The sequence below is a fragment of the Sphingomonas natans genome, assembly GCF_030546695.1.
In the GTDB taxonomy this organism is placed as follows: domain Bacteria; phylum Pseudomonadota; class Alphaproteobacteria; order Sphingomonadales; family Sphingomonadaceae; genus Sphingomonas_I; species Sphingomonas_I natans.
This window is the reverse complement of the sequence record NZ_JAUOTP010000005.1, coordinates 287600-345270: the sequence shown is the minus strand read 5'-3', so window position 1 is coordinate 345270 and position 57671 is coordinate 287600. Positions and strand designations below refer to the sequence as shown.

Sequence of the window (57671 nt, the reverse complement as noted above, 5' to 3'; positions counted from 1 at the left end):
AAGGGCGAAAGCTTCGGGACCCGGCTCGGCTTTCGGCTCCCCGAAGGGCGCGACGCCTTTGCGTATTATTTTGATAATGCCGTCGACCTCGACGGACCAGAGCTGGAAGCGCTCGCCGCACTCAGCAGCCGAACCGGCGCCACTTTGGTGGTTGGCGTGATCGAACGGGCGGGATCATCGCTCTTCTGTACGGCGGTCTTCATCGAGCCTGAGGGCGGGGTGGTGGCCAAGCATCGCAAGTTGATGCCAACCGGAACCGAGCGGCTCATCTGGTCCCAGGGCGACGGATCCACCATGCCGGTCGTGCAGAGCGCCGCTGGCAAGCTGGGAACTGCGATCTGCTGGGAAAATCATATGCCGCTGTTCCGGACCGCCATGTACGCCAAGGGCGTCGAGATCTGGTGCGCGCCGACGGTCGACGAGCGCGACATATGGCGCAGCTCGATGCGCCATATCGCGCATGAAGGCCGCTGTTTCGTCATCAGCTGCTGCCAGGTCCAACCGTCGCCCGCCGAACTTGGCCGGGATGTAGAGCATTGGGACGCGGGCCGGCCGCTGATCGGCGGGGGCAGCATGATCGTCGGACCGCTGGGCGACGTGCTCGCAGGTCCGCTGGAACGCGAAACCGGGCTGCTGGCGGCGGAAATCGATACCGAGGATCTCATTCGTGCGCGCTACGACCTCGACGTCACGGGACACTATTCGCGGCCCGATATCTTCAGCCTGCAGATCGATGAGCGATCGCGAAACGGCACCACGTTCATCAACGAATAGCTCGACGCCGGGACTAAAGATCGTTCACGAAAGGGCTATTAATCGGCGCTTCCATTGGACTGGAGCCTGCGCTGCTATGTAAATCGCGACCTTAGATGCGCGACTTCCCCCGCATGCGTTGAGGTTGTGGCCGACTGACTGTGCCCGCACAACAGCCACCCGCGAGCTGACATGAATGACCCAAAGGCGGACATTCAGACCCGCCACCGCGCTCCCCGAAACCGGACGTTGGTTCAGGTGCTCCTCTTTGTCTTGAACTGGGCCGATTGCCGACTGGCAGGTTTTCAGCGACGACTGAAGAAAGCTGCCTTTCAGCGTACGACGGTGTCTATGAAGACCCGTTGGGACGCACTCACTCGACGAACATCCTCCGAAAGCAGGCTGTCATATATTGTACCGCGCCACTCGCCAGATGCCTTCCTAAACCTTAGAATCTCGCGGTGAACGAAAATGAAGAAGATCAGATAGATTTTGAAGCATTATTGAGGGCAATGGCGCCGCCGACGACGCCTGCCGACGCGCTCGCGCTCGACGACGCATTGGAGAATTCCCTCGCCGGCTTCGATCAGCTCCAACTCGTTATCGCCATCGCCGGGCTTCAGACCGATCCGGCGTTCCAGGCCAATGCGATCCGCTTCGAATGGCTGACCCGTCTCGCGCTCGCCTGCTGTCGCGGCACCCGTCGTCCAAGCCTTGCTGACCTGAACCGCCTGCTGAACGCTGGGCTCGCCGCTTCCCGAATTCCGCTGCTCGAGGATCCAATCGAGGACGTCCTGGTTGAACCGGTCTGTACCCAGCGGGGCGCATTCCTGATCTTCACCGGCGCCTGGGAGAAGGCCGGCTTTTGCACCGAGACGGTGCTGGGCGCCTTCTCGATGCTGCCGGAAGGCGAACCAAGGGGACAGGCGCTCAATCATGCCTACGCCCTGCTCGCGCTGTCCGACGCGCTGGTCCGGCGTGCCGGCCTCCCACGCTTCACGATAGGCGGCGGCACGCCAAAAGGCCGGGTCAAGGCGCCCGACCGAGAGTCCCTCGAAGCACTGTCTCGGCGCGTGGTGTTCACCTGGCACGACCTCGCCGATCTCGGGATCGACGCCGGGCTGCTCACGCCGTTCGTGCTCGACCCGGCCAACTGGTCCGGTCTTCGCGAACAGGAGCCGGGAGCATCGATGCTCGAATTCCGGCCGCTGCTGCTTGTCGAGGAAGGCGTGGTCGTGGCGGCGCCGGGCAATCTATCGACCGCGGTCCGCGCCCTGTTAATCGACACCGCGATCACCGGCGGTATGAACAAGCGGCTGCGCGTGAACCTGCTCGCCGCGCAGTCCACGCTCGTCGGCCAAGGCGGGCTGGTCCGGGGAGAGGGACCGGTGCAACCGCTGGCAAACGGCTTCGCACGCGAGAGCATCTCGGAATTGTCGCTCGGCCGCTACGTCCATGCGCTCTTCGTGATCGAGGATTTCGGGGCATTCCCCAAGGACGCCTTCACCTTCGCAACCGACGTCGACCCCGCCTTCGGCACGGCAATCGCCGATGCGATCGTGGCGGCGCACCATCACGCCGTGTCCCAGCCCGGTTTCCGGCAGGGCGTGACCTTCCTCTTCCTTGCAGGATGGGGTTCGGGATTGAACCTAGAGCTCGATCTACCCGCCTTGCCCGGCTGGCAGGTCATTGCGCTCTCGCCACACGACGGCCTGCTGCTCGGTGCCTGCGACGATGCGACCGCCAAGGACCTAGCTTGGATGGACCTGCAATTTCACGTCGTCCGGGGAATGGGCTTCGAATTTGCGGCCGATAACGGCTTCCTCAACCGCTTCCAGCTCTGGCGAAACACCGACCACGCTTTCATCCCGGTCGAGGAAATCGAAGCCAGGCCGCCGATCCGGGTTTCCTACGATAGCAATCTGATGCTGCAGGCGCGCCGCGAGGCCTATCTCGCCTGGGACCGGCGCTCGCTGCTCCGGCCGGGCGGCGTCCACGCCACTGTGATGCGGATGAGCCCGCGCACTTTGTTTGAGGAACGCCAGCCCATCTACGCCTCCTATACGGCGGTGCAGCTTGGCCGGATTGCCTCGGCGGTCGTCATCGACGACTGGTATCCGGTCTGGTTCGAGCTGGAACAGGATCCCGACGACGCCCGGCACGGCGACGCCTTCGAGACGTTCAAGGCAATGCTCGAATGGGCGGGGCGCGTGCTGCCGGCGGCATTGATGTCGCGCATAGCGCCGGATACACAACCAATCGCGATCGGCCTAATCGTGCAGTGGCCCGCTGAAGGCAATGCCGTGCGAAGCCCGCTCGCGGACGATGTGATAGCCGCCTCCGTGCGCGTCACCTGGGACGACAGCAAGGGAAGAGCGCGGATCACGCTTGGACCCCATTGGCAAATCGGGCTGCAGCGCCCCGATAACTATGCTGAGGCCGCGCTGGCGGCTGCGGTCCTCGACGTGGTCCGCGCGCATGCCGGCGTGCCGGGCTCCAGCGACGGGATCGTCGAGGTCCGTGGGATCCTTGGAAGCAATGACGCCCGCTGGCGTCATGCCATAACCGTCAACCGGGTCATCGAAGCGCTGAAGGCCTATGGCCTGGTGCAGCAATTCGAGCCGATCCCCGAGTCGGTTTCGGCGCTGGTGCGGACCGGAATCGGCTGGGCGACCCGCGAGCGCGATGAGGGGCCGGTCATTTCCGGCAAGGCGGCATGCCGCGCCTTTCTCGACGAACAGGCCGGGCTGCTGCTTGCGTCGCTGCGTGCGGGTGTTCGCCGTTTCCGCCGGGAGACGCTGGTCACAGCGGCGCTCGGCGCTGTGCAGGCTGCCCAGGCCGACGAACGCCATTGGGGTATGTCCGCGCGGGCGCTCCGCGCCATCCACGGCGATGGCAGCGATCGCCGAGTGAGTTTCGAGCGGCACGCTGGGCTCAACGTCGCCCTTCGCGCATCGACGATCGTCGCCGAGCTCGCCCAGGCCGAATGCCCCGCGCTGAAAGGGCTCGCCGTCGGCACGATGGACCTTTCGGAACTCCAGGCGCACGCATTGCTCTATTTCGAGACTATCGACATGATCCCCGCGATCGAGGCTGGACGGCTCGAACCGGTGCTGCGGATCAGCCCGACCGGCATCATCATGCGCGATCACGGTTTCGAGGAAAATACGATCCGCCGCACCGTTCGGGTCGTCCATGAAGCGCAGCGCGACCGGGCCGATCGTGACTATGGCCGGCGCATGGTTAATGGCGACGTCGACGAGGCCGCCCCTCCTTCGGCCGGTACCGATCCCGCACTCCAGGCAGCGGTGCTGGCCGAATATGGCGTGCCGCTGGACGGTTTCGTTGGCCTGGCGCAGACGTGCTGTGACCTGGCGGTGGAGCGCGGCTCCGGCATAGTGACCCTACCCCGCTCCGAACTGGCGGGACAGCTCGCCATCGCGACCGGCCAGGCGCCGGAGACGATCGCGCAACTGCTCGATCGCCTCATCCTGCCGCACCGGAACAGCTGGGACGATGTGCCATCCGGCGCAACTGCGCGCGACTTCGACCTGGGCAAGCTCGACCGCCGCTTCTCGCCGATCGGGCGTCCCTTGCTCGCGCTCGACGCCGAACCCGATCCCTTGCTGACGGTGGCGCCGGGCTTGGTCGAGCGTTGCATCCTCCACAATCTCCAAGGCGCCATCACCGGCATTCTGCAGGGCGATTTCTGGACCTCGTCGAGAATGCGCAGCTATGTCGGCGAACGCGGCCGGATCGAGGGCAACGAATTCAACGATACCGTCGCTGAACGGCTCCGCGGGCTTGGCCTGACAGCCTATGCCGCAGCCAAGCCCGCTTGGTGCTTCAATCACAAGAATACGCCCGATGTCGCCGAGCTTGGAGATTTCGACGTGCTGGCGCTCTCGCCAGATGGCAGCCGCGCCTGGATCGTCGAGGCAAAGGACCTGAAGCTGTGCCGCACCATCGGCGAGACCGCGCGCCGGCTGACCGACTATGAAGGCCGCATGGTCGCAGGCAAGCCAGATAAGATGCTGCGCCACCTACGACGGGTCGCCTATGCCCGTGCCCATGCCGCAGATCTCGCGCGGCGCCTCAAGCTCACCCAAACGCCAGTTGTCGCCGGCCTGCTCGTCGTGAACGCGCCGCAACCGATGGAGGCGATGCGGACTGACGACAACGAGGATGCGCGCGTTGTTATGCTGTCTGATTTGGACCAAGTTACTTGGTTCTAGCGGTGCTGGGCTAAAGCCGCCGCCTGCGGCATCGATCGATACCCCTGACTGTCGTTCGCGACCGCAGTGGGGTGGGACGGCCCGCTCCTACCGTCCAATTACCCAACCCCCAATTGATATAGGGGAAGAGAAGGCGCTTGTGTGTGAGCTGCCTACAGCCATTAACGGGCAAAGCGGAGCGCCGGCATCAATATACCTCACGACTGCGCTTCGCGTCCAGTTCCTTCCCGAGATCGAATTTGTCACCCCAAGCGGTAAACCAGCGATCGTTAGCGGCCTGAACGGATGCCAGAGCCGACGCATCCAGCTTGAAAATGTCGCCGATGGCATCCTTGGTGGGGGCGCTGATGTAGGGGCAGACGACGAGATCGAGGAGCATGATCAGCGTCTCGGCGTCATTCGGGCAATGGGCCTTCATGTATTCGAGCTTCGCGATGATATGCGACTTCAGGAAAGCCTTCAGCTTCGTATACCTGACTTTGTCCTTTATGTAGGACAGCAGAACCGTGACGGAGAAATGGTTCATGAAGCCGGTCGGGCGAATATAGTTGCCCGTGCCCTCTTCCTCCTCGATCAGGAAGTGCCGGAGCAAGACGGAGACCGGCAGCCAGTATTCCCGACCAATCTCCGAGAGCGAAATCAGCAGATAGAGACTCTCGACCTCGCGATGCGCGCTCATCGTGTTCTTTTCGAGCTGCTGTATCACGTTGTCGTGGACGTACTTAAACAGCAAGTGCTTCTGCTCGTGGGGCAGTCCCTGCGCGTGCAGGAAATCCACGGACGTCGCGACCATCCGGCAAAGCCGGATGGTGTGATTGACCTTCGGGCTGGCCGAATAGGCGAAAAAGGCAAATTCCATGACCGCCAGCAGGGCATTGGACAGCCGCTTGCGGTCGCGGTCTGTCTTGTCGCTCGCGACATACGCCTTGAAGAGCTTCTCGATCTTGTTCTCGATGATGGCAAAGGTGTAATTTAGGAGGTCGCCATATGTGACGCCTGCCTCCTTGATCGCAGCCTTATACCGGATGATCAGGCGATTCGCGTTGATCGCGCATACCAGCTTCTGCTTGGGCAGCTTGGTGGAATCGGCCAGCGGCTCCTCCTCGCAAACCGGATCGATCTCGGCATTCAGAAGTGCCGAAATGCGCTCCTTGGCGATCGTGATCTCGGTGATGATCGGCTTCTGGTAGTGCTTGATCTTGGCCGTGTTGATGCTGAGCTTCTTGCCTTTGAGAATCTCCTGGAGCGTCTCGAAAATCTTATGCTGGGTCGACTCCTCGTTGTAGAAAACGAAGAAGTCATCGACGTACCTGAAAATCTCGTAGTCGACCTTGTGGGTCAGCTTGGGACCTTCGGCCAACTGCTTGATCAGCTCGGCATCAACCGACTGCAGAATGATCTCGGCGAAAATCCGCGAAAACTCAGGGCCGATGACAATGCCGTTGGTCTCTTTGTGATTCAGGTTCTGCATGAGGGCGTCAAAGCGTCCACCGAACGTGGCCTTCGACTCATCAAGGCTGAACTTGGTCTGATCCTTACCAAGCACGGCCCAGGGTAGTGAGTGGGTGTAGATGCTGTCGAAGCACTTGCTGACATCGATCTGCACCATCGCATCGTACTTTTTTTCACTGCGATGATATTTGTAGGATTCGAAGAAGCGATGGATGTTTCTGTATTTCCGGTACACGAAATAAGAGCCGAGCTGCTCGTACTCTCGATCTTCCTCCTCCAGTCCGGCCACGGAATCCAACCGCTCTTCATGGAGCTTGTCCTTGAAGTAGGCATAGCGCGACACCGACACCGGGCGGCGGATCGAAAATTCGCTGACCGACGTGTGATAGATGATCAGCGCGCTGTGCGTGGCATAGAAGCTCGCCACCTCGACCTGATTGCGCGGATGGACGACGCTCAAGGTGCGGCCGTCCAGATTGTGCGCGACACGGAAATTGAACGGGATGGTCGCCATCTGGCATTCTTTGAGAGCCACCGACCGGCGGGTTTTCTGCTTGCCCCATTCGATCACGACCACAGTCGCGATCACGGCTGCGGGGTCAATTCCGAATAAGAGCCGCATCGTCCGGTCGAGCGCGTCCGTTTCGCATATCCAGCGTAACTGCCTCTTTTCGATCTCGACGCTGTTGTCCCGTAGGAAACGATAGAAGCCCCGGTTCGAAAATGTAGGCGGCACCTCAAACGGCAGCATGTCCGTCAGGACAGACCGCTGTTTCCTGTGGGTGAGCGAGACGCGCCGCTTAGCCATGTTTCCAGGCCCTCACGATCATCTGCAACTCTCGCGTACTGAAATTATGATACCGGCGCTGCTCGAAGCCCGTGGTAAATTTGAGCTTCTTCAACTGCTTTTGCAGGCTAGTCCGCTTCAGCTTCGTGATGCGGGTTTTGAGCCTTTTGTCGAGGATTGCGAGGCTCGACAGATCCGTCGCGATCGAGTTGTTGAAGTATATGCCGGTCGCCGCCCGCGACTTGCTGTTAGAAAGCCGGGTGTTGCCGGTCAGGAATTTGATGCGACCGACGAGCTTGCGGAAAGCGCCCTTCGGATTGACCGGTTTCTCACGCCAGTATTCCGTGAAAGCGGCATTCATCCGCGCGCGGTATTTTACTACCTTCGCCGCGCTCGGGCTGATTTCGAAGGCTCCCGGCTTCAGGTGAAAGCGATAGCCGAGATACTCGAACTTCTTCGGCGCGCTGTCGGCCAGTGCGAATTCGTGAGTTTTGTCAGGGTTATGATTGAGCGCATTTTCGCCGAAAATCGCGATGATCAAATCCTTGAACGATCCAAGGTTCTTGCCAGCGGGCGGGCGCGCAAACACGGCGACAATGTCATCGACGAACCGGCAATAAAGAACCAGGCCTGGGATCGCCCTGATCGCCTTATCGACCGGGCGCAAATACAGTTCGGCCAGATAGGCGCTGATCCCGACACCGCGCGGGATGCCAGTCGCGGCGCCGGATATCGTGCCATAGGAGTCTAGCACCTGCTTGATGTACTTTTTCGAGGCCGGACTAAGAAGCTGGTCGCGGTCCAGCTTCTCGACCAGCCGCTTGCGGTCGATGCTCTCGTAAAATGACTGGATATCGGTGCGAACCAACTCGAATGGAAAACTGCTGCCGAGCATATCGCGAAGCTGGCACACGAGGTCGTGCCGATTTGCCTGTTTGACCCCGTATATGCGGTGGATGTTCCGCTGAAGCTGCTTGATGACAAAGAAGGTTTCCGGCTCTGCGTCGATGCAGAACACAGGCTTGCCCTTTGGCCCGGTCTTCTGTGACAGCGCGATCTTGAAGCTCGGCTTGAGAACCTTCTGGCTGATTTCATCCATCAGGTCATCGACAGCCGCCGACTTTTCAGCTTTCAGGGCGGCGAGTTCGGATTTCAACGTCGCCAGCGTCGCCGCGAAAAGGTCGGCGGTCATCGTTGCTTCGAGTCCGCGATGATCTCGAATGCCCTGCACCTTGTCGCGAACAGCGAGGGTGAGCGGTTCGAGCGTCGGAAAATAACGGCTCGCCAAGTCGAGCCCTTTGCGGTTCTCGGTGTCGTAGATGCGGCGGAAATTCTCCGCAGTGAACATTTGATCGAGCATTACTGGCTAGTCATCCCGTCTCTATCGCCCGTTGTCATCCACGATAATGCTCAAGGCGATTCTAATCGCACTTCGAGGCGTCCTGAATTGCCCTAAGTGATATCCCGGCATCAGATGCGCCGCGATCCAGGCTTCGCTTTGACGTAACCGAACCGCCGATTCGGTCCGGGCCTGCGCATGGCGCGGTCAAGCGCTCGCTGCTCGCGCCTAGCGATGCGTCGCGCAACCTCATGCCAAGCATTGGCGGTGTCGTTTCGTAGCCTGATCATTGCAAGGCCCAGCGCGATGTTGTCGACATCCCACGGTTCGGCACGCAGCAGGCCAGTGACCTGAACGATAGCCTGTGCTGTATCGGAGCCGGGTTCCTCGAATCCGGCGGCGAAGGCGCCGGGGATGTGCGTTGTCGGATCCCAACGATGCACCGGCTGCTCAAGTGCCCCCGAGCTCGCATGCGTATCGAACGAAGCAAGCCGGTAGCGTAGTTTTAGCGCCAGACTGCCCGCCGCTTCCTGCAAATCATGGAATTTAGGTTCTTTCGGGATGCCCAGCTGGCCACTCGCCCAGCCGTACATGTTGTTGAATGACTTGCCGTGCTTCTTGATCGCCGCGCCATAAGCCTTCTCGATCCCCGCCGACTGGCGCTGCGACGCCCCAGGTTCGCCAGATATCGCGGCGGCGCGGCGATGATCGTCGAGCGCGCGTTTACGTTCCACCGCCTCATGATCGAAATAGCGCTCCGTCAAGGCGTCGCCGCCTTCGGCAATCAGTGTCGCCGTGACCGCCACTTCATGGAGTGTTCGCCATCGCGCTTGCGCGCCCTCTGCAAAGCCGTTCTCGAGCAGGAGGATGATCTCCTTGGCGATACGGCAGGCGCGAATGTGCAGCCGTGCCAGCGCTTCGGCGCGAAGTTGGCCCTGTCCCGATTTGCCGGATAGATGGGCGATGTTGAACGTGTCGCCTTCTTGCTCGCAGAGAGCGACCAACATGCGCAGTCGATCAAGCGGTTCGCTCCAGTCAGCCGCGATCTTGGCGCGTGTCGCGGCTCCATCATCGCTTGGGGCGAGACCTTTCCATTGCTCGACGAAGCCATCGGCGAGCTTGCCCGCCATATCTTCGGTCATCGTCCTGATGAAATCGGGCAGCCCTTCGGCGAACAATTCGGCGGCACGCGTAACGCGCTTAATATCCTCGTCGTTGATGACGATATCTAACTGCTGGTCGCACGCGAACTCGATGTGATCGCCGGCCCCATCTATGATCGCGGCGGCTATGCGTTTAGCGAGAGCGGGGTCGTCCGCACCGGCAGCTTTTAGTTTGTCCGCGATGATCTTCTCGATCCCCAAGCGCGGGATATCTGCGATCGTCTTATCGACAGCATCCTGTAGCACGCCCATGTCGGCTTACTCGCCGGCGGCTGCGATGGTGAGGTCGAGCCGCGCGATGCGCGTGCGCAGCGACTGGACCCAGGTTTGCTGAGCAGTCGTAAGGTTGCGATATGCCCGCTGCACGTCCTTGACCTTGGACGCTGCATCGATCTTGGCTTGGGCACATTCAGCAAGCACCTTCGCCCAATCCTCGTCGGACACGTCGCGATCTTCGTCGTGCTGATCGTTATGATCGGCCCAGTGCGCGGTGCCGAGCGTCGTCACTAGCGCGTCGAGAGCGATCTTTAGAGCATGCTTCTTACCCTCGATGTCTGCGTGCTCGGTCCCCATCAGAACGACGAGGTACCAGTCGAGCAGATGGTTGAATTCGGATTCGAGATAGAAGGCCGCCTCAGCGTCGATCGCCGTGTCTTCGCCAATCGGATCGCTGGTCGCCTCGTTTGCGCGACGCAAAGGGTCAGCAATGGCGTCATCGACGCGCTTATATCGTCGCAAAGCGGCTCGAAGGAGGTTCGCCAGCGTCTCACGGTGTGAAATCCGCGTCTGGAGATTGCTGTCACGCAGTTGCCGCCAGACGGGCACCGCTGCAGCGACCGCTACACCGATCGCGATCAGCCCGGTAATCAGTGTCTGGAATTCGTAGAGCACGCACCACAAGCCCCAAAAGAAGCAACCGGACGGCTGGGCACAATAGGTATTCATCATCGCGAGCAAATGATAACCGAGACGCCGTTCGCCCGCAGCCTATATCGTAATCAGGCATGAACGATTGTCCGCTTTCAGGATCGAAGGCGAGAAAGTCGAACGGCTCGAATGGGGCGCGTAGCTGCCGTCCTGATCCAGGTTAACGAGCGTCCGCTTACCTCCTTTCGGGACCCAAAAGCGGCCGGACCGCTTACCATCATCTTGCCATAGGGCGACGGAAGGGGCGCTACCGCTTTGACGGCGATGCCGCGTCAACCAGTTCGTCGAGCTTGGCCCGATCGGTCTCGGAATAGTCCTTCTTCGGCTTACGCATGGCCTTGTCCACGCTCGTTCCCTTGTCCCCATTCACGTTCGGCTTGCCAGCCGGCTCCAACGAACCTTCCCGACCGAATAGGGTATAACCGGCCCGATCAGGCTGGGCGGCAATGAAGGCGTACCGAGCGATCACGGCCAGCAACGCAATCACGATCAGCCAAAGCATCCAGACGAAGATGCCGGCTGGTTCCCCACGGCTGCCGCGTGATGGCCGTTTCGTTGTCGCCTTCGCCACCGCTTCGTCTCCGCCGCCCAGCCCAACCGCTGGGGTAAACCACCGCCTCAACACGATGGCGGGAAGCTCGTCCAGAGGCTCGAGACGAGCTCGCCTACGACCCTCTTTTCGCGGGACCGTGGCGTCGGCGCGCATTCCAAAAGCGGCCGGGCGGCTCTCCACCAAAATCAGGCGTGAGCGCGCTTACGGATACCGTTAGATTTTGTGCGCCTAGCGCGCGATATCGTTCCCAATTTGAAAAGAAGCTTGGCAACCCGCTTGAGCAGGATCGTCGCGAAGGTTAATCTTTAAGCGCTTCGAGATGGTCTGGCCGGGTCTCATCCGGAGCTTCGGACCAGTGCGCATAAGCGTCCGTCTCGATCCTCAGTTGCACGATCGGCTTCATAAGCGTGCCGCCGCGGCACAGGTGCCTTTTTCGGCCTTCATTCGCTCCGTCCTGGAACAGGCCGCGGATCCGAACGGCCGTTACATATATTCGTCCCAAGACGAGATCCTCGCGACAACGATACAGATCCTGTCGATCTTGGCGACGTCCGTGGGAGACCGCGCACCCGATACGCTGAAGCGGGGCATGGCTGAAGCCAGAGCCTTGCTTCGCGACCGAGGTCTGCTCGACCCGGACCTGCCGAGATGAGCATATTTCGCAACGACACGCTCGGCTCGTGGACGCGCGGCGGGCAGGCGATCGTGCACAATGTCCGGATGACCACGCAGGTGTTTTTCCAGACGGTGATCGCGGGGATCGCTCTCTGGGTGATCGGAACCATTTGGTGGGCGCTCGAGCACACCAGCGCCTACCAGCATTATGTCCTGACCAAGCTACTCGAGGCCAGTTTCAAGGCAGAGGCTGCACCGGGCACCAATGACCCCATCCTGTTCAAAACCCCGGCCGGCCGCCCATACTGGACATCGGCCGATTGGCTGCTGGAAGGGGCGCTGGCGAAACGGACGCTCCATGCCGCAGAGCTCGCCTTGATCCATGGTGCGCTCGTCGCCGGCCTGTTCGCACTGTTCGCGCTGGGTTGTGCCTGGCTGACCTTCACGCGGACGGGCAGGGGGCTTGGCTCGAATGAGTATCTTCGCGGCGCCAGATTTGGGACGGTGCGGCAAGTCCGCCGGATACTTCAAAGGCAGCGGAGAGGAAGCTTCGCGATCGGCGGCGTCTTCGTGCCCTCCGCCTTCGAACCGGAGCATATCCTGCTTTGTGGCGCCCCAGGCACGGGCAAGACCAACCTCATCGTCAAGATGCTCGACGGCATCAGGCGGGAGGGGCGGCGAGCCATTATCTACGACACGGCCGGCACATTCGTGGAGAAATTCTACCGGCCCGACCGCGACATCATTCTCAACCCGCTCGACAGAAGAACAAGCCATTGGTCGCCATGGGGCGATGTGCCGCGCGACTATCATTATGATCAGATCGCGGAGTCGACGATCCCCGACAAGGCCGGCGATCCTTTCTGGGCGAAAGCGGCGCGCGGGACGCTGGTGGCGGTGCTGCGCAAGCTCGCCCGCGAAAAGGAAATGCTCGTCTCGATCCTGCTCGACCGCCTGCTTCGCTCGAAGCTGAAGGATCTGGCCGCATTCGCCGCCGGCACGGACGCGGCCGCGTTCATCAGCACCGAGGGTGAGAGAACCTCTGCCGGCATTCAGGCCGAACTCGCCTCGGTCATGCGATCCTTCTCCTATCTCGACGACACGCGCAAAGGGCTGTCGATCCGGGAATGGGTCGAGAATGAGAAAGGCGACGGCTGGCTCTTCATCACCGTCAAGGCCGATCAGCTGCCGTCGCTCCGACCCCTGATCACAGTCTGGCTCGATATCGCGATCTCCGCGATCATGAGCCTTGCGCCTGATCGTGACCGCCGCCTTTATTGTGTTATCGACGAATTGCCGACGCTTCAGAAGCTGCCGTCTCTGTCGGATTTCCTGGCCCGCGCACGCAAATATGGCGGATGCGGCATCCTCGGCTTCCAATCCTATCCCCAACTGGAAGCTACCTATGGCATCCAGGATGCCGCGGCGATCACCGGCTATTGCTCAACCTGGGTGGCGCTGCGCGCCAATGACACGCCGACCGCCAAGCACGTCTCCGAGAATCTCGGGCAGGTCGAGCAGGTCGAGGCCAATGAAGGCATGTCCTATGGCGTCAATGATATGCGCGATGGGGTGAACCTGTCGCGCATGCAGGTTACGCGCCCGTTGGTCATGCACACCGAGGTGACCAATCTTCCCAATCTCTCCGGTTTTCTGCGGTTCGGGCGAAACCTGCCGGTCGTGCGGTTCGCCGACACGTTCAATTCGGTCGCGAGCATTGCCGACGGCTTTATCGAGCGAGAGACGCCGCCATTGCGCGATACGGATGGAAAAGCCCTGATCGAGACGATCCATGCGGCGCCACGGCCCTCACAAAGACGTGCAAGGCCGAGGTCCGTTCAAGACGTCGAAGCAAGGTCGCTCGCTGTTCGGGATCAGGAGCTGCCTTTCCAATCCGCCGAGCACGAACAGCGGGGACCACGCGCGCGGGCGTCAGGTCCGGCAGCGCAGATGCTGGCGCCGGCGCGGGGTAAGGTCCGGATCGAACTTGCGATCTACGACCGTGAGGACGGGCCGGCGCATCAGGCGCAGCCGGCATGATCCATCCGCGTCGCCTAAAAGGCAGCTCCGCGAACATTGCCCGCTATTATACGGTTGGCGATTATTATTCGAAGGGTGGTTTGGAACCGTCGGAGTGGGGCGGACGGATCGCCGCGGAGCTCGGCCTCGAAGGACCGGTCGATCCGCAGACGTTCCGGGACCTGCTTGCCGGCCGCGTCAACGATCAGCAGCTCGGGCGGCATCGCGCCGATGGCGAGATCCAGCATCATCCCGGCTGGGACTTTGCGGTCAATGCGCCCAAATCCGTGTCGATAATGGCGTTGGTCATGGAAGACGAGCGGATCAGCGCGGCCCACGAGGCCGCCGTCGGCTCGGCGCTTGGCTATCTGGAGGAGCATGCCACGTTGCGCCGGCGCGAAGACGGCGGGGTCGTGCATCAGACGACGGCTCGCCTGCTGTTCGCGCGGTTTACGGAGCATGCCAGCCGCGAGCTGGATCCCCATCTTCATACCCACGTCGTCGTGATGAATATGACCAATGCGCGCGACGGCGATCCGATGGCCAGCCTGGAAACGCGGGCGATGTTTGCCGAGCAGATGGTTGCCGGTCAGGTCTACCGTAATGCCCTTGCCCACGATCTGAGGCGCCTTGGCTATGAGATCGAGTCCGATCCGCGCAGCGGTCTGTTCGAAATCAAAGGCGTTCCGCAAGCCCTCATCACCGAACTGTCTCAGCGCGCCGAGCAGATCGACGCCCACGCCCGCGAGCACGGGCTCACGGGCCAAGCGGCACGTCGCCAGTCCTTTTACGAGACTCGTCGCGGCAAGGAAAAGGCCGGGCTCGATGCCCTCCACGCGGTTTGGACCGCCCGTTCCGCCCCGCACCGCGACGCTCTCTACGACACGCTTTCGTCCGCAAAGGCGAGGGAAGATCGGTCTATTGCCGTCGAGGCGATGGCGGCACGCCGCGCGACCTTGTTCGGCATTCGCCAGGCGGAGACGCGAGAGGCCGTCAATAATCTCGGGCGAATGGTTCGGCTCGGGCTCGCTTCGCATGTGGGCGAGGTGCGCCTCGATGACCTCAGGCCCCTGCTTGCCGAGCACGAAGTACGGGCGAAGCTTCTCGCGACCCGCGAGCCGACGGGTGACCATATCCTGACCCGGGGCCGTACGACGCGCGCGACGGCGCGCGTTGAGCTGGCGCTGTCCCAACATCTTGCGCTGGCACTCGACGATGCCCGCCCCATCGCGAGCGCCGAACGCCTCCTCCGCGTCTTCGAGCACTTTGGTCTGACCCCGCAGCAGGAACAGGCTTTGACCCAAATCGCGATGTCGCGTGACCGTGTCAGCGGGATCCATGGCGTCGCGGGCGCCGGCAAGTCGACCCTCGCCCGAGCGCTGAAGCAGGCGGCGGAGCCAGGCACGGTGGTGACGGCGCTCGCGCCGACGTCGTCGGCCGCCGCGAACCTCGGACAGACGGCTGACATCGACTTTCGCACAGTGGCCAGTCTGATCGCCGGTGGGGGTAGGGGGCTAGGCTCCTCGGACGTGCTGGTTCTCGATGAAGCCGGTCAGCTTGGAAATCGGCAGGCGCTGCGCGTCCTTGAGATCAGCCGGCAGACGGGCGCACGTCTGATTTTGCTCGGCGACAATAAGCAGACGGGCGCGATCGAACAGGGCAAGGCGTTCTGGTTGATGCAGAGGCTCGGCCTGCCCACCGCGGAACTCACGGAGTCGCTGCGGCAGCAGACGCGCTCGATGAAAGCGGCGGTGACGCAGGCGCGCCTCGGCAATTATGCCGCATCGCTTGAATACCTCGACAAGGTCACCAGCGGCGACGAAGCAGCCGTGCTGGCGAAAGGCCTTGTCTCGGAGTGGACGCGGCTGAAGCCCGAGAGCCGTCTAGGCACGAATATCCTGGTGCTGGATAATGCCACCCGCCTTATCGTCAACGCGCAGATCAGGGAGACGCTCAAGCGCGAAGGCGTCATCGCCGCCGAGGATACGCGCCTTCAGGTGCTGACGCCTGCCGGCCTGTCCGATCAGGAAAAGCACAATGCCCGCTTCTATTCCGGCGGACAGGTCGTGACCTTCACGCAGCACAATGCCGGGCTTGGGCTTGCGCGCGGCGCGGAATATCGGGTGCTGGGGCTTGGGCGAGGCGCGAACGGGCGGCAAATCGTCCGGTTGCTCGACGAGAATGGCCGGATCATCCGGTGGGATCCCCGGCTCGGGCAGGCCCGACACGTCAATGTGTTCAACACGGAGGAGCGGGATCTTTCGCAAGGCGATCGCATCCAGTGGCGCCTGGCAACGCACGATCTCGATCTGAAGAACGCCGAGCGCGGTACAGTCCTTGCGGTCGAAGGAGCGCGGGTCACGATCAAATGGGATCGCGGCGAGCATATCCAGTCCATCGATCTCGAAGCGCACAAGACCTGGGACCATGGCTATGCGGAGACCGTCTATTCGGCTCAGTCGAAGACCTATGCGCGCGCTTACGTTCTCGCGCCGGTCAATGCAGGGCTCGTCAACGCCCAGAATTATTACACCGCCATCACCCGCGCACGGTTCGGCGTGAAGCTTTGGACCGAGGATCCGCACAGGCTGATCGACAAGCTCATTCGCTTCAGTGGCGAGAAGACGTCCTCGCTTGAGGCGCTCGGTCGCCTCGACCGCGACCGGGCCAGTCGATTTGGGTTGCGCCATGCGGAGGCGTTGGACCGGCTGCGCCAGGAGCAGGTCCGCGCGCGCGTCGAGCATCGAGACGTGCAGCTTGAGCGGCGTTTGGATCAAAAGGGTGTTCGGCGTGATCTGCCGACAAGAATTGCCACCGGCGCCCGGTCGATCGCGGAGATGCTCGACGATCTGCTCGTCCGCATTTTGCACCCGTCATCGCTTGAGCGCCCTGTCGTTGAGCCGCCGCCGGCAAAGGACTTCACAAGTACCGGCCGCGATGCGGCTCATGGACAACGCGACCGCTGATATGGGGGCAGTCGCGACGTCTCTGGCCGCGATCGCGGCGGGTGCGGCAATCAGCGCAGCCGCGCCGGCCGGAAGCCGCTCGATCGGAAGCAGCGAGACAGATCTCACTCGCTGCATTTCGATCGCGTCGGGCGGCCGAACCTGGCTCGAACGAACGCTATGGGGTCTGCGCGACCAGGAGGGGGGACGGATTGGAGCTGAAATCGCGAATGCCGACGGATCTCACGACCTTGGGCCCCTGCAGATTAACAGTTGGTGGATCCCCAAGCTGGCGGCGGTTACTCGCACGCCGCCCCAACATGTACGCTGGTGGCTCATCCACGACCCGTGTTTCAACGTGAATTCCGCGCGGTGGATTTTTCTAGGCGGCCTGGCGGTGACGCATGATTACTGGAAGGCGATCGGCGCCTATCACAGCCCGCTTGAGCGCAGACAGCAACGCTATACCGCGTCCGTGGCCTCCAAGCTCAGCCGTCGCTTTGGCCGCAATATTTTTGCCGTTCGGTCAAGGCGAGTGACACCTGCAGCCGCCAGCAGGGAGGAGTCTGCCAGGCGCCCCTCGGCGTACTTTCCCGCCAAGGGGGCCCTGGAAATCTTCTAATCTCGTCGAGATCCCTTGGTGCGTCCCCGTGCAGCCCGTCAGCGAAGCGGTGGGATAAAGCGATCGGCGTTTTCCCTTTCATTTCTCAGCCTAACGTCTCTGCTTCCGAACCGCGCGTAGAGCGTCGGCAGCACGAATAGCGTCAGCAAAGTCGCCGAGATCAGCCCGCCGATTACCACTGTCGCGAGCGGCTTCTGCACCTCGGCACCCGCGCCCTGGCCAAGCGCCATTGGCACGAAGCCGAAGCTGGCGACCAATGCGGTCATCGTGACCGGTCTAAGCCGGACCAGCGCTCCGGCGCGCACCGCTTCCGATCGCTCCATACCGCGATCGAGTAGATCGTGGATGGACGACACCATCACCAGCCCGTTCAGCACCGCCACACCCGAGAGCGCGATGAAGCCCACCGCTGCCGACACCGAGAACGGCATGCTGCGTAGCCAAAGGGCGAGCACGCCGCCGACCAATGCCAATGGCACGCCCGTGAAGACGATCAGCGCATCGCGGATCGAGGCCAAAGCGCCATAGAGCAGGAGCATGATCACGGCGAAGCAGACGGGCACGACGATCGCGAGCCGTTGGCGCGCGGTCGCAAGGTTCTCGAACTGGCCGCCCCATTGCAGGTAGGTTCCGGGGGACAGCTCCACCTGTGCGTCGATGGCGGCTTGAGCGTCGGCGACCACGCCCGCTACGTCACGCCCGCGCACGTTTGCCTGTACGACGACACGCCGCTTGCCGTTCTCGCGACTAATCTGGTTCGGCCCGTCACCGATCGCGATATCGGTGACGCTTGCCAGCGGCACGAACGATCCGCTCGCGGTGGGCACCGGTAGCTGACCAAGCCTCCGCATGTCGGAACGGGACGACTGGTCGAGGCGTATCACGACGGGGAAGCGGCGATCCCCCTCGAAGATCATCCCGGCCTGCTTGCCGCCGACCGTGGCGGACACGAGATCCTGCACGTCGCCGGCGGTCACGCCGACGCGGGCCATGGCATCGCGGTTGGGCCTGATGTCGAGCAGCGGCAGACCCTCGGTCTGCTCCATCCGAACGTCTGCCGCGCCACGCACCTTGCGGAGCACCTCGGCGATCCGGACCGCCGTTGCGTTCATGCTACTGAAGTCGTCGCCGAACACCTTGACCGCAATGTCGCCGCGCACACCGGCGATCAGCTCGTTGAAGCGCATCTGGATCGGTTGGGTGATCTCGTAGCTGTTGCCAGGGATCGTCGAGATCTTTTTCTCGATCCGCTCGACGAGGTCAGCCTTCGGCAGACTGGGGTCGCGCCACTCCTTACGCGGCTTCAGCATGACGAAGGTGTCGGTGGCGTTGGGCGGCATGGGGTCCGACGCGATTTCGGACGTGCCAGTGCGCGAAAAGGCATAGCGCACCTCGGGCTCGCGGCTGATCGTCTTCTCGACCGCGAACTGCATGCGCTGGCTCTGGTCGACCGACGTGCCGGGTGGACGCCACGCCTGTACGAGGATGTCGCCTTCATCCAGCTGGGGGAGAAATTCCTGCCCTAACGTCGTGAAGGCAAACGCCGCGAGCACCACGCTGGCGATGGCGCCGCCGATCGTGAAGCTCGGCCGACGCATTGCTGCTTCCAGGCCGGGTTCGTATCGGTCCCTCAGCCAGCGAACGATCCCGCTTTCTTTCTCCTCGACGCGACCGACGAGGAAGGCGCCGACGGCGGCTGGGACGAACGTTACTGACAGCACGAACGCGAAGAGCAGCGCGATGATAACGGTGAGCGCCATCGGCTCGAACATCTTGCCTTCGACACCCGAGAAGGTGAGTAGCGGGGTGTAGACGAGGATGATGATTGCCTGGCCGTAGAGCGAGGGCCGGATCATCTCACGCGCCGACGCCGCCACGACGGCGAGCCTCTCCGCCAGCGGCAGCGGAGCACCGGTCTCGTGCTGACGCTCGCCCAGTCGCCGGAGAGCGTTTTCGACGATGATGACGGCTCCGTCGACAATGAGCCCGAAGTCGAGCGCGCCAAGGCTCATCAAATTGGCCGAGACGCCCGCGCGTAGCATCCCCGTCGCGGTGAGGAGCATTGTGATAGGGATCACCAGCGCCGCGATCAGTGCCGCGCGGAAGTTGCCGAGCAACGCGAACAGCACGACGATGACGAGCACGGCGCCCTCGGCGAGATTGCGCGCAACCGTGGCGATCGTCGAGTTGACCAGTTCCGTGCGGTCGAGGACGGGCTTGGCCACCACGTCGGCTGGCAGCGACTTCCCAATTGCCTTGAGGCGCTCGGCAACCGCCGTCGCCACGGTGCGGCTGTTCTCGCCGATCCGCATGACAGCGGTCCCGACCACGACCTCGTGCCCGTTCTCGGACGCTGAACCCGTGCGGATGCCCTGACCCGCTCGGACGGCGGCAACCTGGTTCAACTGGACCGGCACCCCCTTGCGCGTGGCCACGATCGAACGGGCCAGCTCGTCAGCCGTGCGGACGCGGGCGTCCGATCGCACGAATAGCCCGGCGCCGTTGAGATCAACGGTGCCTGCCCCGACGCTGGTATTGCTACGTTCCAGCGCGGTCGCGAGATCCTGAATAGTGATCCGCATGGACGCCAGGCGCTGCATGTCGGGCACGACGAGATATTCGCGGTCGTAGCCGCCTAGAGAGTCGACGCCGGCGACGCCTTCGGTGCCGCGCAGCTCCGGCGAGACGATCCACTCCTGCACGGTGTGGAGATAGGTCGCCTTGTCCGCCTCGCTGACGAGATGTTCGCCCTCAGGCGTGATATAGCTGCCGTCGCGCTGGAGGCCCGGCTCGCCATCACGGTGCTTCACCTGATCCAGCTCGCGATACTCCACCGTCCACATGAAGATGTCGCCGAGGCCTGTAGCGATCGGCCCCATCTCGGGCATGATGCCGGGCGGCAGGCGCTGTTCCGCCATCCGCATCCGCTCCGCGACCTGGGTCCTTGCGAAATATATGTCGGTGCTGTCTGAGAAGACGGCAGTGATCTGTGCAAAGCCGTTGCGGTTGAGCGATCGGGTGAACTTCAGGCCTGGGATGCCCGCGAGCGACGTCTCGATCGTGAACGAGACCTGCCGCTCGATCTGATCCGGCGACAGCGACGGCGCGAGGACGTTTACCTGTACCTGGTTGCTGGTGATGTCGGGAACGGCGTCGATGGGCAGGCGCTGAAGGGCGAAGACGCCTGCGAGCGCGGCGATGGCGGTGAGCAGCAGGACGAGCCAGCGCCGTTCGACCGAGAATGTTACGAGGCGGGAGATCACATCACATCTCCATCTCGCCGCCCTTGCCGAGTTCGGCCTTGAGCGTGAAGCTGTTGGTAGTGGCGACACGCTCGGTGCCGGCGAGTCCGGAGGTGATGGTCACCTGGTCGCCGTTGCGTCGTCCGGTCACGACCCGCAGCGCGCGGAAGCCGGTCGCCGTCCGCACGAAGACCACCGTCCTGTTCTCGACCGACTGCACGGCAGTGGACGGGACCGCGACGCTGCGGTCGCCGGTGGACGGCAGCATGATCGCGGCCGTGACGGGCTCGCCGACGCGCCAGGTGCCGCCAGCGTTGCTCAGTGCGGCGATCAGCTGCACTAGCCGCGTGTTCTCGTCGAGCACGGGTGAGACGAACGTGACGCGGCCATCCTGCTTACGCCCTGCCGCCGAGACCACGACCCGCAGGCCCGGTCGGACGCGGCCCGCGTCGGCGGGGGGAAGCGAGATCTGGACCGTGACTAGCTTCAGGTTTGCCACCCGGTAGAGCTCGGCATTGACGTCGACCGTTTGACCGAGCACCGCCGGTCGGGCGATAACCTGGCCCGAGATCGGCGAGCGCATCGCGATGCGATTAAGCGCTCCACCACCACCGCCGGTGGCGCCAAGTTGCTGCTGGGCGAGGCGCAGCGCGATGCCGGCCTCGGTCGCGGCAGTGCGTGCCGCGATCAGATCCTGCTCCGGAGAGACACGCTCGGCGAATAGGCGCTGCTCCCGCCGCAGGTTCGATTGGGCGAGACCAGCACGGGCGCGCGCCGCCTCGACTTCGGCTTTGAGAGACGCAGCCTCGCGACTTTCGATGATCGCCATCGGATCGCCCTGCCTCACGCTTTGCCCCAGGTTGCGCGTGAGCGAGACCAGCCGCCCGCCGATGGTTGCGGAGACTACCTGCATGCCTTGTGGATCACCTTGGATGAGGCCGGGCAGTTCGATGGCGCCGGCGATACCACCCACTGTCGGCAGCGCGGTCTCGATGCCAGCGTCGGCGATCTGCCTGGCGGATAGAACGACGGCATCCTTGTCGGCGGGCTTCCCGGCCTCCTTGGACATATCCATCCCGGCCATGTCGTCGGCCTTGCTTTCGGACTTGCCGCACGCAGTGAGCGCGAGCGGCAGGAGCGCGGACAGGAGCATCCGGCAGGTCATCGTCTTCATCGTGCGTCCTTCGCGGCGGTGGGCGCCGGGGCGGCGAGCCGTTCCAGCCGGGCCTGTGCGTCATGGTAGGCGGCGAGCGCGTCGATCGCGGCCGTGCGGGTGTCGGCGAGCGTGCGCTCGGCCTCGAGCAGGTCGAGCTGGCCGAACTTGCCCTCACGGTATCCGATCCGCGCGATACGGGCGGCCTCCTGCGCGGCGGCGAGCGTCGGCCCGGTGGCATTGCGGGCGGTCGTAGCCGCGTTGTCTGCCTCGGCCGTTGCCGATGCGATCGCCTGCTCGACGTCAAGCATGGCTACGCGGCGCTGCGCATCGGCCTGCTGGCGTTGGGCGGACGCGAGATCCACCGCCGCGCGACCGTTGTTGAAGAGGGGCAGCGGCACGGAAAGGCTGACGACGCCCGCCGTGTCGTTGCTGGCGTTTAGTCGGCGGGCGGCGGCCCCGGCGGTCACGGTCGGGATGCGCTGGCTTCGCGCCAGCCGAACCTGCGCGGTCGCCGTGGTCAAATCGGCCTGCGCTGCCGCACCAGCGAGCGTGTCCTGTCCGCTCGTCGGCCGGCGGCGGCCGGTCATGTCGATCCGAGCGAACCAGGCGGCATCAAGCGCCGTCGCGCCGCGTCCGATCAGCCGGGCGAGGTTTTCCATTGCGACTGAGGCGGACCGTTCGGCACGCTCGGCGGCGCCCTGCGCGTTCAGCCTGGCGACGTCGGCGCGTTGCTCCTCCAGCGGCGAAGCACGGCCGGCGGATACGCGGACCTTGGCCCCGCGCAGCACCTCGTTCGCGATGCCGACCTGCTCGCGGGCGTTGGTCAGCCGGCGCTCGGCTGCCGCCGCATCGTTGTAGGCCTGCGTCACGCGTAGGCGCAGGTCGGCCTGCGCCATCGCCGCGTCCAGAGTCGCGCGATCGAGCTGTGCGTTGGCAACCGCGACGCGCGCACCGCGCTTGTTACCGAGCTCAATCGGAACGGAGAGACCGACCGTCGTCTCGGTCGACCGTAGCTCATTGTAGACGCCGCTGCCGGCGACGTTCTCGGCCATCGTGTCGAGCGATGGATTCGGACGAAGTCCCGCGACGGTGCGCTGGGCCTGCGCGGCGGTCACACCGGACTTCGCCGCTTCGATGGCCGGCGAGGTGGCGCCGGCCGCCATGAACGCCTCATCAAGGGTCAATGCCGGCTCCGCCGATGACGGCGGGTTAGACTGCGCCTGCAGCGACGGTGCGCAGACGCTCGCGGCCAGGAAGGCCGCCAGTATGCGATGCATGGATTTGCTCCTGACGTGTGCGGTGCGGGCGCGCGATTGCGCCCGGCGACGACGTCAGGCCTGGGGAGGTCGAAGAGCGGGGTCGACGCGTCGCGCCGTCAACCTGACGAAGGCGATGGCGGCATATTCGCGTGCGAGATCGGCAATCGGCACGATGGCGCGGAACGGCATCGGCGCGGCGACGTGCTGGCCGTGGCAGCCGGTGTGACAATGAGGATAGTTCTTGTCGGCGTCTGCCGGCACCTCGTCGCAGTCCCCCGCCATCTGCACGGCCACCTCACCGATGGTCTCGACACAGCCGAGCCCCGTCGCCCCCGCAGCCGCGCCCGAGGCCATCAGGACCAGCATAAGGCATGCAAGAATGGCGATAAGCGACCGCATCTGTTCGAGCACTATCACAAGGCGTCGGTGCCGTAACCCTTGCGGATTCAGGTCGATGACCGGCCTCTGCGACCCGCGCCAAAATCGTCTCTGGCCGTATGACGAGTGTCAGCTTCCCCGGCCAGGTCAAAGCTCGCCAGAACTACCCGCTTTATCGAGAAGACGGGACCAGAAGGGCGATTGTGCGCTCAGGGTCGGATCGCGACCGACGAACAGGTCGGCTACGATCTTACGCAGCCAGGTGACCGCCGGATCGGCATGGGCGCGTCGGTGCCAGAATTGCCGGAGCTCCACCGCGGGAACGTCGAAGGGTATGGGCAGCATCCTCAGCCGGAGCAGCCTGGCGTAGATCCGCCCGACCGCCGCCGGCACGACCGTGATCATGTCCGATTGCGCCACCAGCAGCGGCACACTCATGAAGTGCGGAGAGAGTAGCGCTATCCGACGCTCGCGGCCCAAATCTCGCATGCGCTTCTCGAAGCGCTCCTGGCTGCGGCCCTCTTGTGTGACAACGATTTGCTCGGCGTTGAAGAATAGGTCGATCGTCAGTGCATCGCCGATCGTCGGATGATCCTTGCGGACCAGACACACGAACCCCTGCTCAAACAAGGTTTGCTCGTAGAAGCTCGTTGTATCGAGGTTGGTAAGATGGCCGATGGCGAGATCAATTGTTCCCTCCGCCATGCCACGGAACAGGACCGATGGTTCGGACGCGACCGATCGGATCGAGATACCCGGCGCCACCGTCCGAAGGCGGGCAACGAGATCCGGTAAGAAGACGAGATCGCCGAGATCGGACAAGCTGATCGCGAAGGATCGCTCGGAGCGGCCGGGATCGAACTTCCCGGCGGGAAGTATTTCCGCACGAATCGTCGCCATGGTGCGGGCGGTCGGCTCGCGCAGCCGTTCTGCTAGGGCGGTTGGCAGCATAACCCCGGCTTGGCGAACGAAGAGTTCGTCGCCGAAATGCGTCCGCAACCGCTTGAGTGCAATGCTGAGGCCAGGCTGGGTCAGGCCGAGCGCGCGCGCGGCGGCCGAGACTGAACGGTGCGTAAACATAGCGTCCAACACCCGCAGCAGGTTTAGATCCAGCCGGCCCATAACGGTCGCTTATATCTTCTATATGCCAAATGCGCGATGCTTATGAAGTGCACCGGGCGTAAGCACCGTTAATGCTAATACCGAAGGCTCGTGCCTTCGAGAGGCGATAGAAGATCGCTTTTTCTTCGATCTGAGAAGAGGCGCAACTATATACGGAGAGGCGATCGCGTGGAAACGACGGCAGCTGTGCACGATCACGGCCTCGACGACTCCCGGCCTGCGGCCCCGTCAACATGGCCGTTGGATGCTTGGTATGTAGCCGCGACTCCCGGCGAGATCGCCGACAAGCCGTTTGCGCGACAGATCTGCGGGATCCACGTGGTTTTTTTCCGGACCGAGGGCCGAGGCATATCCGCACTTGAGGATTTCTGCCCGCACCGCGGCGCCCCGCTGTCGCTCGGCTCCGTGCGCGGCGAGACGTTGGTTTGCGGCTATCATGGCCTCGCGGTCGATTGCCGCGGCCGCGTCGACAACATGCCGAGCCAGCGGGTCAAGAATTTCCCGTCCGTGCGCGCCTTCCCGGTCATCGAACGCTACGGCTTCGTCTGGATCTGGCCGGGCAACCCCGCGGGGGCTTCGCCCGAGGCCATGCACCCTCTTCCCTGGGCTGAGAGCGACGAATGGGCCTATGGGGGCGGGCTGTATCACATCAAGTGCGACTACCGCCTGATGATCGACAATCTCATGGACCTGACCCACGAGACCTATGTCCACTCCGGCAGCATCGGCCAGAAGGAGATCGACGAGACGCCGGTGAAGACGCGGGTCGAGGGGCAGGAGGTCGTGACGAGCCGGATGATGGACAAGGTCGCCGCGCCACCCTTCTGGCGAATGGCGCTGCGCGGCGCGGGCTTACCTGAGGATGCCATCGTTGACCGGTGGCAGATCTGCTGCTTCAGCCTGCCGAGCCACGTGATGATTGAGGTCGGCGTCGCGCTGGAAGGCGAAGGCGGCTACCATGCCGACAATGCCAAGAAGGCGTCGAGTATCGTCGTCGACTTCATCACCCCTGAGACCGAGACGACCCACTGGTATTTCTGGGGAATGGCCCGTCAGTTCGCTGTGGCGGACGCGGCGCTGACGGCGACGATCCGCGAAGGGCAGGGCAAGATTTTCGCCGAGGACCTGAACATGCTCGAGCAGCAGCAGCGCAATCTCCTGCTCTATCCCGATCGGCGGCTCTTGAAGCTGAACATTGATGCGGGCGGCGCGCGCTCGCGGCTGATGATCGACCGGGCGATCGCGCAGGATCGGCGGACGCAATGAATTGAACCCAGGGCTACTGCGCTTAGCGCGGTGATCGCTTTCGGCGAGCGATTAGATTGACATTGTCGGTGAGGACCGAGCGTCACTTAAAGATCGGCAATCAAATTAAGACCGGACCTCACATCAGGGCTTTAATTGCTATAGTCTGGCCGAGCGCGCGAACCTGGCGCGAGTGACCGCCGCGCGGTGGAAGAGGTTGACGAAACCCCAGCCGAGCTCCTCGGCCTGTGGTTCGAGCAAAGTGTCGGTGAACAAGGCGAACAGATCGGACAAGAGGCCAGAAAGCGTCTGATCAATCGCCACTGGGTCTGGCCGGTCGCGCGTCTGCGCGCTTTGGTCGGTGCTCACGGACAGATGTGCGCGTTCGAGAGCCGCCAGCTGGGCGGCGAGGGTGGTCGGCATCAAAGGTCTCCCACAAGACGCCGGACAAGCCGGCAACGCGAGCCCGCCAACCCGGCGGCGCAAGGCGGCGGCAGCCCACGCCGAGGCTGGCGCGGGCCGCCTCGCGCGCTGGGGGGCGAGGCAATACGGGCCGATGGCGTGCGCATTGCGACCGGCCCTTCGGCGGGTAAAGGGCGTTCGCCGTGCCGGCCTCCGCGTCTGGAACGGATGCTTCGTGCTTAGGCGGCGAGCCGGGGACCTCGCAGTAACATAACGGCAAGGCCGAGATCCCGCGCCATCCGTGCAGCCAGTCGGTCGGGATCGAGCAGCGCTAGGATCCCGGCCCACTGCTTGCCCTGACCGAGATGATTGGGGCGGCCGCGGCAGCGCCCGACTAGATTTCCCGGCGGCCAAAGCCGCTCACAGATGCCTGAGCATGAACCGCCTCGGCATGAAAAATGACCTCGTCCGAGACGGCAGGTCCGCCGGCACAAACGCGGATGACATGACTGCTGGGGTCCAACCAGAGCGAGGGCGCGAGACGTTTGATGCTGCCGGCGTGCGCGAGCTACTCCGCACGATCGACTGCATCCGTCTGCAGCTGCTAGGAGCCCCATCCGCCTGATGTGCGGGAGGTCGGGGACGGGGTTAGCGAGGTTGCAGGGGGCGGTGTCGACCTCGCATAGCAAAACCGATGATAGGCATTTGGGTGACAGATGATCGCCGGAGAAGTCCCGCCGACGAAAATCGGCGGGCCGTGCGTCATTCGCAAAAGCCTTAACCGAAGTTACGGCCAACAAATCGTATCGAAGCAGCACTTATAGTTCAAAGGTTGCCCTCCTGAGTGCGGTGCTCGGCAGCCCGTTGGCCTCTACAAAGCGCGCCCCGGAGCGGCCGGCGCCGTCGCCTCCGCAGCAGCCGAAAGCACCAAATAAGGCCGATGCGGCTTTTGAAATCGAGCAAGTCAAAATAGGAGACAAAAAAAGGCCGACCCGAAGGCCGGCCGCAAGGTTGGAGAGGATGCCTGAAAGGCAGATTTCATATGGCGCAAAATGAACCCCGACACAAATAAAGTTTGCGCATCCAGCAATCAATTGTCCATTTATGTATATCGGATCGTCGTATCATCCGCCGCTCGATCGGCTCCGTAGCCTGACGGCGCTCTCCCGCGACAGCATCAGGTACACCCTACTGCGTTCACATACGTCTCACGTGCGCCCCGATCACCGGACGACACACATCCAGGTTTCGCCTCACCTGGTTCCGAACGTCAACGAGTGAAGTTGCCTGCTTCAAGCAGATCATTTGGCGCAGAAGACGTTCCGACGCGCACGACATACCGGCCCGATGGCGTGATCCATCCTTTTCGACGCGTATCCCATACGCCCAGTGGGTGATTGCTGGCGGCGGGATCAATGACGATCGAGACCTCGCGCGTCTCGCCTGGGTTCAGTTCAACGCGTTCGAAGCCGACGAGCCGCTTCGGCGGCTGAGGTGCGCCGAGGGAATCCGCGCTGACCGGAAGCGAAAGGTAGGCCTGAACGACCTCCGCCCCTGCACGGGCGCCGCGGTTCCGGACGGTCAGTGACACGCGATAAACGCTACCGTTTGCGGCGCGCGACAGTTTCGGCGCGGATGTGGCAAACTGCGTGTAGGATAAGCCGAAGCCGAACGCGAACGCGACGCACGGGTTGCGCCCCTCTATCAGCGCGCACGACTTGCTTACGTTGGCATCATACCAGCGATAGCCGATGGTCAATTTCTCGGAATAGGTCACCGTCGGCGACGTCCCGTCGGCGCCGGGAACGCCCGGAAACTGCTGCGGGCTGATCGTGTCCAAAAAGCCTTTGCCCGCAAAGGGGAAGGTAACCGGCAGCTTGCCCGAAGGCGCTGCAGCGCCAAGCAGGAGATCGGCGACGATATTGCCGTCTTCCTGGCCAGGGAACCAAACTTCCAGGATCGAGGGACCCCGCGTGCCGATCAGCCTCGGATCGAGCGAGACGCCGGCATTGTCCTTGAGTACGAGCGCCGTCTTTTCCGCCATCGGCCGATCTGACGTGGATTGCGCGGCGAGAATCATAGCGATCATCGCGACCGTCTGGCTGGAGCGGGCGGGATTCCCGGCTGCGTCGGTTGTAGCTATCTGATTGGGCTTGGAGACATACCAATCGAGCGAACTTCCCGTCGCAGCGCTTGCCGCAAGATGGTAGCCGGTCGTGTCGGAGAAGGTTGCACGGTCGGCAAATTCCTCCGAATTCGTGCCGGCCATGATCACGACGGCGTCCGATGCCGCAATCGTTTTGATAGCTGCCGCGAGCGGAACCACCTTTCCGTCGATCGTAGCGGAGGTGTTCGCGTCGTCGACGAGCACTAACGCCACCGTCGACTCTCGCCCGTTCGCCTTCAGGGCGTTTCGCAGCCCAATGAGGGGAGCAACCGATCCATGCGGCACGACGTCGGAGCTTCCGCCACCGGCCCCCATTGGCTTCCCAAGGATGGATCCGCCCGATATCGCCTGTTGGACATAAACCTGCGACGCTTTACCGACGAGCGCGATCGTCCGGGCAGTGCGCGCGAGGGGCAGCGCGCCGTTGTTCTGCAGCAGTACGGCAGAACGAACGCCGATTTCTCGAGCCTTATGGCCATCAGCGGCAAAGTCGATCGGAGTCTGGACGAGGGGGCGATCGAAAATTCCAGCCTTGAACATCTGGGTGTAGCGGCGTTGGAGAGCCATATCGATTTGCTGCATACTGATGGCCCGCTGGGTGAGCGCGGCATGCAATTTGTCCGGTGTCCACTGGATCGGGATCGGCATCTCATGGTCCATGCCCGCTGCGAGAGTCGGCGCCGTGCTTTTCATCGCGAAGAAATCGGATTGGACGTAGCCGGAAAACTTCCACTCGTTTCGCAGCACACCGGTCAGCAGAGGCGTATTTTCGCACGCGTGAAGCCCATTCACGTAATTATACGAGCACATGATACCGCCGACGTGGCCGTCCTTGACGCTCATTTCGAAAGGAATGAGGTAGAGCTCGCGCAAGACCTGCTCATCGACGATTTCCCGGATGGTCATCCGGTTGGTTTCCTGCTCGTTGGCAACGAAATGCTTTGCCATCGCGATGAGTCCACGTGACTGCACAGCCTTCGTCTCGGCCACCGCCATCGTCCCGGCTAGGAGTGGATCTTCGCCGAAATATTCGAAATTTCGTCCTAAAACCGGCAAGCGCGCGAGATTCATGCCCGGAGCCTCGAAGACGTGAAGCGCCAGGTTATGCATTTCGGTCGCGATTACATCTCCGAAGCTCGTGGCGACACGAGGGTCGAAAGACGCGGCGACTGCGATCGCCGAGGGCAGGGCGGTGGCCTGTGCCGAACTGGGATGCGTGTACGGCGCCATCGTGCGAGCCGGTCCGGCGGGTATCGCGTCATAGGCTTTGAACGAAACGCAGTCGTTCTGGCCGACGCCGACGGGGCCGTTGGTAATGCGGAATGTGGGAATTCCAAGCGCAGGGATGCCCGTTACGTGACGGCCGCCGAAGCATTGGGGCAGCTCCGGAAGCGTGCCGGGAGAACTGCCGGTGAGTTGCTGCAGCTTCTGGGCTTTTGACAGCGCCGCGATCAACTGGCGCGCGCGCTGGCGGGCGACGGACTCCCGCGCCTCGTCCGTCTTGGCGGTCTGCTGCCGTTCAACCATCGCTGGCGACATCCAGGGGAGCGCGGGGGCAGCGATGGCTCCCGTCGCGAAACCAGTCGACAGCAACCCGGCCAGCAGCTTCCCGCATCGTCTTGCCATTATGTTTCTCCCGCGACGCTATAGAAATTTGGTCGACGTGTCCCTGACCAATCGGTCGATCAGCGACACTGGCATCACCTTACACGGTCCGACGCGGGCATAGTCTTATACGCCCTCGTTCCGCCGTACGCCGACGCAAGCCCTAAAAGCGGAACGTGGATGCAATTCCCACGATCCGAACCGAGTCCCGGCCCAACTGCTGGACATAGGACAGACGCGGCGTGGCGACACCCGCCGCGTTGCGCGCCGCCGCATCGCCGGGTTCCGTGATGATCGAGGAAGGGATGTGCTGGTTCGTACAGTTCTTGCAAAAAAGCGACATGCGCACACCGCTGGAAAGAGCGAAACCGATATTTGCGCCGAAGATGTCGCTCGCGCCAACGATCGTCCCGGGCGCCCGGTTGAGCGCGTAAGCGAACGATGACCGGTGATACCAGTTTGCGCCCACGAACGGCTTGAAGCCGCCCTCAGGCGGGAATTCGTACAAGACGTCTACCGAATTCGTGAACTTCGGAGACACGGGTAGAGTGGACCCCGACGCGTTGAAGGTCGTCACTGTCGCCGAGCAGCCGAAGCTCGTCTGGGTCGGATAGCACTGCGCCCCTGGGAATGTATCGAATTTCGAACTCAGCACCGCGGCCGTGGCGCTGATCGTCAGCCCGCGCACGGGCGCCAGCATCACGTTCGCCTCGATGCCCTTCGACGTCACCTTGGCGGCGTTCTGCACGAAAAAGGCGCGCAGGATTGTGTCGAAAGACTGGACCTGGAAGTCATCGAACTTGGAGTGGAACATCGAAACGTTGATGACCAGCTTGCGATTGAAGAAGCTGCTCTTCAGGCCGATCTCCGCGGTGTTCGAGATTTCCGGCCGTATGGCTAGGCTGGCGGTCGCATTCGGCGCCGTGTCGTTGAAGCCCGGCCCCTTATAACCCCTGCCATAAAAGCCATAGGCCATGATAACCGGCGTGAACTGATATTGTGCGCCCGCCTTCCAGCTAAAATTGGTGTTCCCGTAGCTTTGGTCGATCGTCGCGCGCGGTCCGCCGAGATTGGTGAAATAATTGGCCTGACCCTGGGCCAGATGGATATCGAGCTCATCGCGGGTTACGCGCCCGCCGGCGATCGCCTTTAAGGCATCGGTGATGTCGAAGGTCAGCTGGCCAAACGCTGCGTAGCTCTTCGTGTCGAGCGTGTAGCGCTTGTCGCTGCCGAGGAAGTAATCGTTGTTGACGGAGCACACCGGCGGGCGGGCCCCCGTGACCGGTGTGACGCCCACACAGAACGGATAGCCGCGCGCGGCGGCCGCCGGCAGGAAGTTCAGGCCGCCGATCTGGTTGAAGGTATCGAGCGAGGACTGGAAATAATAAAGTCCGGCCTGACCGCTCAGGCGGTTCTGCGTCGGCAAGGCGATGCGCAGCTCGTTCGAATATTGGTCGTAATGCGCATTGGTATAGTTGCGGCTGGCGCCGTTGGATGCCGTATAGTCCGCGTCGTTATTCTGGTCCTGATCATAGAAACGCCAAGCGGCGATATCGCTGATCTGGATCCCGGAGCCGAGCGTGTAGGCGATCGTGCCTTGCGCACCGCCGGTCTTCACGTCGCGCCACAATCCGCCTTCGCCGGCGGTCTGAAAATTGTCCGGGCCAGCGGTGATTCCACTGGCCGCAAGCGGGGCGCGGTCGATGCTCTGCGGATCGAGTTGGCGGTAGGTGCTGTCGTAGAGACCGGCTACGCCGTGCGTCTCGTTATAGTCGCCGATCAGATATAGCGACAGCCCGCCGCTGGGTTCGTACAGATATTTCGCCTTGAGCGAATATTGCTCGTAGTTCGTCTCGGTGCGCGAGCCGCGCGTGCCCACAAAGCGGGTCACAGGATCCTGGTATGAATAGAGGCCGTTCAGGCGCAGCGCGGATGTCTCGCCGACCGGGACGTTGATCGTCTGGCGACCCTGGAAGCCCCAGGAGGCGCGATCGTTGCCCGGCGTGGCGCGATTGCTCACTTCGATGTCCGTGATCCCTTCCCACCGGTCGATCTTGGGTCGCACGGTCGAGATGTTTAGCAGGCCGGCCGAGGCGTTTTTGCCGAACAATAGGCCTTGGGGTCCGTTCAGCACCTCCACGCCAGAAACGTCGTTGAACGATAGGCCGCCGAGGCCGGGCCGCGCATAGTTCACATCGTCGATCGCGAGCGCGACGCTGGAGTCGATCGTCCCCGCGAACGCAGTCGTTCCAACGCCGCGAATAGCGAAGGTATTGTCGAGGCCGGTCTGCAATGTCGGCGCGACGCGCGTGATCTGGGTGAGGTCGTTCAGCCGGCGATTTTCCAGCACTTCGGGCGCAATCGCGGTGACGCTGACCGGAACACGCTGGATGCTCTCGCTGCGGCGTTGGGCCGTAACGACGATGTCTGGGATGCCTACAGCCTTATCCGCTGGCCCTGATGGCGACTGCGCGAAAGCGGGAAGTTCCGCGCAGAATGAGGCAACAGATGCGAGCAGCAAATGCGAGTATTTCATAACCCTCCCAGACCCCGCGAGGGGTGTTCCAATTTTTCATATTGGTTTGGCCGATTGTTACGCCGAGGAAGTACCATTGCAGAAATCATTTGTTTCGATGAAAAGCTATCCATCAAATTGATGGCTGGGGGCCCTCTGGGAGGATGCATGCGTTACAAGGGCTTGGATCTGAATCTGTTGCTGGCACTGGATGTGCTGTTGGAAGTGCGCAACGTGAGTCGCGCTGCGGACCGGCTCGGTCTTAGTCAGTCGGCGATGAGCGCGGCTCTGGCGCGCCTGCGTTATTATTTCGACGACGAGCTGCTCGTCGTCGAAGGGCGGCGCATGCACCCGACGCCATATGCCGAGCAGCTTGCGTCGCACGTACGCGAGTGCCTCGTGGCAACCGACACGCTGCTCGCAACATCGCGGGCGTTCGATCCCGCGACTGCAGAGCGAACCTTCCGGATAATCGGCTCCGACTACGTTATCGCGTCGGTTCTCGTTGGCGTTGCGCGCCGACTGGCGGATATTGCGCCTGGTATCCGGCTGGAGTTCATCCTGCCAGAGGAGACAGCCGCCGGCCGCCTAGATCGCGGTGAACTTGATCTGATGATCAGCCCTCCCGAATTCCTGCTTCCCTCGCATCCAATGGAAGAGCTTTACGTGGAAACCCATGTCATCGCGGGGTGGCGCGACAATCCTATCTTCCAGAAACCGCTTACCGAAAAAGGCGTATTCTCGGCCGGGCATGTCGCCGTATCACTCGGTACCCACCGTACGACGACATTCGGGGACCGGCAGATCGAGCTGCTCAAATATGATCGGCGGATCGAGGCGGTCGTCTCTTCTTTCATGATGGTGCCTTGGATGCTGGTCGGCACTGATCGCCTTGCCGTCATGCACCGGCGGCTTGCCGTGATGATGGCTGACCATGTTGCGATCACCCACGCCGCGCTGCCCTTCGCTTTCCCCGACATGCACGAGATGGCGCAGTATCATCGGACCCGCGTCACCGACATAGGCCTTCAGTGGTTGATCTCACAAATTCGAGAGGCGGCCGCTCGATAGCCGAGGTATTCACGAAATTCATGGATATGGATCAAAACAATCAACTTCTTGGGCCTGAGAGGCTCAGCTAAATTCTGCATCGACAAGCACGAACGATCAGGGTGAGGCAGGATAGTATGTCGTCAATCAGCCGTGTGTTGGTCATCGGCGGTGGCATTGGCGGGCTGACCGCTGCGATCGCCCTGGGCCGCAAGGGCTTTTCGGTAGATGTCATCGAGCGCGATCCTGACTGGTCAGTCTATGGGGTCGGCATCATTCAGCAGGCGAACGTCGTGCGCGCCGTCGCGGAGCTTGGCATCCTCGACGATTATGTCGGTGCCGGTTTCCCATTCAGCGATATCGAAATCTATATTCCAAGCGGGCAACGCGTCGCCCGCTTCCCAACCCCCAAGCTGACGGAAGCCTATCCAGCCAATGTCGGCATTGGCCGCCGCGCATTGCAAAAGGTGTTGGGCGACCGCGCTGTTTTGTCAGGTGCGAATATCCGCCTGGGCGTCAGCGCCACGCGGCTAGACGATGACGGCACAGGCGTCGACGTGACGCTGTCCGACGGCACCACCGGGCGATGGGACATCGTAGTGGGAGCGGACGGCCTCTATTCCGAAACGCGAAAGATGATCTTCGTCGACTCGCCCGACCCGAAGTTCGTCGGGCAGAGCGTGTGGCGCTATAATTTCCCCCGTCCGGCGGACATGGACGCTCTCCAGATATATGAAGGCCCCAAGGGCATTGGGCTCGTGCCGCTGTCGAACGAACTGATGTATCTGTTCGTGACCACGCCCGAGCCGGGCAATCCGCGGTACCCGCGCGAGGGCCTTGCGGCGGCGATGCGCGACAAGCTCGCCGGATCAGCGCCGGCGATCAACGCGCTAGCCGATCAGATCGTTGATGATGATGCGGTGGTCTACAAGCCGCTCGAGATGCTGTTTCTGCAAGGCGACTGGCACAAGGGGCGGATCGTGCTCTTGGGCGACGCGATCCATGCGACGACCCCCCATCTGGGCCAGGGCGCCGGCATGGCGATCGAAGATTCGCTGGTGCTTGCCGAGGAATTGGGACGCGCCGACGATCCGGAGACGGCGTTCACCGCGTATCGAAACCGCCGCTTCGAGCGCTGTCGTTACATCGTCGAGGCGTCGCTCGCGATCTGTGACGCGCAGGTGAACGGCGAGCCGGTGGACCAAAGCGCCGCGACCCGCGGCATGTTCGAAGTCGTGGCTCAACCGATCTGATCGGACAGCCAAGGAGTATATGATGGCACGAGTGAATGAGATCCGGTACGTCGGTTATGGCGTTCCCGACTTGGCGACCGAGCGCGAATTCTATCGGGACACCTGGGGCTTGCGCGAAGCGGCCGAGCAGGACGGGCTCGTCTATTTCGCCACGCATGGTCACGACGAACCCTATGTCGTCCGGCTGCGCCCGTCCGAGGAGAAGCGCGTCGATGTGATCGCGCTCGCCGCCGCCAGCCGTGCCGACTCCGATGCGTTGTTCGCGCAGGTCCGCGATGCCGGCTGCCGGATCATCTTCGCGCCTCGCGACCTTACCCAATTGGGCGGCGGCTACGGCTTTCGCTTCTTCTCGCCGGATGGCCTGCCGTTCGAAGTGTCGAGCGATGTCGAGCGCGGGCAGAAGCGGGAGATGGTGCGCTGGGAAGGCGTGCCGCAGAAGATCAGCCACATCGTGCTGCACTCACCCGATCATCAGGCGGCGGTGAAGTTCTTCACCGATGTGCTCGGCTTTCGCGTGTCGGATTGGCTCGGCGATTTCATGTGCTTCTTGCGCTGCAATTCGGCGCATCATCGGCTTGCGATCCTGCCCGGGCCGCCCTGCCTCAACCATGTCGCCTACGACATGTTGAGCGTTGACGACATGATGCGCGGCGTCAGCCGTCTCAACAAGATGGGCACCGGTATCAAATGGGGTCCTGGGCGGCATACGGCGGGCAACAACACGTTCAGCTATTTCGTGTCCCCGAACGGCTTCGCGATCGAATATACGTCCGAGCTCGACGATGTGGACGACGACTTGCACCAGCATCAGGTCCACGTTCCGGGGCCGCAGGTGATGGACCAGTGGGGCACCGGCGTGGGCGGACCGCAAACTATGCCGCATCCTGAGCCGGACAAGGGCCTGTTCCAGGCGGTCGAGGTGTAGTCGCATGGCCCTGTTCGAATATTTCCCGAACTATATCTGGAATTTGAGCCTCGCGATTGCGCTCGAGAGCGGCGGCAAGATCGGCGAGATCGTCGACATGTGTGCGCCGATCAAGGACGCGGCGGCAAGCGGGGGCGATGCAGGCACGCCAGCGTTCATGCGCGAATGGGTGAAGATGGCCGACAAGCTGTCCAGCCTTGCGCAAGAAGACGAGGGAAGGGGGCGCCGCTATTCGGCGGGCCAGAAACTGAAGCGCGCATCGCTCTACTACACGACCGCCGAGCGCATGCAGGGCCACGGCCATCCCGGCCGGCAGGAAACCTACGCCAAGGCGCTCGACGCCTTTGCGCGGGGCACGGCGATGGCTGGCGACAATGTCGAGCGGGTCACGATCCCCTATGAGGGCAGCGATATCGCAGGCCTGCTGACCCGCGCGCCGGGCGACGGGCCGTCGCCATTGGTGATCTATTGCAACGGGCTCGATAGCAGCAAGGAGCTGCTTTATTTTTCCTGGCTGCCGCATGCGCTGGCGAAGCGCGGCATTTCCACGCTCTGCGTCGATCAGCCGGGTACCGGCGAGGCGATCCGCTTGCAGGGAATTCCGGTCACGCACGAGGCCGAGCTCTGGGCGTCCAAGTGGGTCGACTGGGCCGAAACGCAACCGTTCGTCGATCCCGCGCGCATTGGCATGACCGGCATTTCGCTCGGCGGCTATTTCGCCCCGCGCGCCGTGGCGTTCGAGCCGCGCTTTGCGGCCGGCGCCGTGTGGGGCGCAAACCACGATTGGGCCGAAGTGCAGCAGAAGAGGCTCCGGCGCGAGAGCGAGAATCCGGTTCCGCATTATTGGGCGCACGTGATGTGGGTCTTCGGTGCCGCCGACATGGAGGACTTCCATGCAAAGTCGCGGGGCATGACGCTGGACAGCGTCATGGAGCGGATCCGTGTGCCGTTCCTGGTCACGCATGGCGAATCCGATCGGCAGATCGCGCTGGACTATGCGCACCGCAGCTATGACCAGTTGACCGGCACTTCGGATCGCGAACTTAAGATCTTCACCCCGCGCGAGGGCGGCGTCGAGCATGTCGGAGCTGATAATATGAGCTTCGGCCGCGATTATATCGCGGACTGGTTCGCGGAAAAGCTGGGCGGCCACACGGCATGAACCGGCGAACGCTGATCCTGCGCGAGACCGTGATCAGCGTCGTCATCAATGTTGTGCTGAGCATCGGCTTCTTCGTGGGGCTGTTCGGCACCCGGGGGCCCTTCGCGCTGGGCGCGGTGGGGCCCGATTTCTTTCCCCAGTCCTTCATGGTCGCGTTGATGGGCACGCTGGTGCCCTCGCTGATCGCAAATCGCCGGCTCGGCGGTGGGATCCGGCCGATCGTGCTGCGCTGCCTTGGGATCGCCATCCTGTCCGCAGCGATCGCCGGCGGCCTTGGCTGGCGGTGGTTCGCCACACATCCCGCAACGCTGCTCCCGCTCGCGTCGATGCTGCCCCTCAAGGCTGTGTTCGGCGGCATCCTCGCTGCGATCGTCACGCCGATCGCGCTGCGCCTTCTTTTCAACTCTGCACAACAGGCCAAGCCATGACCCGCCAGTTCATCGATCTCTCCATTCTGCTGGAGAATGACGTCATCACCGATCCGCCTTTCATGAGGCCTAAGATCACCTATCAGACGCACAGCGAGACGGTTGGGGAGTTGGGACATTTCTTCCCTGGCGTCACGGCCGAGCAGACGCCCGACGGCGCGGGCTTCGCCGCGGCGGAATGGGTGACGCTGACCACACACAACGGCACGCATCTCGACGCCCCCTATCATTTCCACCCGACGATGGACGGCGGGCAACGTGCGATCACGATCGACGAAGTCCCGCTGGACTGGTGTTTTCGCCCCGGCGTGAAGCTCGACTTCCGCCACTTCCCGGATGGCTACGTCGTGACAGCGGCGGATGTCGAAGCCGAGCTGGTGCGGATCGGCCACGATCTGCAGCCCTTGGACATCGTCCTGGTCAACACGGCCGCGGGCGGGGCGCTTGGCGACCCGAATTTCGTCAATGTCGGCTGTGGCATGGGCTACGAGGCGACGATGTATCTGACTACGCGCGGCGTTCGGGTGACCGGCACCGACGCGTGGAGCTGGGATGCGCCCTTCAGCTATACGGCCAAGAAGGTCGCCGAGACCGGGGACACATCGCTGATCTGGGAGGGGCACAAGGCTGGCCGCGACATCGGCTACTGTCACCTCGAGAAGCTGCACAATTTGGAAGCGCTGCCCGGCCACGGCTTCACCGTCAGCTGCTTCCCACACAAGATCAAGGGCGCCTCGGCGGGCTGGACCCGTGCTGTCGCGATTATTGAGGAATGAGGCTCGCAACGCTTCACGACGGATCGCCCGATGGCCGGCTGGTGCTGGTCTCGGACGATCATGCGCGGATCCTCCCGGGCCCCGTGGCGACCCTGCAGCAGGCGCTGGAGCAGTGGAATGCGCTCCAGGCGACGCTGGCCGCCGGCGCGGATCAGCTCGCATCCGGCGGCGGCGAGCCGCTGGGCGACCGGACCTTTGCCGCCCCGCTTCCGCGCGCCTGGCAGTGGCTCGACGGGTCCGCTTTCCCGAGCCACGGCGCGATGATGCAGAAGGCGTTCCACCTGCCACCGATCGAGACGGATCTGCCGCTGATGTACCAGGGCATGTCGCACCAGTTCCTGAGCGGGACGGACGACGTTCCTTTCCCGAGCGAGGCCGACGGCATCGATTTCGAAGGCGAGTTCGGGATCATTACCGATGCGGTGCCCATGGGCGTCTCGGCTGCGGACGCGATGTCGCACATCAAGCTGGTCGTGCAGATCAATGACTGGTCGCTACGCGCCATCGCGCCGATCGAGATGAAGACCGGCTTTGGATGGGTTCAGGCCAAGCCCTGCTGCAGTGTCGCGCCGGTCGCGATCACGCCCGATTTGCTGGGCGCGGCCTGGTCAAATGGGCGGATCAGCCTCCCGCTGCGCGTATGGCGCGATGGTGCGCTGTTCGGTGAGCCCAACGGGTCCGAGATGGCATTCGGGTTTCATGAGCTGATCGCGCACGCCGCGCGCACCCGATCGCTGCCGGCCGGCACGATCATCGGCTCGGGCACGGTTTCGAATGACGATCAGGCGACAGTCGGCTCAACCTGCATTTCCGAGCGACGCGGTGCGGAGATCGTCGCCGGCGGCAACCCGCAAACGCCGTTTCTTCGCTTCGGCGAGACCGTGCGGATGGAAGCGCGTGGTATCGACGACGTGCTCTTGTTCGGCATTCTCGAGCAGCGGATCGTCCAGGCTTAATGTGCTGGCGCGCATATCGCGCCCAAACGGACCCGGGAAGCGCTGCAACTATGCAGCGATAACGCGCGTGTATCAACGGCCGCGATAACCCGGCATGCGGGACCAGCGGTCTGGACCGCTCGAAGCTTGGCGCCATCCATGCTCGCCGCCGCACAGCGCATCAAGTATTTATCGAATAGATAGCTGAGCATCCGATATCTCAATTTTTCCTGATGCTTTGGGAGTGTTACGGCGGGCCAATAATAAGCAGAAATGGGAGGGTTGGAGTGCGCAAGCAGCTGGTCGGCGGCGTCGCCTTGAGTGCAATGCTTTGGAGCGGAGTTGCGCTGGCGCAGCCGCAAGCGAGCGAACCGGCATCCGGACAGCAGGGAGCGGCGGACGCCCCGCCGGCGCCTGAGCAAGATATGCAGGGCATCACTGACATCGTCGTTACGGCGCAGCGCCGCTCGGAAAGCCTACAGCGCGCGGCTATTGCTGCCACGGCGGTTACCGGCAATGCGCTGGTCAACGCCGGCGTCAGCGACCCTTCCCAGCTGACCAAGCTGATACCGGCCTTGACGGTGCAACCTGTCGGTATCTCGTCCAGCTTTTTCATCCGCGGCGTCGGTGCGACCGCGATCAATTCCTTTCAGGAAAATGCCGTGGCGTTTTCGGTCGGCGGCGTGTTTTACGCGCGTCCGACAGCGCCGGCCGCTACCTTCTACGACCTTGACCGCGTCGAGGTTCTTAAGGGGCCGCAGGGCACGCTGTACGGCCGCAACGCAACCGGTGGCGCGATCAATGTGATCCCGCGCCTTCCAAAGCTCAACAGCTTCGGCGCGGATCTGACTGCCGAATATGGTAATTTCGACAGCAAGAAGGTCCAGGGAGGAATCAACCTGCCTTTGGGACAGACGGTTGCGATCCGCGTGGCCGGGCAGGTCGTCGATCGCGACGGCTATCTGTCCGACGGTTATAACGATGAGAAGTCCCAGGCGGTCCGTGCGAGCATCCTGTTCCAGCCGAGCAGCGACTTCTCCATGCTCCTCGCAGCCGACTATGCGCACCAAGGTGGCAAGGGTGTGGGCGGCGTGCTGTTCGCCTCGCCGGTGACGCCCAATGTTCCGTCGCCAGGCCAGCGGGTCGGCGCTGCCGATCCCACGATCACTGCGCAGCTGCAGCAAGTGACCTTCAACCAGTTCAGCTTCATTCCGCCGTTCTCGAGCCTGCCTCCGGCTACGATCCGCAACGTCGTTACCGTTCCGGCGCAGAACGGTTACCAGCGCAGCGATTTCTACGGTACATCGCTCACCACAAACGGCGATATGGGTTTTGCAGACCTCACAACCATCCTCGCTTATCGCAAAAGCAAGCCCGACATCCTCACCTATGCGCCTGGGTTCCCGGGACGTCTTGTCGAGGACGATGATCAGATGTCCGCCGAGATCCGTCTGTCCTCGAAGGACACCGGGCCCCTGCGCTATGTTCTCGGCGCTTTCTACTTTTGGGAGAAGCAGAACGGCTACAACAACTATAACCAGGGCCTGCTTGCCAATACCGAATATTATCCCCGCCTGGAGACGACCAGCAAGGCCGTTTTCGGACAACTTACATATGCGCTGGCCGACGGATTTCGTCTGGTCGGTGGCGGGCGCTACACAAAGGAAGACAAGTCGCTGACGGGCACGACCCGGAATACAAGCTTTTTCATACCCAACCCGCCATCCGTGCCGATCAATGGCGATCTGTCCTTCGACAAGTTTACCTGGAAGGGCGGCTTCGAGTGGGACGCCGGGCCGCGCTCGCTCGTCTATGGTAACGTCTCGACCGGCTTCAAGGCTGGCGGCTTCTACCCGTCCGCCGGGGCCAACACCTACAAGCCCGAGACCTTGACCGCCTACACGCTGGGATCGAAGAACCGCTTTTTCGAAAACAAGCTGCAGCTTAATTTGGAGGCGTTCTACTGGCGTTATCGGGATCAGCAGATCAGCTATGTCGGCCCGATCGAGGCGACGCCGGGCAATTTCGCGCAGGCCGGCGTGACGGTGAATGCGGGCAAGGCGCGGATGTACGGCGCCGAGGCCGAACTGGTCTTCCAGCCCACGCAGCGCGACACGTTCGGGGCGACTGTTCAATATCTCAACGCGCGCTATCAAAGCCTCGTCTATAACGGCATCTCCACCAGCGGCGCGCCGCTGGTGACGAGCTGCACGGTGGCGAACGATGCACGGCGGCCCACGCCCCCGACCCGACTGTTCGTTGTCGATTGTTCGGGCAAGCCCGGCGTGTATTCGCCGAAATGGACTGCCAATGTCAGCTACGAGCATCGCTTCGCGCTCGGCGGAAAGTACGAACTGATTGCGGGCGCGCGCAGCCGGCTCGAGACGTCCGCCTGGCTCAACCTCGATTATCTCTCGTATCAAAAGCGCGGCGGCTATTCGACCTCCGACGCCTATCTGACCCTCACGGCGCCGGACGGTCGCTGGTCGATCACGGGCTTTGTCAACAACGTGGAAGACAATGTCGTCAAAGCGGGCGGCCTGACCCGACCGATCGTCAACACCACGATCCTGACCGTCACCCCGCCGCGTACCTATGGCGTGCGCGTAGGCGTCCACTATTGAGCGACGCTCCATTAGAACTCCGCCGCGGTTGGCCGATCGTGGCCGCCGCGGCGCCCGGAGTGGGGCTCGGTATTGCAGGGCTGCTGACCTACACGGCCGGCATCTTCGCGAAAGACCTGCAGACCGCTATCGGCCTTACGCGCACGCAATTGGGCACGGCCTTCTTCCTCTCCACGATCGCGCTGGCATGCGCGCTGCCGATCGTCGGCAGGCTCGTGGATCGCTACGGGCCGCGCTGGCCCGCCATGTTCGGTGCGGTGGCGCTTTCGGCGGGTTTCCTTGCCTTGGGCACGTTCGTCCAGTCGGTGCCAGCTTACATGATCGTGATGGCGCTCGTCGGCTTCGGCGGCGCCTTCTCGGCGCCCGTTGCGTATATGCGCGCGGTGAGTGGAGCCTTCGATCGCTCGCGCGGTCTAGCGCTCGGCCTCACCCAGTCGGGCATCGGCGTCGCCGCGATGGTGGTGCCGCCGATCGTGGCCGCTACGGTGGCGACGAACGGGTGGCAGGCAGGCTACAAGCTGCTCGCGCTTATCGCGCTGGCAGGCACGATTCCAGCTTCGCGCCTACCGCGAAGCCTCATTCTAGCCTCGCAAACGCCCGAGCCTCGGGCTGCTTTTTCTTCTTCCACCTTTTTGCTGCTGCTCACAGCGTTCGGCGCGATGGCGCTCGCCTTCGCCGGTTTTCTGCCTCACTTCGTGCCGATGCTGCGAGAGTCCGGGATGGAGGCGCGCAGCGCGGGCCAAGTCGCGGGACTGATCGGAGCGTCGGTCATCGTCAGCCGACTGATCGTGGGCTGGCTCAGTGACCGCTATGAAGCGCCCCGTGTCGCGGCCGGCTGCTGTGCGATCTGCGCGGCTGGATGCCTGACGCTGGCCCTTGGCGGAACCCCGCTCGCCTGGGTCGGAGCGATCGCACTTGGCAGCGCGATGGGCGCCGAAGCGGACCTGATCGGCTATCTTACTGCGCGCTATTTCGGGATGGCGCGCTACGGCCGGCTCTACGCCCTCCAATATGCGAGCTTCATGTTGATGGCGGGCGTCGGGCCGGTATGGGTCGGCGCGCTGGCCGATCGTACCAGCAGCTACCGGGCACCGCTTTTCGTTGCCGCTGCCGGGCTCGTCGTTGCGATCCTGCTGTTCTTGCGGCTTCCGCGCGTTCGTCCGCGCCAGCCCTCGTCGATCGCTATGAAGCGGTCGCTGTAGCGCCGTGGAGCCGCGTCAGCCCCAGCAGGTCAGCGGCGTTGAGCCCGAGTATAAGCGCCTGATCCCGTTCGCTAAGGCGGCCATGGAAACCAACCGGATCGGGCTCGGCCATGTCGAACGGATAGTCGCTGCCTAAGCACAGGCGATCGGCGCCATGCGTACGAACCAGGCTTTCTAGCTGGTCCTGATCGAACACCAGCGTGTCCAGCCACAGCTTGCGGAGATAGGAGGAGGGCAGATTCTGGCACCGTTCGGCACAGTCAGAGCGCGCACGCCATCCATGGTCCATCCGGCCCCAATAGCCCGGCATATATCCTCCGCCGTGCGCGACGCAGATCTTCAGCCCGGGGAAGCGATCGAGCACGCCGCCGAAGATGAGATGGCCAATCGCCAAAGTCGATTCGACCGGGTTTCCGATCAGATTATTGAAATAATAGTCGCTCATTCGCTGTGCATGCGTAAATCCCAGTGGATGGATGAAGAGGAGAATGCTTAGCTCCTCCGCCGCGGCGAAGAACGGCCGAAACTCCGCCGCATCATAGTCCAGCCCGCCGACGTTCGAGCTGATTTCGATCCCGCGCAGATCGAGTTCCTTCACGCAGCGGCGCATCTCCTCGACCGCCATCTCGATGTTCTGGAGCGGAACCGTCCCCATCGCGATGAGCCGATCCGGGTGTTGGGCGACAGCGGCCGCCATACCGTCGTTAACAGCTCTCGCCGCCTCGCGCCCCGTTTCTGCATCCGTGTGATAATAATATTGTCCCGGATTAGGCGAGAGGGCCTGCACATCAATGCCTAGACGATCCATGTCTGCGAGGCGCGTGTCGATCGTGTTCAGCGTTCGGCCGATCGCTTCGAACTGGGTGCGATTGACCTCGAGTGTCCTGGCGCTGGCAAAATCGTTGATGCCAGGCGGCGGGCCCGGATATCGCGCCTGGACAATCGCATCGGCCTCCGGGATGCCAAGGTGACAATGAATGTCGATTACCATATGTCGTCCCCGGGACTTAAAGGAAACCGGAAGGGGACTGCGGCAAGAGGTGACGATAGAGCTCATTGCGACTCCAGCGAAGAATGTGACGTCGTTTGATAGCATCGGCTGGCCGCTGTTGCCGCGTGAGCTTTCCCCTGCAGCGCAGACCTGTTTACTGCATTGCAGTGAACCGGTCACCACGGCATCCACAAACGCTAGTTCGCAGCATCGTACCACATCCGCAGGTCACCCGCCCGCGGATCAGTTCGAGCATGTCTGACTTCGCAGTGTGTTACCGACAACATAGAGAAGCCAGCACGGCGAGGCGCTCTGCCACTTATCGGCTGGCCGTGCCGAACGCTTTGAGAAATGTCTCGACGGCGAATCCCGCTTCCCGATCGAGCTCTGTCGATTGGAGCACCGGTCGGCCCCAGAGTGCCTGCTGCTGCGGCCCAATACACAACCTCAGGAACGCGCGGCCCGCGGCCCAAGGGTCATCGATCTCGAGGCGCCCAGCTTTAACCTGCTGTTCGAGAAATCGGGCCAGCGTTGTCTGTGTTGCGAATGGCGCGTTTTCGTAAAAGATGGCTCCAATCTCGGGATGCCGGATCGACTCCGATACGACGATGCGATGCAAACCTAATACGGATGGAGCGACAAGAGTGCGCGTGAAGGCGCGCGCGAACGAAAGCAGCGTGGCTTCCAGATCACCACAAGGCTGAAACAAGGCTATCAGGTGCGACCGAAAATCCTCTGCCGCTGCCGTCACGACAGCTGCGAACAAGGCATCTTTCGAAGCAAAATGTGCCCAGAGCGTTCCCTTCGAGCCTCCAAGCTCAGCAGCGATAGCGGACATCGACGTGGCCGCATATCCTCGCTCCAAGAACATGCGCCGAGCGATTGCGATAATGGCATCGCGCTTATCGTTTCTCTTCGCCTCTCGCGTCCGTCGCGCGATCGCTTGGCGAGGCGCGCTGTCTAAAGACGGAGCGCATTCCGGCCGCTGGTCCATTGCTATTCTGCCTTTCGAGACGCGTCCGACTGTCTCAGATTAACGCTGCTGTAATGGGGCTGCAGCGTGAAATTGACCTCAATGATCGAGCGCCCAACGTCAATCTTCTGATCGATCAACGCCCTCACGCCTAAGCCGGATGATTTCCGTGATGCATTCAGCGACCTGATGAGGCGGAGCCAATGCTGGCGGACCGCGACGACGTGATGTCGACAGCGGGACAGTGCGGCCTGCCGGTGCGCCAGCAGATATGTACTCCGGTTCGACGACAACCTCCTTTTCGAGCTGTTCGTATGGCAGCCGGCTGGCAGGGAGTTTCGATCCGCGGCGACAATTCGGACCCTCCGAGTCAAGACTGTCAAACCGACGCGGATCAATATCGGTGGTCGGGTGCTGTTGTACCGACGTGAGCTCGGCTCAGTCATCGTGGGCGGCATCCCGTAAAGCCAAATTTCAGCGACACGGATCGGCGACGCAAGGACGTTAGAACCCACCTTATGCAGGGTCATTCGAGAGCGATGTTGATGGGCGTCGGGTCTTCGGCATGATCTTGCGCGGCGGGCGTCTGTCCTTGTGTCTGCGAATCAAGTTCCGACCGCGCCTCGTTCCGGCATCATTGTCATTTCGGGCAACGCAATCGCATCGCTGGTTGACGATAGCGGTCTGTGATCGAGCATCTGCCGGCTCCCCGGAATGAGCATCACGAGCCTGTCGGCGTCAGCCGAGCGACCACGCCGGCCGTTCGCATGCAAAACGATGCCCGCCCGGAACATGTCTGTCCCGGGCCAGGCACTCAGGGCGTCACAGCTGCATCATCGTGACGCGAGGCTAGAATCACGCGTCGGATGCAGCGGCGATGCGCAAGATTGGCTTGATCGCCACGCCACGTTCGGAATCCTCAACGGCCTGGTTGATCTCGGCGAAGTCGTAAAAGCGCACGAGCCGATCGAACGGAAAACGGCCCTGCTTGTAGAGGTCGACGAGGACAGGAATGAACGTTTTCGCAACGACGTCACCCTGCACAATCCCCATGATGCGGCGGCCAGGGATCATCACGTCGTTGACGTTGAAAGCGACTTCGGTCCCCTCCTTGGTTGCGCCGACGATGCCGCAGACGCCGAAGATGCCAAGACAGTCGATCGCTTGGCGCAAAACCGCGCCCCGGCCGCTGCATTCCAGAGTGAAATCGGCACCCTTTTGCGTGATTTCGCGGACACGCGCGACCGGATCCTCTGAGGCGCTATTGATGACGTGCGTTGCGCCCAGCTCTAGCGCCAGGGCCAGACGCGCCTCGTTCAGGTCGGCGGCAATGATCGTTGTTGCGCCCGCGACCTTGGCGGCCATGATCGCGCTCAGGCCGACCGCGCCGGCTCCGAAGGCCACAAAGCTCGAACCGGCATGGACGTTGAGCGCGTTCAGGACGGATCCCGCGCCGGTCTGGATCCCGCATCCCAACGGCCCCATCAATTCGAGCGGTACATCCTTCGGAACGCGCACAACGTTGCGCTCGCTGGCGAGGGCATATTCCGCAAAGGCCGATTGGCCGAAGAAATGGTCGTGTAGCTCGCCGCCTTCCCGGTCGGTGACGCCACTCGAACCATCGAGTCTTGCGCCGCCGAAATTGAGTGGTCCCATATACTCGCAGTGCGCCGGGTGGCCGGACTCACACGTGTCACACAGACCGCACGACATATAGGTCATGACGACATGGTCGCCGAGTTTGATCGTGGTCACGTCGGTGCCGACCGCCTCGACAATACCGGAACCCTCATGTCCGAGGATCATCGGTAAGGGCGTTGTAAAGTCCTGATTTCGGACAACCATATCTGTGTGACAAACCCCTGTCGCGACGACGCGAACGAGCACTTCGGTTGGCTTGAGAGATCCAAGCTTCACGTTTTCGATCAGGAACGGGCCCCCGGCCACGCGCACGACCGCGGCTCTCATCTGCTGACCGCCCAAAGCCTCACACATTCTCTTTCTCCGCACAGGACCGCCAAGCGCGGCGAGCCAAGGTTCGGGGTGATGCGTAACGCCCATTCAAACATTCTTCAATGCGTACTACATTTGACATTGCGTATCGTCGGCCTATCTGGGGCGGCGGCAGCGAGCCGAGGTGGCATGGGCGACTGGCTGCCGATGCGCGCGACAATGTGCCGCGCCCGGATGGAGAAATTGCATGGACGTTCGTCTGATCATCGATAACGAGCCGGTCGATGCTGCAAACGGCCGCCAATTCGAGCGCCGTAACCCGGTTTCGCATGAGGTCGTCACCAACGCCGCAGCGGCGGGGGTCGTTGACGTCCAGCGCGCCGCAGCGTCCGCGGAGCTGGCGTTCGCCAACTGGTCGAACAGCGCGCCGAGCGAGCGGCGGCGGCTGCTCCTCGCGGCGGCTGACAAGCTCGAGGCGAAGCGCGATGAAATCCGCACAGCTATGGCGGAAGAGGTGGGCGCATCGGCGCTGTGGGCCGACTTCAACGTGTTCGGCTCGGCCGCCCTGTTCCGCGAGGCCGCTGGCCTCGTGACTCAGGCGCAGGGCGCGACGATCCCAACGGACAAGCCTGGCACGTTGTCGATGACCTTGCGTCAGCCGGTCGGCGTGGTGCTCAGCATCGTCCCATGGAACGGCCCGGTGCTGCTTGCTGCCCGTGCGATCGCTTATCCGATCGCCTTTGGAAACGCGGTTCTGTTCCGCGCCTCGGAGGCAAGCCCGCGGACCCATTCGCTCATCGCCGAAGCCTTTTATGAAGCCGGTCTTCCTGCGGGCGTCCTCAATTTCATCGTCAACGCTCCGGACGACGCTCCGGCCGTGATCGACGCGCTCATCGCCCATCCGGCGATTCGGCGGGTGAATTTCACCGGTTCGACCAAGGTCGGCCGGATCATCGCAGAGAAGTGCGCGGCCCAGCTGAAGCGCTGCCTGCTCGAGCTTGGTGGCAAGGCACCCTTCGTCGTTCTCGACGACGCCGATCTCGACGGCGCGGTCAACGCCGCTGCGTTCGGCTCGTTCATGTACCAGGGCCAAATTTGCATGTCGACGGAACGGTTCGTGGTCGATCGGTCGATCGCGGACACGTTCGTGGCCAAGTTCGCCGCCAAGGTGGCGACGCTGGCGGCTGGCGATCCCGTTTCCAATCCGGCGTCCGTGATCGGCCCCCTGGTGGACGGTCGCTCCGGCGCGCGCATCAATGCTCTGATCGACGACGCGGTCGCCAAGGGCGCGACTATCGTGACCGGTGGCAAGGCGCAGGATGCGATCATGCCTGCCACGCTCGTCGATCACGTTGCGCCCGGTATGGCGATCTACGACGAGGAGACCTTCGGGCCCATCACGACGATTGTCCGCGTCGACGGTGTCGAAGAGGCCATCCGGGTCGCCAATGACACGCTATATGGCCTGTCTTCGGCGGTATTCGGGCGCGATGTGACGCGGGCGCTGGCCGTTGCCCGTCGCATCGACGCGGGATGCGTGCACATCAATGGCGCGACCGTCCAGAACGAGCCGCAGGCGCCGTATGGCGGCATGAAGCAGAGCGGCTACGGCCGGTTCGACGGTCTTGCCGTGATCGACGAGTTCACCGAGCTCAAGTGGGTCACGATCGAGCCGGCCGACCAGGCTTATCCGTTCTGAGGATCGCGGCGGCCGGTGGTCCCGGCCGCCTCTTTTGACGAGAAAGCCATGATCCGCCGTCCTCCGATCCGCCCGCTTGCCGGCGCCCTCGGCCTCGCGCTCGCCAGTTGCGCGTCCGTCCCGCACGTCGCGCCGGGGCCGTCGCTGCTGCCAGTGACGTCGGTGGCTGCGCGCGAGACGATGCAGGCGCCGATCGTGGATTGGCCATCGGACGAATGGTGGCGTCGCTATAAGGACGCGCAACTCGATCGCTTGATCGCAGACGCGCTATACAATTCTCCCACGCTCGAGGTAGCGGCCGCTCGGGTTCGCCGTGCCGATGCGGTGACGTCCCAATTTCGCGCCGCAGACCTGCCGCAAATCGCCCTAGGTGGATCCTTTGCTGAGGCGAAGGCCAGCTACTGGAACGGCGTACCCTATGCCGGTGTCCCGAAAGGCGTGAACGATTCTGCGGGCGTGCGCGCCAGCCTCGACTGGAACCTCGACTTCTTCGGTCGCAATCGCGCGGCCATCGCTTCGGCTTTGTCTGCCGCCGACGCGGCGCGCGCCGACGCGGCCCAGGCGAGACTTATCCTGACAACCTCACTCGCCGGCGCCTATGCCGACCTCTTGGGCCAGATGCGAGACGTCGATCTCGCGCAGGAGAGCGTGCGCATTCGTGAACGAACTGCTGATCTTGTTTCGCGTCGGCGTGAACGCGGGCTCGAAACGCTCGCGTCGGAGGCACAGGCCAAAAGTGCGCTGGAAAGCGCTCGCCAGGCTGCCGTAGCGTCTACGGAGCTGGTCGACCTGTCCAAGCTTCGACTGGCCGTCATCATTGGTGCCGGTCCCGACAAAAGCCTTCTGATCGAACGGCCCGCTAACCCCGATCTGGCTTCCTTCGGCCTGCCGGCAAACCTTCCCGCCGATCTCATCGGTCGCCGCCCCGATGTCCGTGCGTCGCGTTTGCGGGTCGAAATGCGGGCCGCCCAGATCAAACAGGCCCGCGCCGGATTTTATCCCAGTATCAATCTGACTGGCTTTGCGGGTCCTCAGGTGCTCGGCCTCAGCCAGTTTTTCAACCCAGCCTCCATAGTCGGTTCTTTCGGCCCCGCGATCAGTTTGCCAATCTTCAGAGGAGGCGCGCTGGCCGCCAATCTGCGCGGCTCGCGGGCCGATTATGACGAAGCGGTCGCAAGCTATAATGATGCGCTGCTCCACGCCTTGAGCGAGGTCGCGCAGGTCGCCACGAGCGAGCGAGCCCTTGCCGACCAGCTGGATCACGCCCGCGCCGCGCAAACGGAAGCTGAGATTGCGTATCTGGCGGCCACGGCCCGATATCGAGGCGGGCTCCTCAATTATATCACGGTTCTGACCGTGGAAAATACACTTTTGGCAACACGCCGCACCGTGGCGCAACTCGAAACGCGCCGCTTTTCGCTGGATGTCGCCCTCGTACGCGCACTGGGAGGCGGTGCCTGACTATGACCCAAATCGATAAAACGATGCCACAGGCCTCCCCAGCTCAACCGAAGCCGCTTGAGGGCGGGAAGGCGGGGCATGGCGAGAGTTCCTGGGTGCGCTGGGTGCCTTGGATGATCCTGACCGCTGTGATTGCCGGGGTCATCCTCGTTGCGGTTCGGTGGGATCGGTTCGAAGCCGATCGCAGCGTCCAGACGACCGACAATGCGACGGTCCAAGCAGACACAGCCGTGCTCGACGCCAAGGTTTCCGGATATGTACGCTCCGTGGCCTTCACGGATTTCCAGACCGTCCACGCCGGTGACGTGCTGGTGCAGCTTGACGACCGCGAATTTGAGGCGGGCGTAGCGCATGCCGAGGCCACCCTGGCGAAGTCGCAAGCCATTCTGGCCAACCTCGACAACGAATTGGCCGCTCAGCGTGCTATGGTTGCGCAAGCCCAGGCAAATGCCAACGGCGCGGCCAGTAAGCTGCGGCTCGCTGTCGAAGACGATCGTCGCTTTTCCGGTCTGTCAGAGTCCGGTGCCGTGACAGGGCAGGAGGCAGACAGCGCACGCACCAACGTTGCCGTCGTCCGCGCGACCCAGGTTGGCAGCGTGGGCGCCGTGTCGCTGCAACAGCGGCAGCTGGAGGTCATGCAGGGGCTCCGCGCCCAGCGACAGGCCGACGTCTTGGCCGCGCAAGCAGCGCTTGAGAGCGCGCGCATTACGCTATCGTACACGCGGATCGTGGCACCGGGTGACGGGACGATCGGCCAGCGCCTCGTTCAACCGGGCAGTCTCCTCAATCCGGGCACGGCGGTCGTCAATTTCGTTGCACGAACACCACCCTACGTTGTCGCGAACTACAAAGAGACCCAATTATCGCGGATCGCGCCTGGACAACGAGTTGAAATCACGGTCGACAGTTTCCCCGGAGTTACCCTGCGCGGACGGGTGTCTCGCCTCTCGCCGGCGAGCGGAGCGACGTTCTCAGCGGTTCCCGCTGACAATGCGACGGGCAATTTCACCAAGGTGACCCAGCGCGTGCCCTTGCGGATCGACTTGCTTCCCGGGCAGGCGCTTGCCGGTCGATTGCGTGCAGGCATGTCGGTCACCACCCGGATAGCGACGCGAGACTAAGATGATCACGTCCGCAAGGCCGGTCCGACTCTGGCGAGCTGTGGTCAGGGGAGACCTCGAAGCGAAACCCCTTGGAGCGGTCATCGCCGTTCTTCTCGGCACGTTCATGACGAGCCTGTTCACGCGAGATTTCGGCATTTCCCTGGCCGACATCCGAGGCGCCTATGGCCTCAGTGTCGACGAAGGCGCGTGGCTCAATACGGTTACCAATGCCGCGCAATTGTTGTCCGCACCGGCCGTTCCGCTGCTCGTGGTTATGTTCGGCGCGCGCAGGGTGCTGGTGAGCGCTGCCGCGACCTTTATTCCTGCGACGCTGGCGACACCCCTGGCATCCGGATTGCCGGCAATCTTTGCCTTGCACGCGATCGACGGCTTTCTTCTGGGGTGCTTCGTCCCGGCGACGCTCGCGATCGTCTTTGCAAACCTGTCGCCTCGTTACTGGTTGCTCGCGCTTGCCCTGTATTCGGTGCGCCTCACGCTCGCGCTTCACACCGGCGTATCGCTGAGCGGCTGGTTCGTCGAAGATCTCGGCTGGCAAGCGATCTACTGGCAGGCGACCGCGTTTGGCGCGGCATTTTTGTTGCTCTCGCTAGTGAGCTTTCCCGATCGATTACCGGCGTGGGACCTGTGGCGGCGGACCAACAAAGGTGAGGTTGCCTGTTATTGTGTTGGGCTGACGCTGATCTACGCCGCCCTCGATCAGGCCAATCGGCTCGACTGGCTCACTTCGGGAACGATCGTCGCGCTTTTTGCCGGCGGAGGCGTGCTGATTGTCACCGCGTTCGTCTGGCAGTTCGTCTCTCCTGTTCCGTTCGCACATCCGCGCGCATTGTTGCGACCGAACATCATAATTCCGCTCGTGATCGTCACTCTGTTCGGCATGACCAGTGCTGCCACGTCGCTGCTCATTCCCAATTTTCTGGCGACACTGGGCCGCCTCAAGCCCGAACAGTCGGGGTCGGCCTTATGGTGGATCGATCTTGTCCAGCTGGCGGCGATCCCGCTGGCATTCTGGTCGATCCGGCGCGGTGATCTGCGATTGAGCCTCGCGGTCGGCCTCGTGCTCGTGATGATCGGTTGCTGGCTTGGCACCGGCCTCACCAACGTGTGGCGCGCCGACAATTTCACGATAATGAGCGTGCTGATCGGCGCGGGAAATTCCGTCGTCCTGCTCACCTGCATCGCACTCACAGTCGCGAACGCTGCCCGCGAAGAGCTGATCGCCTTGGTCGCGTACATTCAGATCCCTCGGGTGATCGGTCCGAACATCGCGGCCGCAGTTCTGACGACGTTGGTTCGCAAACGCGAAGCCCTTCATTCGGTGCTGACGGGCAGCGCAGTGGATCGGGTGCGGGCGGCGGCGCTCGATCATTCCCCGTCCGCTCTGGCGGGGATCGTGCGCCGCGAAGCCTATGTGCTGGCGTTCATCGACGCCTATCAGTTCTGCTTTTGCGTTGCCCTTGGAGCCTTGGTTCTGGCGATTTTCCTCCGGGCGACTCCCCCCCATCCGCTGGCGAAATTTTCGCACCGAAATTCCTAAACTTCGCTCGACGGAGGGCAGGGCGGCTGTCAACGGTGACACAAGGCTGAGCGGCTGGAGATTCTTCCACTATGACCTCCGGCACCGAAGGAGCGTGCGCCGTGGCCCATGACGATGACACCGCCGCGCCCAGGCGGCGCAGCATCCAGTCCATCGAGATCGGCATGCGTATCGTCGAGGCGCTCGGTGTCTTAGGCGCGTCCCCGTTGGGCGCGATCGCGCAGGGAGTGTCGATCCCCGGACCCCAGGTTCATCGATACCTGCAAAGCCTCATTGCCTCGGGTATGGCACGTCAGGACCCCGCCTCCGGCCATTATGATCTGGGCCCCGCAGCCTTGAGGCTAGGACTGATCGCTCTCTCCCGGACCGACGTTTTCAAGGTCGTCGATCGGGAGATGAGCGGGTTTGTCGAACGCTCCGGACAAACTGTGCAAATCTCGGCACTTAGCGCGACCGGTCCCACCATCGTGCGGATCTATAATGGTCGTCCGGCGCTTCTGACCACGCTTCACGTCGGGGCGATTCTGCCCTTGCTCAGCTCTGCGACGGGGCGCGTATTCCTCGCCTTCGTGCCACCATCGGAAACGGCCGCGCTGGTGAAGAGCGAACAGCAGCGTCAGCTGATGGAAGAGAGCCAGCTGAATGAGATTCGCGAAAGCATCGAGCGCACGGGAAAGGCGATTGAATCGGGAACGGTGATTCCCGGCCTGCACGCCACCGCATTCCCGATCTTCGATCTGCAAGGGCGCGCGACCCTAGTCGTGACGGCGCTCACGGCGATCGACGACGTCGCGGCGCGCGAAGCGTCTGTTTTAGAGCTCGGGTCGCTCTGTCTGCAGATTAGTGCGGAAGTCGGGTGGCTCGGGCCCGATTGACCATTTGGCAGGCGGTGGCCGGCTTCTTCGAGCGCCGCAGCCTTCGCGGGCGGATTATTGCGGCGGCGATCAGGACTCCGGCGGCAGCAGTGCCTCAGGGACCGGGTAGCCCCAGTCGCTATATTTGCGGGCGATGATGCGCATGAACGCTACGATCTCAGGAGAAAAATCGCCGTCTCGATGGCTCATGATGATAGGGGACCAAGCAGATTCTGCCAGTTCTATATAACGCACGTCGTCGCTTCTCGCGCGTCGGACAGATTCAGGAATGACGGCCACTCCTTCCTCCGCGGCAATCAGTCCGATCGCGATCTGCAGTTCACGGGCTTCATGCACCACGTTCGGTTCTAAGCCGTTGTCGCGGAACAACGAGATCACCTGATCCGCATAACTGGGTCGCGGTGCGCTGGGATACACGATCAGGCGTTCCTTCGCGATCACCGACAGCGGTACCGCCCGCCCGTCCTGTCCAAGCGGGCTTGATGCCGGCACCGCTACTACCAGCGGCTCAAGCCGCAGGACAGTACGGCGAACCGCGGAATCTTCGAAGCGGATGCGCCCGAAACCAATATCGATCCTGCCCTCCTTGAGCGCCGCAATCTGATCGAGTGTCGTGCTTTCCACCAAGGAGAGATCGACGCTTGGCAATTCCGCACGAAATTCGCGGATGAGGGCGGGTAGCCGCGCATAAATGGTCGAGGCGACGAACCCGATCGTGAAGCGGCGCCGCTCGGTCGCGATCGCGCTGCGCATCATCGTCCGCATGTCATCGACCCGGCGGAGCACCTGAACAGCCTGATCGTGGAACAGCTGGCCTACCGGGGTTAACGCCAGGGGCCGGCTCGTTCGATCCACAAGATCTGCGCCAAGCTCAGCTTCAAGCTGCTGAACGGAGCGGCTGAGGGGCGGCTGCGCCATGTTGAGGCGCTCAGCCGCCTTGTTGAAATTCTTCTCTGCGGCAAGCGTGACGAAATATCGAAGCTGCCGAAGATCCACCGTTCATACCTTCCGAGTATGCCCTTCAGACCGCAATGATCTTTGCCTGCCTCGGGAGCGCGGCATAACCTCGCCCTTAGCAAATATAAAAGCAAGGATGTCCGAGGTCTATGGCCCCGATCGGAGAGATCGATACCTTCATCGTAGATGTGCCGACTATTCGGCCGCACGTTCTTGCGATGACGACGATGCGCCACCAATCGATCGTCCTCGTCCGGATCCGTGATGCGGACGGTATCGAGGGTGTAGGCGAGGGGACGACCATTGGGGGTCTCAGCTACGGCGAAGAGAGTCCCGAGAGCATCAAGCTCGCGATCGACACATATATCGCGCCCATCTTGAAGACGTGTGACCCGACCCGTGTTGGCCTAGCGATGGCGACCATCGGCAAGAGCGTCGCGGGCAACCATATCGCCAAGTGCGCGGTCGAGACGGCCCTTCTCGACATGGCCGGACGGCGGTTGGGCATCCCGGTCTCCGAGCTTATTGGCGGTGGCAGGGTCCGCGACCGGCTCCCCGTCGCCTGGACGCTCGCCAGCGGCGATACGGGACGCGACATCGAGGAAGCGGAGCGCGTCCTGACAGCGAGGCGGCACCGCATCTTCAAGCTCAAGATCGGCAAGCACGCGGTACGCGACGACGTCGCCCATGTCGCGGAGATCAAGCGCGCGATCGGCGATCGCGGCAGCGTGCGGGTCGATGTAAATCAACATTGGAGCGAAGCGCAGGCCGATCTGGGGATGCGGATGCTGCAAGATGCGGGCGTGGACCTGGTCGAGCAGCCGGTGAGACGTGGTGACATCTCGGCAATGGCGCGCCTGTCGGCCAAGCACATCATTCCGCTGATGGCGGACGAGGCGCTGCACGGGCCGCTCGACGCTTTTGCGATCGCATCACGAGCGGGCGCGCGGATTTTCGCGGTCAAGATCGCGCAGTCGGGGGGGCTTCTTCCCGCGCATGCGGTTGCCACGATCGCGCAAGCCGCCGGCGTTGGGCTGTATGGGGGCACGATGCTCGAGGCCGGAGTCGGCACAGCCGCATCGGCACATCTTTGTGCCACGCTGCCCTCGCTCGAATGGGGTACCGAGCTTTTCGGACCACTGTTGCTGACCGAAGAGATCCTCGCCGAGCCCCTACGCTACGCCGATTTCGAACTGGAGGTGCCGGATGGACCGGGCCTCGGCGTCACGCTCGACGCGGATCGTGTCGATTTCTACCGGCGCGACCGGGTTGCTCCTCGTCTTCACGCTGTCTCCGAGAGGTCCTGATCATGCTGTTCCAGGTTGAGATGGACGTGAACGTCCCGATCGGGTTCGATCAGGATGAGTTCAACCGACTGAAGACCGCGGAAAAGAAGCTCTCGCAAGACCTCCAGGAAAAGGGCGTCTGGCGCCACATCTGGCGGGTCGTCGGGCAATACGCAAATGTGAGTATTTTCGACGTCGAGGACAACGCTGAGCTCCACGACGTCCTGATGGGGCTTCCGCTTTATCCGTTCATGGACGTTCGTGTGACGGCGCTGTGTCGCCATCCCTCTTCCATCCGCGACAACGATCGCTGATCGGCCAACACGATAATCAGGAGAGCGTTCATGGATACGAGTTTCGTAAAGACTGACGAGGTCCAACGTCTGTTAGATCGCGTGGTTGGCGCGGAGTCGGATCAGGGAAACCCTCGACTCAAAGCAATCTTGCGCGACCTTGTTGAGTCGCTGATGGCTCTCATCGTTTGTCACGACATTTCCGAAGACGAGATGTGGGGTGCCGTCAGCTTTCTCCAGGCCGGCGCGCCCGAATTCGGCCTGCTCATGCCCGGTGTCGGTCTCGAGCATTTCCTCGACCTCTACATGGACGCAAAGGACGCCGAAGCAGGGCTGACCGGCGGAACGCCGCGCACCATTGAGGGGCCGCTTTATGTCGAGGGGGCGCCACTGGTTGAGAACGACGCCGATCTTTCGTCTGACCCCGATGATACTTGTACACTTTACATGACGGGCCGGATCATAGGGCCGGACAATGAGCCCGTCGAGAACGCCATCGTCCATGTCTGGCATGCGAACTCGAAAGGTTTTTATTCGCACTTTGACCCGACGAGCGCGCAGACGCCGTTCAACAATCGCCGCCGCATCAAGCTCGGCGCGGATGGTCGCTACGCGTTCCATTCGAAAATGCCGAACGGCTACAGCGTTCCGCCGGGGGGCTCGGCAGATCAGCTTATGATCGCGCTCGGTCGCCACGGCAATCGCCCGGCTCATGTGCACTTTTTCGTCGAGGCGCCGGGCTATCGCCACCTGACGACGCAAATCAATTTTGGCGACGACCCCTTCGCAGCGGACGATTTTGCCTTCGGTACGCGCGAGGGTCTCCTGCCTGTTCCCAACCGCCAGGGCGATTCTGCTTACATCGCTTTCGACTTCAGACTGCAGAGGGCCGAGGACCGTCACGAGCAGCAGATATCGAGCCGAATCAGACTCGAAGTCGCCTGAATCCAATCGAGGGAGCTAATCTCATGGAACTTCTTCGCGAACGCCTCGAGACCGCAGTGGTTGAAGATGCCGAGGCTGGCTTGTTCCGGTGCCGGCGGGACGTCTTCACCGATCCGGATCTTTTCGAGCTCGAGATGAAGCACATTTTCGAGGGCAATTGGGTGTATCTGGCGCACGAAAGCCAGATCCCAGACACGAACGACTATTATACGACCATGATTGGTCGACAGCCGGTCATCATTAGCCGCGACAAAAGCGGCGAACTTCATGCTGTCATCAACGCCTGTGCGCATCGCGGCGCGATGCTGTGCCGCCGCAAGCATGGGAACAAGACGAGCTTCACCTGTCCGTTTCACGGTTGGACGTTCGCCAATACGGGCCGTTTGCTGAAGGTCAAGGACGGCAAGACGGGCGACTATCCGCGAACATTCAACACTGACGGTTCACATGACCTGACCAAGGTCGCACGGTTCGAGAGCTATCGCGGCTTCCTCTTTGGCAGCCTTAATCCTGATGTCCTTCCGCTTGAACACCACCTCGGAACCACCCGCTTCATCATTGACCAGATGGTGGATCAAGCGGTCGACGGACTTGAGGTTCTGCGCGGCAACTCGTCCTATATCTATGATGGCAATTGGAAGCTGCAGATGGAGAACGGGGCGGACGGCTATCATGTCAGTTCGGTTCACTGGAACTATTCGGCCACGATGGGGCGCCGCAA

The 57671-nt window shown here is 62.7% G+C and carries 41 protein-coding genes (2 of these 41 running past the window's edge); 24 read left to right on the top strand and 17 right to left on the bottom strand.

The window, feature by feature from the left end; genetic code table 11:
* Together Q4F19_RS13275 and Q4F19_RS13270 are read left to right on the top strand one after the other, a co-directional pair.
* Nucleotides 1–774, top strand: the 3' portion of a protein-coding gene (locus Q4F19_RS13275) for a carbon-nitrogen hydrolase family protein (protein ID WP_303543298.1). The gene continues 153 nt to the left of window position 1, outside the view; 774 of the gene's 927 nt are visible here — the last part of the coding sequence; the start codon falls outside the window, past its left edge; its stop codon occupies nt 772–774.
* Between the two features lie 491 nt (nt 775–1265).
* Nucleotides 1266–4988 carry a hypothetical protein gene (locus tag Q4F19_RS13270; RefSeq protein WP_303543296.1) on the top strand — a complete coding sequence of 1241 codons (3723 nt, stop codon included), beginning with the start codon at nt 1266–1268 and terminating at the stop codon, nt 4986–4988.
* 187 nt (nt 4989–5175) lie between these two features.
* Here the strand turns inward: Q4F19_RS13270 and drt3b are convergent, their stop codons facing one another.
* From drt3b to Q4F19_RS13245, 5 genes are all read right to left on the bottom strand, one after another.
* Nucleotides 5176–7248: an antiviral reverse transcriptase Drt3b gene (gene drt3b / locus Q4F19_RS13265; protein ID WP_303543294.1), complete on the bottom strand. Its 2073-nt coding sequence runs from the start codon at nt 7246–7248 to the stop codon at nt 5176–5178.
* On the bottom strand, nt 7241–8587 hold the full coding sequence (gene drt3a / locus Q4F19_RS13260) for an antiviral reverse transcriptase Drt3a (protein ID WP_303543292.1): 1347 nt from the start codon (nt 8585–8587) through the stop codon (nt 7241–7243). The genes drt3b and drt3a overlap by 8 nt, the downstream gene beginning before the upstream one ends.
* Before the next feature lie 110 nt (nt 8588–8697).
* Nucleotides 8698–9981 (bottom strand): DUF5677 domain-containing protein, encoded by a 1284-nt coding sequence (locus Q4F19_RS13255; RefSeq protein WP_303543291.1) that lies wholly within the window; start codon nt 9979–9981, stop codon nt 8698–8700.
* A gap of 6 nt (nt 9982–9987) precedes the next feature.
* On the bottom strand, nt 9988–10677 hold the full coding sequence (locus Q4F19_RS13250; protein ID WP_303543289.1) for a hypothetical protein: 690 nt from the start codon (nt 10675–10677) through the stop codon (nt 9988–9990).
* A 226-nt stretch (nt 10678–10903) separates the two neighbouring features.
* A complete protein-coding gene (locus Q4F19_RS13245; RefSeq protein ID WP_303543287.1) occupies nt 10904–11227 on the bottom strand; it encodes a hypothetical protein in 324 nt (107 codons plus the stop codon).
* Nucleotides 11228–11857: 630 nt separating this feature from the next.
* On the opposite strand from Q4F19_RS13245, the gene Q4F19_RS13235 reads away from it, so the two are divergent.
* From Q4F19_RS13235 to Q4F19_RS13225, 3 genes are read left to right on the top strand one after another with little or no spacing between them, the layout of a single operon-like run.
* Nucleotides 11858–13864 (top strand): type IV secretion system DNA-binding domain-containing protein, encoded by a 2007-nt coding sequence (locus tag Q4F19_RS13235; RefSeq protein WP_303543283.1) that lies wholly within the window; start codon nt 11858–11860, stop codon nt 13862–13864.
* Nucleotides 13861–16809: a MobF family relaxase gene (mobF, locus tag Q4F19_RS13230; RefSeq protein WP_303543281.1), complete on the top strand. Its 2949-nt coding sequence runs from the start codon at nt 13861–13863 to the stop codon at nt 16807–16809. Before Q4F19_RS13235 ends, mobF begins: the two co-directional genes overlap by 4 nt.
* Complete coding sequence (locus tag Q4F19_RS13225) at nt 16790–17410, top strand: lytic transglycosylase domain-containing protein (protein ID WP_303543279.1); 621 nt, start codon at nt 16790–16792, stop codon at nt 17408–17410. Before mobF ends, Q4F19_RS13225 begins: the two co-directional genes overlap by 20 nt.
* A 38-nt stretch (nt 17411–17448) precedes the next feature.
* On the opposite strand, the gene Q4F19_RS13220 is transcribed toward Q4F19_RS13225, so the two are convergent.
* The 5 genes from Q4F19_RS13220 to Q4F19_RS13200 all read right to left on the bottom strand — a co-directional run bounded on the left by Q4F19_RS13220 (nt 17449) and on the right by Q4F19_RS13200 (nt 24567).
* Complete coding sequence (locus Q4F19_RS13220) at nt 17449–20673, bottom strand: efflux RND transporter permease subunit (RefSeq protein ID WP_303543277.1); 3225 nt, start codon at nt 20671–20673, stop codon at nt 17449–17451.
* 1 nt (nt 20674) lies between these two features.
* Nucleotides 20675–21817: an efflux RND transporter periplasmic adaptor subunit gene (locus Q4F19_RS13215; RefSeq protein ID WP_303543403.1), complete on the bottom strand. Its 1143-nt coding sequence runs from the start codon at nt 21815–21817 to the stop codon at nt 20675–20677.
* A gap of 5 nt (nt 21818–21822) precedes the next feature.
* On the bottom strand, nt 21823–23085 hold the full coding sequence (locus Q4F19_RS13210; protein WP_303543274.1) for a TolC family protein: 1263 nt from the start codon (nt 23083–23085) through the stop codon (nt 21823–21825).
* A gap of 54 nt (nt 23086–23139) precedes the next feature.
* Nucleotides 23140–23433, bottom strand: a complete 294-nt coding sequence (locus tag Q4F19_RS13205; RefSeq protein ID WP_303543272.1) for a hypothetical protein — start codon at nt 23431–23433, stop codon at nt 23140–23142.
* 159 nt (nt 23434–23592) lie between these two features.
* The gene (locus Q4F19_RS13200; protein WP_303543270.1) at nt 23593–24567 is read right to left on the bottom strand and encodes a LysR family transcriptional regulator; all 975 of its coding nucleotides are present in this window, start codon (nt 24565–24567) and stop codon (nt 23593–23595) included.
* 168 nt (nt 24568–24735) lie between these two features.
* On the opposite strand from Q4F19_RS13200, the gene Q4F19_RS13195 reads away from it, so the two are divergent.
* Complete coding sequence (locus tag Q4F19_RS13195; protein ID WP_341850187.1) at nt 24736–25833, top strand: aromatic ring-hydroxylating dioxygenase subunit alpha; 1098 nt, start codon at nt 24736–24738, stop codon at nt 25831–25833.
* 138 nt (nt 25834–25971) lie between these two features.
* Here Q4F19_RS13195 and Q4F19_RS13190 read toward each other — a convergent pair whose 3' ends face one another.
* The 3 genes from Q4F19_RS13190 to Q4F19_RS13180 all read right to left on the bottom strand — a co-directional run bounded on the left by Q4F19_RS13190 (nt 25972) and on the right by Q4F19_RS13180 (nt 32522).
* Nucleotides 25972–26235, bottom strand: a complete 264-nt coding sequence (locus Q4F19_RS13190) for a hypothetical protein (protein WP_303543268.1) — start codon at nt 26233–26235, stop codon at nt 25972–25974.
* Between the two features lie 1249 nt (nt 26236–27484).
* On the bottom strand, nt 27485–30007 hold the full coding sequence (locus Q4F19_RS13185) for a beta-glucosidase family protein (protein WP_303543266.1): 2523 nt from the start codon (nt 30005–30007) through the stop codon (nt 27485–27487).
* A gap of 142 nt (nt 30008–30149) precedes the next feature.
* Complete coding sequence (locus Q4F19_RS13180) at nt 30150–32522, bottom strand: TonB-dependent receptor (protein ID WP_431312401.1); 2373 nt, start codon at nt 32520–32522, stop codon at nt 30150–30152.
* 147 nt (nt 32523–32669) lie between these two features.
* Between Q4F19_RS13180 and Q4F19_RS13175 the strand changes: the two genes are divergently transcribed.
* The 9 genes from Q4F19_RS13175 (at nt 32670) to Q4F19_RS13135 (ending at nt 42856) form a co-directional block, all read left to right on the top strand.
* Nucleotides 32670–33572 (top strand): LysR family transcriptional regulator, encoded by a 903-nt coding sequence (locus Q4F19_RS13175; protein WP_303543264.1) that lies wholly within the window; start codon nt 32670–32672, stop codon nt 33570–33572.
* A gap of 116 nt (nt 33573–33688) precedes the next feature.
* Nucleotides 33689–34804, top strand: coding sequence for an FAD-dependent oxidoreductase (locus Q4F19_RS13170; protein ID WP_303543262.1), 1116 nt, complete (start codon nt 33689–33691; stop codon nt 34802–34804).
* Between the two features lie 22 nt (nt 34805–34826).
* Nucleotides 34827–35729 (top strand): VOC family protein, encoded by a 903-nt coding sequence (locus tag Q4F19_RS13165; protein ID WP_303543260.1) that lies wholly within the window; start codon nt 34827–34829, stop codon nt 35727–35729.
* Nucleotides 35730–35733: 4 nt separating this feature from the next.
* Nucleotides 35734–36891, top strand: coding sequence for an alpha/beta hydrolase family protein (locus tag Q4F19_RS13160; protein WP_303543258.1), 1158 nt, complete (start codon nt 35734–35736; stop codon nt 36889–36891).
* Between the two features lie 29 nt (nt 36892–36920).
* Entirely contained in the window at nt 36921–37319 is a 399-nt protein-coding gene (locus Q4F19_RS13155) for a hypothetical protein (protein WP_303543255.1), read from the top strand.
* Nucleotides 37316–38095, top strand: coding sequence for a cyclase family protein (locus tag Q4F19_RS13150; protein WP_303543254.1), 780 nt, complete (start codon nt 37316–37318; stop codon nt 38093–38095). Before Q4F19_RS13155 ends, Q4F19_RS13150 begins: the two co-directional genes overlap by 4 nt.
* Nucleotides 38092–39051, top strand: coding sequence for a fumarylacetoacetate hydrolase family protein (locus Q4F19_RS13145; protein WP_303543252.1), 960 nt, complete (start codon nt 38092–38094; stop codon nt 39049–39051). Before Q4F19_RS13150 ends, Q4F19_RS13145 begins: the two co-directional genes overlap by 4 nt.
* 266 nt (nt 39052–39317) lie before the next feature.
* Nucleotides 39318–41654 (top strand): TonB-dependent receptor, encoded by a 2337-nt coding sequence (locus Q4F19_RS13140; protein ID WP_303543250.1) that lies wholly within the window; start codon nt 39318–39320, stop codon nt 41652–41654.
* 59 nt (nt 41655–41713) lie between these two features.
* Nucleotides 41714–42856, top strand: coding sequence for an MFS transporter (locus Q4F19_RS13135; RefSeq protein ID WP_303543248.1), 1143 nt, complete (start codon nt 41714–41716; stop codon nt 42854–42856).
* Here the strand turns inward: Q4F19_RS13135 and Q4F19_RS13130 are convergent.
* From Q4F19_RS13130 to Q4F19_RS13120, 3 genes are all read right to left on the bottom strand, one after another.
* Nucleotides 42837–44039: an amidohydrolase family protein gene (locus Q4F19_RS13130; protein ID WP_303543247.1), complete on the bottom strand. Its 1203-nt coding sequence runs from the start codon at nt 44037–44039 to the stop codon at nt 42837–42839. The two genes, Q4F19_RS13135 and Q4F19_RS13130, sit on opposite strands and share 20 nt — an antisense overlap.
* 127 nt (nt 44040–44166) lie before the next feature.
* Nucleotides 44167–44841: a TetR/AcrR family transcriptional regulator gene (locus tag Q4F19_RS13125; protein ID WP_303543246.1), complete on the bottom strand. Its 675-nt coding sequence runs from the start codon at nt 44839–44841 to the stop codon at nt 44167–44169.
* Between the two features lie 834 nt (nt 44842–45675).
* The gene (locus Q4F19_RS13120) at nt 45676–46815 is read right to left on the bottom strand and encodes an NAD(P)-dependent alcohol dehydrogenase (protein WP_303543244.1); all 1140 of its coding nucleotides are present in this window, start codon (nt 46813–46815) and stop codon (nt 45676–45678) included.
* A 205-nt stretch (nt 46816–47020) separates the two neighbouring features.
* Between Q4F19_RS13120 and Q4F19_RS13115 the strand changes: the two genes are divergently transcribed.
* From Q4F19_RS13115 to Q4F19_RS13095, 5 genes are all read left to right on the top strand, one after another.
* Entirely contained in the window at nt 47021–48472 is a 1452-nt protein-coding gene (locus Q4F19_RS13115) for an aldehyde dehydrogenase (RefSeq protein WP_303543242.1), read from the top strand.
* Nucleotides 48473–48487: 15 nt separating this feature from the next.
* Nucleotides 48488–49933, top strand: a complete 1446-nt coding sequence (locus Q4F19_RS13110) for an efflux transporter outer membrane subunit (protein ID WP_303543240.1) — start codon at nt 48488–48490, stop codon at nt 49931–49933.
* Nucleotides 49934–50046: 113 nt separating this feature from the next.
* Nucleotides 50047–51054, top strand: coding sequence for an HlyD family secretion protein (locus Q4F19_RS13105; RefSeq protein ID WP_303543238.1), 1008 nt, complete (start codon nt 50047–50049; stop codon nt 51052–51054).
* A 1-nt stretch (nt 51055) separates the two neighbouring features.
* A complete protein-coding gene (locus Q4F19_RS13100; protein ID WP_303543236.1) occupies nt 51056–52594 on the top strand; it encodes an MFS transporter in 1539 nt (512 codons plus the stop codon).
* Between the two features lie 101 nt (nt 52595–52695).
* Nucleotides 52696–53469, top strand: a complete 774-nt coding sequence (locus Q4F19_RS13095; RefSeq protein WP_303543234.1) for an IclR family transcriptional regulator — start codon at nt 52696–52698, stop codon at nt 53467–53469.
* Nucleotides 53470–53538: 69 nt separating this feature from the next.
* On the opposite strand, the gene Q4F19_RS13090 is transcribed toward Q4F19_RS13095, so the two are convergent.
* Nucleotides 53539–54465 carry a LysR family transcriptional regulator gene (locus Q4F19_RS13090; RefSeq protein WP_303543232.1) on the bottom strand — a complete coding sequence of 309 codons (927 nt, stop codon included), beginning with the start codon at nt 54463–54465 and terminating at the stop codon, nt 53539–53541.
* A 110-nt stretch (nt 54466–54575) separates the two neighbouring features.
* Between Q4F19_RS13090 and Q4F19_RS13085 the strand changes: the two genes are divergently transcribed.
* The 4 genes in view from Q4F19_RS13085 to Q4F19_RS13070 are tightly spaced (at most 30 nt apart) and all read left to right on the top strand, a layout consistent with a single transcriptional unit that may run on beyond the window.
* The gene (locus tag Q4F19_RS13085) at nt 54576–55733 is read left to right on the top strand and encodes a muconate/chloromuconate family cycloisomerase (protein ID WP_303543231.1); all 1158 of its coding nucleotides are present in this window, start codon (nt 54576–54578) and stop codon (nt 55731–55733) included.
* 2 nt (nt 55734–55735) lie between these two features.
* The gene (gene catC / locus Q4F19_RS13080) at nt 55736–56026 is read left to right on the top strand and encodes a muconolactone Delta-isomerase (RefSeq protein ID WP_303543230.1); all 291 of its coding nucleotides are present in this window, start codon (nt 55736–55738) and stop codon (nt 56024–56026) included.
* A gap of 30 nt (nt 56027–56056) precedes the next feature.
* The gene (locus Q4F19_RS13075) at nt 56057–56950 is read left to right on the top strand and encodes a dioxygenase family protein (protein WP_303543228.1); all 894 of its coding nucleotides are present in this window, start codon (nt 56057–56059) and stop codon (nt 56948–56950) included.
* A 23-nt stretch (nt 56951–56973) separates the two neighbouring features.
* Nucleotides 56974–57671: the 5' portion of a Rieske 2Fe-2S domain-containing protein gene (locus tag Q4F19_RS13070; protein ID WP_303543226.1), read on the top strand. 685 nt of this gene lie beyond the right edge of the window; 698 of the gene's 1383 nt are visible here — the first part of the coding sequence; it begins with the start codon at nt 56974–56976; the stop codon falls past the right edge of the window.

Coding starts and splice junctions, on each gene's coding strand:
- Q4F19_RS13235 (WP_303543283.1), top strand. CDS start 11,858: ATGAGCATATTTCGCAACGACACGCTCGGCTCGTGGACGCGCGGCGGG.
- Q4F19_RS13085 (WP_303543231.1), top strand. CDS start 54,576: ATGGCCCCGATCGGAGAGATCGATACCTTCATCGTAGATGTGCCGACT.
- Q4F19_RS13225 (WP_303543279.1), top strand. CDS start 16,790: ATGGACAACGCGACCGCTGATATGGGGGCAGTCGCGACGTCTCTGGCC.
- Q4F19_RS13215 (WP_303543403.1), bottom strand. CDS start 21,817: ATGACCTGCCGGATGCTCCTGTCCGCGCTCCTGCCGCTCGCGCTCACT.
- Q4F19_RS13105 (WP_303543238.1), top strand. CDS start 50,047: ATGATCCTGACCGCTGTGATTGCCGGGGTCATCCTCGTTGCGGTTCGG.
- Q4F19_RS13255 (WP_303543291.1), bottom strand. CDS start 9,981: ATGGGCGTGCTACAGGATGCTGTCGATAAGACGATCGCAGATATCCCG.
- drt3a (WP_303543292.1), bottom strand. CDS start 8,587: ATGCTCGATCAAATGTTCACTGCGGAGAATTTCCGCCGCATCTACGAC.
- Q4F19_RS13200 (WP_303543270.1), bottom strand. CDS start 24,567: ATGGGCCGGCTGGATCTAAACCTGCTGCGGGTGTTGGACGCTATGTTT.
- drt3b (WP_303543294.1), bottom strand. CDS start 7,248: ATGGCTAAGCGGCGCGTCTCGCTCACCCACAGGAAACAGCGGTCTGTC.
- Q4F19_RS13100 (WP_303543236.1), top strand. CDS start 51,056: ATGATCACGTCCGCAAGGCCGGTCCGACTCTGGCGAGCTGTGGTCAGG.
- Q4F19_RS13205 (WP_303543272.1), bottom strand. CDS start 23,433: ATGCTGGTCCTGATGGCCTCGGGCGCGGCTGCGGGGGCGACGGGGCTC.
- Q4F19_RS13175 (WP_303543264.1), top strand. CDS start 32,670: ATGCGTTACAAGGGCTTGGATCTGAATCTGTTGCTGGCACTGGATGTG.
- Q4F19_RS13115 (WP_303543242.1), top strand. CDS start 47,021: ATGGACGTTCGTCTGATCATCGATAACGAGCCGGTCGATGCTGCAAAC.
- Q4F19_RS13270 (WP_303543296.1), top strand. CDS start 1,266: ATGGCGCCGCCGACGACGCCTGCCGACGCGCTCGCGCTCGACGACGCA.
- Q4F19_RS13210 (WP_303543274.1), bottom strand. CDS start 23,085: ATGCATCGCATACTGGCGGCCTTCCTGGCCGCGAGCGTCTGCGCACCG.
- Q4F19_RS13075 (WP_303543228.1), top strand. CDS start 56,057: ATGGATACGAGTTTCGTAAAGACTGACGAGGTCCAACGTCTGTTAGAT.
- Q4F19_RS13185 (WP_303543266.1), bottom strand. CDS start 30,007: ATGGCAAGACGATGCGGGAAGCTGCTGGCCGGGTTGCTGTCGACTGGT.
- Q4F19_RS13150 (WP_303543254.1), top strand. CDS start 37,316: ATGACCCGCCAGTTCATCGATCTCTCCATTCTGCTGGAGAATGACGTC.
- mobF (WP_303543281.1), top strand. CDS start 13,861: ATGATCCATCCGCGTCGCCTAAAAGGCAGCTCCGCGAACATTGCCCGC.
- Q4F19_RS13250 (WP_303543289.1), bottom strand. CDS start 10,677: ATGATGAATACCTATTGTGCCCAGCCGTCCGGTTGCTTCTTTTGGGGC.
- Q4F19_RS13170 (WP_303543262.1), top strand. CDS start 33,689: ATGTCGTCAATCAGCCGTGTGTTGGTCATCGGCGGTGGCATTGGCGGG.
- Q4F19_RS13160 (WP_303543258.1), top strand. CDS start 35,734: ATGGCCCTGTTCGAATATTTCCCGAACTATATCTGGAATTTGAGCCTC.
- Q4F19_RS13125 (WP_303543246.1), bottom strand. CDS start 44,841: ATGGACCAGCGGCCGGAATGCGCTCCGTCTTTAGACAGCGCGCCTCGC.
- Q4F19_RS13145 (WP_303543252.1), top strand. CDS start 38,092: ATGAGGCTCGCAACGCTTCACGACGGATCGCCCGATGGCCGGCTGGTG.
- Q4F19_RS13180 (WP_431312401.1), bottom strand. CDS start 32,522: ATGAAATACTCGCATTTGCTGCTCGCATCTGTTGCCTCATTCTGCGCG.
- Q4F19_RS13190 (WP_303543268.1), bottom strand. CDS start 26,235: ATGCCGACCACCCTCGCCGCCCAGCTGGCGGCTCTCGAACGCGCACAT.
- Q4F19_RS13120 (WP_303543244.1), bottom strand. CDS start 46,815: ATGTGTGAGGCTTTGGGCGGTCAGCAGATGAGAGCCGCGGTCGTGCGC.
- Q4F19_RS13165 (WP_303543260.1), top strand. CDS start 34,827: ATGGCACGAGTGAATGAGATCCGGTACGTCGGTTATGGCGTTCCCGAC.
- catC (WP_303543230.1), top strand. CDS start 55,736: ATGCTGTTCCAGGTTGAGATGGACGTGAACGTCCCGATCGGGTTCGAT.